We start from the raw sequence: 54,439 nt of genomic DNA, 5'->3' as shown, positions 1-54,439 counted from the left end.
CGCGGCGTCCTCGCGGTCCTCGGCGGCGACGCGGTCGGCCAGTTCGGCGAAGCCCTGCCGGGCGATGGCCGACAGGAGGTCGAGGTGGGTGGGGAAGTGGCGGCGGGGCGCGCCGTGGGAGACACCGGCGCGGCGGGCGATCTCGCGCAGCGAGAGGGCCTGGGCTCCCTCGGCGTCCACGAGCTCGACGCCGGCCCGGACGAGCCGCCCGCGCAGCCCGTCGTCCCCCTGTTCGTGTCGCTCTTGTTCGTGTCCCTCGCGGCTCTCGCGGTCTCTTCGCACAGACACTGTCTACCAAGTCCGAGTAGACAGTGTCTACCCGCTCTCGCGCCCCGGTCCGTTACACTGGACGGCAGCGAAGGGGAGTAGCCCTGCGAACCGGTCGTCGACACACTGGAACCCCCGGGTTCCCGGTGACCGGGTCCGCGCACGACGCGGACGGGCGAGACCTTCGGCCAGGCATCAACCGCGTCCGCGCATCCGTGGGCGCGGTCCGTCATGCCGGGCCGAGTGGTCCTCCCGTCGCCCACCGAGGTGCCGTGCGGGGCCCGGAGGCCCGGACCGAGCAGAGAGCACCGGTATGCACCTCGACCCCTTGGCGATCCTCACCGCCTTCGGGCTGATCTTCCTCGCCGAGCTTCCCGACAAGACGATGTTCGCGTCCCTCGCCATGGGCACGCGCATGCGTCCCCTGTACGTGTGGATCGGCACCTCCACCGCCTTCCTGGCGCACGTCGCCATCGCGGTGGGCGCCGGCAGCCTGCTCGGGCTGCTCCCGGGCTGGACCGTCAAACTCGTCTCGGCGCTCCTGTTCGGCTTCGGCGCCTTCGTGCTGCTGCGCGGCGGGGGCGACGAGGAGGACGACGACACGGGCGGCCGGACGGTCACCGGCTTCTGGCCCGTCTTCTCGACCGCCTTCACGGCCGTCTTCATCAGCGAGTGGGGCGACCTGACCCAGATCACCACCGCCAACCTGGCCGCCACCAACGGCACCTGGTCCACGGCGATCGGTTCGTTCGCCGCCCTGACGAGCGTCTCCGCCCTCGCCCTGGTCGCGGGCCGCTTCATCGCGAAGCGCGTCCCCCTCAAGACCGTCCAGCGCATCGGCGGCGTGTGCATGGCGGGCCTCGCCGTCTGGTCCCTGACCGAGGTCTTCACGGGCTGACGCCGCCTCCGACGCCCTTACCCCGCCGCCCCGGCCAGGACTGCGGGGCGATTCGTCCCCCTCCCGTTCGGGCCCTTGATGAAGCAGTGAATCACTGCTTCACTCCTTCCATGCCCTACCGACGCACCCCCGCCGTCCAGGCCCGGCTCGACGCGCAGCGTGCCTCCGTCGTCGAGGCGGCCCTCGGGCTGCTCGCCGAGCAGGGGTACGCGGGGTGCACCGTGGCGGCCGTCGCCGCCCGGGCCGGGATCGCCACGGGCAGCGTGTACCGCCACTTCGACGGCAAGTCCGAACTCGCCGTCGAGCTCTTCCGGACCGTGGTGGGCCGGGAGGTCGCGGCCGTCTCCGAGGCGGCCGGGCACCCCGGGCACCGTACGGCCGCCGAGCGGGTGGTCGCCGTCGTCGAGACCTTCGCCCTGCGCGCCCTGAAGTCGCCGCGCCTCGCCTACGCGCTGCTCGCCGAGCCCGTCGACCCGGCTGTGGACGCGGAACGGCTCGTCTTCCGGCGCGCGTTCCGGGACGTCTTCGCCGCCCGCGTCGAGGAGGGCGTCCGCTCGGGCGAACTGCCTCCCCAGGACCCCGTCCTGACGGCCTCGGCGCTGGTCGGGGCGGGCGCCGAGGCGCTCGTCGGCCCGCTGGCGGAGAGGTCCGTCGGGCCCGGCACCGTACCCGCACTCGTCACCTTCACCCTGCGAGCACTGGGAGTCCCCGATGCCGACCACGCATGAGGTCACCAACCAGGTCCCCCCGCCGACCGGCCACGACGTCTCCGCCGACCCCGCCCTCCTGGAGGCGCTGCGCCGGGAGGGCGCCGGCTGGGCCGAGGCGGAGGTCCGCGAGCTGGGGACGCGGGCGGGTGGCGCCGAGGCCCAGGAGTGGGGGCGGCTCGCCGAGCGCCACTCCCCCGTCCTGCACACCCACGACCGGTACGGCCACCGCGTCGACGAGGTCGAGTTCCACCCGTACTGGCACTCCCTGATGGACGTGGCCGTGCGGCACGGACTGCACGGCGCGCCCTGGGCCGACGGGCGGCTCGGCGCCCACGTGGCGCGCGCGGCCAAGGTGTTCGTGTGGGGGCAGGCCGACGCCGGTCATCTGTGCCCGGTCTCGATGACGTACGCCGCCGTGCCCGCGCTGCGCGTCCAGCCGGAACTCGCCGAGGTGTACGAGCCGCTGCTCACCTCCCCGTCGTACGAGTTCGGGCTGCGGGTGCCGACGGAGAAGCGCGGGATCATCGCCGGGATGTCGATGACCGAGAAGCAGGGCGGTTCGGACGTCCGGGCGAACACGACCCGGGCGGTTCCGGCGGGCGAGCCAGGTCTGTACGCGCTGACCGGCCACAAGTGGTTCACCTCGGCCCCCATGTCCGACGTCTTCCTCACCCTCGCGCAGGCGCCCGGCGGGCTCTCCTGCTTCCTGGTGCCGCGCGTCCTGCCGGACGGCACCCGCAACGCGATCCGCCTCCAGCGCCTCAAGGACAAGCTGGGCAACCGGTCCAACGCCTCCTCCGAGATCGAGTACGAGGGCGCCCTCGGCCGACTGGTCGGCGAGGAGGGGCGCGGGGTGGCGACCATCATCCGGATGGTCAACATGACGCGGCTCGACTGCGCGGTCAGCTCGGCGTCCGGGATGCGCCTCGGGCTCGTGCAGGCGGTCCACCACGCCACGCACCGCCGGGCGTTCGGGGCGCGGCTCGTCGACCAGCCGCTGATGCGGAACGTCCTGGCCGACCTGGCGGTGGAGGCGGAGGCGGCCACGCTGGCGGCGCTGCGGCTCGCCGGGGCGGTGGACCGGGCGGCGCGCGGCGACGCGGAGGAGGAGCAGCTGCGGCGGCTCGGGCTCGCGGTCACCAAGTACTGGGTGTGCAAGCGGGCGCCCGCGCACGCGGCGGAGGCCCTGGAGTGCCTGGGCGGCAACGGCTACGTGGAGGACTCGGGTCTGCCGAGGCTCTACCGGGAGTCGCCGCTGCCCTCGATCTGGGAGGGGTCGGGGAACGTGGCCGCGCTCGACGTGCTGCGGGCGATGGCCCGTCAGCCGCAGGCGGTGGAGGCGTTCTTCGTGGAGGTCGACCGGGGCGCGGGTGCCGACCGGCGCCTGGACGCGGCGGTCGCCGGGCTCCGCAAGGAACTGGCGGGGCTCGGGGATCCCGACGCGATGGCGTACGGGGCGCGGCGGCTCGTGGAGCGGCTCGCGCTCGTGTTCCAGGGCTCCCTGCTGGTCCGGCACGGGAACCCGGCGGTGGCGGACGCGTTCTGCGCCTCGCGGCTCGACGGCGACCGGGGCCTGGCCTTCGGCACGCTCCCGGCGGGCCTGGACACGGCATCGATCATCGAGCGGAGCGGGCCGGACGCGGCGGTCTGAGGAGACGGCGGCGGGGCGCCTCGTACGGCGGGCTCTCCCCTACGGCGGGGCGCCTCGTACGGCGGAGCTCTCCCGTACGGCGGGGCTACCCAGTACGGCGAGACTCCCCCGCACCTTCAAGGCGGACAGAATCTGTCCTAATTCGCGCCTACTGTCGCCGGAGCGCCCCACCCCGGGGCGTACCGACGGAAGGACCCTGAGATGGACGAGCAGACCGGCGCGGCGCCGAAGGGCTACACCAGCGTGGCGCCCTGGGTCGTCACCGACGACACCGGAGCCTTCCTCGACTTCGTCGCCGAGGTGTTCGGAGGCGAGGAGCTGGCGCGCGTGCCCACCGAGGACGGCTCGATCGGCCACGGCGAGATCCGGATCGGGGACACCGTCGTCCTGGCCTTCGACCGGCGCCCGGACTGGCCCGTCCTGCCCGCCCTGCTGCGCGTGTTCGTCGCCGACGCGGACGCCGTGTTCGCCCGGGCCGTCGCGGCGGGCGGCCGCGTCGTCACGCCCCTGTCCGACAGCGCCTTCGGGCAGCGGGGCGGGCGCGTCCGGGACCCCTTCGGCACCATCTGGTGGGTGACGAGCCACGTCGAGGACGTCTCCGAGGAGGAGATCTGGAAGCGGCTTCAGGAGCCGGTGTACGCGGAGGGCATGCGGGTGGCGCAGGCGACGCTCGACGCCGAGCTGAGCGGCCGGGAGCGGGGGCGCAGCAGCGCCCCGGTCGGACCGGCCGCCTGACCCCCGCACGCGCCCGGCGGGCCGGGGTCCTGCCGTGCCTCCCCGGCCTCCCGGTGGCAGGCTGAGGGGGCGCGTTCCCCGGGGCGTGTTCTTCCCGGAGGGGCGTGCCCCGTGGCACGCCCCTCCGGGTCACGGCGTTCGCCTGAGCGAGAGGGAGGAGTCCCGTTGGACGGCGAGGCGATGCACGGCGAGCTGGACGCGCGGGCGGCCGGGACGGCGGAACGGGTGGTGGCCTGGCGGCACCATCTGCACCGGCACCCGGAGCTGTCCAACCGGGAGGTGAACACGGCCCGCCTGGTGGCGGACCACCTGCGCGCCCTCGGCCTCGACGAGGTCCGTACGGGCATCGCGGGCCACGGGGTCGTGGGGGTCCTGCGCGGCGGGGCGGCGGGCGAACGGGTCGTGGCGCTGCGGGCGGACACGGACGCGCTGCCGGTGCGGGACCTGTGCGGGGCGGACTTCGCCTCCGAGGTGGTGGACGCCGACTACCCGGGCGGCCCGTTCCCGGTGTCGCACGCCTGCGGCCACGACTGCCACACGGCGATGCTGCTCGGCGCGGCAACGGTCCTCTCCGGGGTCCGCGACCGGCTGCCGGGGACCGTCCTGTTCGTCTTCCAGCCCGCCGAGGAGGGCCCGCCGGTGACCGAGGAGGGCGGTGCGCGGGCGATGGTCGAGGCGGGCGCCTTCGCCGATCCGGTGCCGACCATGGTCTTCGGCATGCACGTGACGCCGTACCCGAAGGGGTACGTGGGGTACCGGACCGGCAACCAGTACGGCGCGTCCGTGCTCGTCCGGATCGTCGTCACCGGCCGGCAGACGCACGGCTCCACGCCCTGGCAGGGCGTGGACCCGATGCCGGCGGCCGGCGCGATCCTGACGGGCATCGGGCAGCTGTACCGGCAGGTCTCGGCCTTCGACCCGGTCACGGTGTCCATCGGGCACGTGGAGGACGTCGGCCGCTTCAACATCGTCGGGGAGACGGTGACGCTGTGGGGCACGGTCCGCACCGCCGTCGAGTCGGACATGGCGGAGGTGCGGCGGCGGCTCACGGCGCTCGTGGAGCACTCGGCGGCGGCGTACGGGGCGGCGGCCACGGCGGAGTACCTCCAGCCCGTGCCGCCCGTGCACAACAGCGGGCCGTGGGTGGCGGCCGGGCTTCCGACCTTCCGCCGAGTGGCGGGCGAGGGGCGCGTGGTGGAGACGGGCGGGACGCTCGGGTACGACGACGTCTCCGAGTTCGTACGGCGGTTCGGCGGCCTGTACGTGACGCTCGGCGTCCAGGACGCGGCCCTGGACGCGTCGGGCCGGCCGGTCCCCGTGGAGGGCGGGCGCGGTCTGGTGACCAACCACAACCCCGGCTTCTACGCCGACGACTCCGCCCTCGTCACCGGTGTCCGGCTGCACGCGCACGTGGCGTACGACCATCTGAGGGGCTCCCTCGTCGTCCCGGAGGAGACTCCCGACGCGGGCGATCGACTCCCGGCGCGGCGACCGCCGTCGCGAAGGCCCTGAGCGGGGCGGAGCCGGTGGACCCGTCCCGGTGGTGGTGCGGGCGCGGTCGGCGGTCCCGACTTGCGTCTCCGTCGCCAGGCGGGAGGCTGGGGGGTATCCACCCGCGCACCCCGCAGGGAGAGACATGATCCTGGACCTCACCGCCCTCGCCGACGAGCACCTGGCCGCGGCCCGCACCGCGCCGCACGGGCGGAGCGCCCATCTGGTGATGCACGACGGGGTGCTCCGGCAGACCGTCATCGCCCTGACGGCGGGCACGTCCCTGGACGAGCACAACGCGCCACCCGCCGCGAGCCTCCAGGTGCTGCGGGGCCGGGTGGACCTCACGGCGGCCGACCGGGCGGAGGAGCTGCGGGCGGGCACGCTCCGCATGATCCCCAAGGAGCGGCACGGCCTGACCGCCCTGGAGGACGCGGTGGTCCTCCTGACCGCCGTGAACGACTGACGTTCCCTCGGCACCGGGTAGGTGACGGGCCGCCACATCGGGCGGGCCGGATTGTGGCGTCCTCACCCATGGAGGACGGCTCCGGGGAGGCCGTAGCGTCCCGGCCGATCCCCCGTCAGGAACGAGCCGCCCGGGAGCCTCCATGCGTTCACCCCGTCCCGCCCGCTTGCGCGGGCCACGCCGTCTCGCGGCACTGCTGCTGTGCGCCGCCGCGACCCTCTTCCCGACCGCGAGCCCCGCCGGGGCCGCCGCTCCCCCGCCCGTGCCCGGCACGCTCCAGGGGTACGACATCGGTTCCGTGTTCAGCGCGGGCGTCTCGTCCGGCGGGTACATGGCCACGCAGCTGCACGTGGCGTACTCGGGGACGTTCGAGGGCTCGGCGGTCTTCGCCTCGGGGCCGTACGACTGCGCGCGGGGCCAGCTCGCCACGGCGCTCAACGCCTGTATGGACACCGTCCAGAACCTCCAGCTCACCGCCCTGGAGCAGGCCACCCGCGACCGGTCCGCGCAGGGGCAGATCGATCCGGTGGAGAACCTGGCGGGTGACCCGGTGTACGCCTTCAGCGGGTCGGCGGACACCACGGTGAAGCGGCCGGTGGTGGACGCGCTCTCCGACTACTACGGGCGGTTCGGCGCCCGGGTCCGTCACGACCGGTCCACGGCGGCGGGCCACGCCTGGATCACCCCGCTGGGGCCCAACTCCTGCGGGGTGACGCAGACCCCGTTCCTGAACAAGTGCGGCGTCGACGCGGAGGGGGCGCTGCTCGGGCACCTCTTCGGGTCGGTCGCGGCGCCCGGGTCGGGGACGGGCGGCTCGCTGATCCGCTTCGACCAGAACGCGTACGCGCCCGGCGGTTCGGCCTCGGCGATCTCGATGGGCGCGGAGGGCTTCGCGTACGTGCCGCGGTCCTGCTCGGACGGGGCGCGCTGCCGGCTGCTCGTGGCGCTGCACGGGTGCAAGCAGGGGTACGCGTACCAGGGCTTCGGGACCCGGTTCGTGGAGGGCGCGTACCTCAACGAGTACGCCGACACCAACGACATGATCGTGCTGTACCCGCAGGCGGCGGCCACGGGGACGCTGGAGAACCCGAACGGCTGCTGGAACTGGTGGGGTTACCTCGGTGACACGGCCTACGCCCGGCACGGCGGGAAGCAGATCGAGGCGATCATGGGGATGGTGCGGGCGCTGCGCGGCACCGGGACTCCGCCGCCCTCGTCCGACCGGACGGTTCTGGCCAGCACGGACGCCGAGGACGGCTACGTGAAGGCGGGGGCGGACGGTTCGGGGGCGGCGGTCGGCACCCTGGAGGACGTGTCCGGGCTGGCGCTGGGCCGGGGGACGGACGGGAAGGTGAACCGTACGGTGGTCTCGTTCGACACCTCGCGGATCCCGGCCGGCAAGGAGATCGCCCGGGCCTGGCTGACCGTCGCGCGGTCGAGCGGCTCGGGCGACCCCTGGGCCTCGCCCGCCGGGAACCGGCTCCTGGTGGACGTGCGGACGGGCTGCTTCGGCGGGTGCGCGGTCGAGCCGGCGGACTGGTCGGCGCCGGCCTCGGTGGCGGGCGGCGCGCGGATCGACGCGTTCCCGTCCGGGAGCGCGGTGTCGGCGGACCTGTCGGCGGAGGCGGTCGCGGCCCTGAACCGGGGCGGGACCACCCAGTTCCGTCTGGGCTTCGCGTCGGCGCCGGCCGGTACGGCGTACCTCTTCGTGAACCGGGACACGCCGGTGACTCTGACGGTCGAGTACAGGTAGAGGGTTCGTCGGCGTCCGCCCGCCCGACCGCCCTTTCGTCTCCGTCCGTCCGTCCGTTCGGGAGGGCTGATGTGTCCGGTTCCGCGCCGGACGGGTCAGCGGGGCGGTTCCGGAAGCTCCTCCCCGGTCTCCAGGAGGGACTTGAGACTGGAGATCAGCGCGGGCCAGCCCTCGGCGATCTGCTCCTTGATGGAACCGTCGGGGGCCAGGCCGCCGTGGCTGACCGTCAGCCTGACCGTGTCGCCCGACGGCTCGATCGCGAAGGCCACCCGGGAACGGGGCTCCGCGGCGAGGCGTTCGTACGCGTCGTGACCGAGGCCGACGGCCTCCGCCCACTCCAGGGTGAAGGTGTGCCAGGTGTACGAGAGGAGGCGGCAGGGCTCGGATGCGAGGACCACCTGCTCGGGGTCGGCGGTCCTGCGGCCGCCCTCCTCCCAGACCACGGGTGCGCCGGGCGTCCAGTCCGTCTCGAAGGCCACGCCCCAGTAGCGGCGGGTGAGCTCGGGATCGGTGAGCGCCTTCCAGAGCGCGTCGGGGGTGGTCCGGATGTAGGTGGTGTAGACGAACGTGTCGCTGCCCATCGCGCTGCCCTCGGATCTGCTCCCCCGCGGCTTCCCCTCCCCTCCCCTCCAGCCTAGGCGGGTGCCGGACGTACGTGCCAGTGAGGGACGCCGGGGGCGCCACGGGCGGGTGACCCCCGGCCGGTCCGATGATCCTTCTTCCGTTGAATAGGTGCGGAAGAAACTAATCAACGGGCTGCTAGCGTGGCCGAATGTCCCTCAAGCACGCCGTCCTCGCCACTCTCCTGGAGGGCGAGGCCTCCGGATACGACCTGGCCAAGATCTTCGACGTGTCCGTCGCCAACTTCTGGGCCGCCACTCCCCAGCAGCTCTACCGCGAGCTCGACCGGCTGGCGGAGGCCGGTCTGATCACGGCCCGGGTGGTGGAGCAGGAACGGCGCCCCAACAAGCGGATGTTCAGCCTCACCGAGGCGGGCAGGCGGGATCTGGCCGCGTACACGTCGACGCCCCCGCGGCCGAGCGCCATCCGGGACGAGCTGCTGGTCCAGGTGCAGGCCTGTGACGGCGGGGACACCGCGGCCGTCCGCGCGTTCGTGGCCCGGCGGATGGAGACGGCCCGGACGAAGCTCGCCCGTTACGAACGGTTGCGGGAGCGGATGCTCGCCGGTCGGGACGAGGATGCCTACCTGGCGGAGGCGGAGCGCGTCGGGCCGTATCTCACGCTGATGCGCGGCCGGTTCCTGGAGGAGGAGAACCTGCGCTGGGGCGCCCGCGTCCTCGCCGTGTTCGACCGCCGCGCCGCCGCGGAAGCCCCGGAGGGAACGGGGAGTGCCTCGGCCGGGGCGGCGCGGGGAGCATGACGGGCCCCGAGGGGTGACCGGCGCCCTACTCTGCGGTAACGTCACCGGCCGGCCGCCGGAGGCTCCGGCGGCGCATCGGGACGGATCGGGGACGGACCTCCATGAACGTCGGTGACCTCGTCGAGGACTTCAGCCTTCCGGACGAGACGGGTGCCTCGCGCTCCCTGACCGGACTCCTGGCCGAGGGGCCGGTCGTCCTCTTCTTCTATCCGGCGGCACTCACCCCGGGCTGCACCGCCGAGGCCTGCCACTTCCGCGACCTCGCGGCCGAGTTCCGCGCCGTCGGCGCGCTGCCCGTGGGGATCAGCTCCGACGGGGTGGAGCGGCAGCAGGAGTTCGCCGAGCGGCACTCCCTCGGCTATCCCCTGCTGTCCGACGCGGACGGTGCCGTGCGGGAGCGGTTCGGCGTCAAGCGCGGGTTCTCGCTCGCGCCGACGAAGCGGGTCACGTTCGTGATCGGCCAGGACCGGCGGGTCCGGGAGGTCGTGCGCAGCGAGCTGCGGATGAACGCGCACGCGGACCGCGCGCTGGCCGCCCTGCGCGGCGCATGAGACGCGCGTGGACCGCGCCTCCGTCCGGACCGCCGGGGCGGGCGGACCGCCACGACGTACGAGCGGGCGGCGACCGGGTGAGATTCGCGCCAAGGCCGGCTGTCTGATCTTCTGCATCCTGCCCCCTGCCTCGGAGTGCCGGCCTACGTCATCGTCCGCGGCAAGGGCACGAGTCAGCGTGCCATCAAGCAGGCGAAGGACAGCGAGGCCGCGTTCCAGGACTACATCCGCAAGGCCGCCGGGGCTCAGGGCGCCGAGGCTCGGGCCGCCGGGACTCAGGGCGCCAGGACTCAGAGCGGCGGGACTCAGGGCGGCGGGGCGAGCGCCACGGACGAGCCGGCCCGGCTCGCGGAGCTGAAGGACAGGGGTAGATCATCTACCAGATGAGGAGTCCTCCATGCTGTCCGAGCAGGCCGTCCCGGTCGTCCGCGCCACCCTGCCCGCCGTCGGCGGTGCCCTGGACCGGATCACGGAGCGTTTCTATGGGCGTCTCTTCGCCGCCCACCTCGAACTCCTGCGCGACCTGTTCAACCGGGGCAACCAGGCCAACGGTGAGCAGCGGCAGGCGCTCGCGGGCTCCACAGCCGCCTTCGCCACGGCCCTCCTGGAGCACCCGGACCGGCGTCCGGACGCGATGCTGGCGCGGATCGCGCACAAGCACGCCTCGCTCGGCGTGACCTCCGAGCAGTACAAGGTCGTGCACGAGCACCTCTTCGCCGCGATCGTGGAGGTCCTCGGCGAGGCGGTGACGCCCGAGGTGGCGCGCGCCTGGGACGAGGTGTACTGGCTGATGGCCAACGCGCTCATCGCCGTGGAGGCGCGCCTCCACCAGGAGGCCGGCGTCGCCGAGGGCCAGGTCTGGCGGTCGATGGAGATCGCCGAGCGGCGGGAGGAGACGGCCGACACGGTCTCGTTCGTCCTGCGCCCGGCGGACGGGGGCCCCGCGGTCGCGTTCCGGCCGGGACAGTACGCGAGCGTCCGGGTCGCCCTGCCCGACGGCGCCCGGCAGATCAGCCAGTACAGCCTCTCCTGCGCCCCCGGGCGCCCGCAGTGGCGGATCACGGTGAAGCGGGTCGACGGCGACCCGGCGGGCGAGGTCTCGTCCTGGCTGCACGCCCACGCCCGCGAGGGGGACGCGGTGGAGGTGTCGGCCCCGTTCGGCGACCTGGTCCTGCCCGAGGGCGACGGCCCCCTGCTGCTCGCCTCCGCCGGGATCGGCAGCACCCCGATGCCGGCGATGCTCGACCACCTCGCGGCCACCGGCTCGACCCGCCCCGGCGTGGTCGCGCACGCCGACCGCGCCCCCGCGTCCCCCGCGCACGCCGCCGAGCTGCGACACCTCGTGGACGCCCTGCCGCAGGGAACCCTGCACCTCTGGTACGAAGAGCCGGGCGACTCCGGTGCCCGGCCGGGCCGCGCGAACGTCAGCGTGCTCGACCTGCCGGCGGGCACGACCCCGTACCTCTGCGGGCCGCTGCCCTTCCTGCGCGCCGTGCGCGGCGACCTTCTCGGGCGGGGCGTCGCCGCGGCCGACATCCACTACGAGGTGTTCGGCCCCGATCTGTGACTGGGCGCCGACAGTTGAGCCGTTCCCCTCGGAATCCCTTCGATGTCCAAGCAGCGTGGCGCCTTTGCCACGGATACTGCATAGTGAGGTGCCGTATCGGCCTCGCATTTTGCGGGTCCGGGAGGAACGAACGGAAGCGACGGAGACGATGGGATCGTTCGGGTCAGCACGCGGTGGTCGGGGCACCGGGCGGCCGGTGCGCGGGATCGCCCTCGACATCGGCAGCTCCCGGACCCGCGCCTGGGCGCCGGGAGCGGGTGTCTTCGCGGACGTGCCGAGCGGTCCGGTGCTGCGCGGCCGGGTGACCGACGCCGATTCCCAGCTCCGGCTGCTGCGGCGGCTGACGGCCGCGGCCCCGGGCGGCGAGGGGCACGACACCGTCGTGATGCTGACCCACCCGGTGCTCGCCGGTCGGGAGGAGCGGGAGGCGGTGAAGCGGGTGGTGGACGGTCTGGGCGCGGTACGGGTCTTCCCCGTGGACAGTGCCCGTGCCGCGGCGGCCTATGCCGCCCCGTCCGGCGAGGGCCCCCTGCTCGTGGTGGACCTCGGCGCGCAGCTGACCGAGGTCACGCTCGTCGTGGACGGCCTCGTCGTGGACGCCCGGCTCGCCGAGGTCGGTCTCGACGACCTCCCGGAGCCGGGGGACGCCCAGGACTCGGCGAGCGCCCCGGACCCGGTCGCCGGGACGGCCGCCGATCTGGTGAGCGACCTGTGGCGGCGCGACCGCACGGGTGCCGTGCGCGGAGCGCTGCGCCGGGGCGTCCTGGTGACGGGCGGCGGCGCCCTCCGGCTCGACGTGACCGGTCGGCTGGCCCACCTCCTGAGGGCCCGTCTCCGCCTGGCCAACGACCCGTCGACCAGCGTCGTCCGCGGCGCGGGCCTGATGCTCGCCTCCGCCCTGCGCCACCCGGCCGCCTCTCCCGCCCGCAAATGAGACCGGCCGGGTCCGGCACCGGCGGGCGGGGAGGCGGGGCGGGACCGGGTCAGCAGCCGGTCGCCCAGATGTGGGAGTCGCCGCGGTCGTTGGCGGCGCCGTTGTACCCGACCTCCTGGCCGGGGGCGAGACAGAGGGTCATGCCGCCGCCCTGCCAGGCGTTCTCGTAGACGCGGACGTGGTCCTTGATGCCGGGGCCGGAGATGCCGTGGTTGGCCCAGGAGGAGTCGGTGTCGGAGATCCAGCTCTCCCACCAGCCGTCGTCCCCGCTCCAGTTGGCGCGCTGGCCGCCGAAGCCGGCCTCCTGCCAGACGCAGAAGTTGCCGCTGGGGCATTCGGCGGCCCCGGCGGAGGGGGCGAGGGCGAGGCCGGTGGTGACGGCGAGCAGGGTCGCGGCGGCGGTGGCGAGGATGTGCTTCACGGGAGGGTGTGGCCTTTCTGCGGGTGGGGCGGTCGGGTGGGCGCGGGCAGTTCGGCCGCCCGCAGCAGCGCGCGGTCGCGCAGCTGCCGGTATGCGGTGAGTTCGTCGTGGTGCAGGGCGCGCACGGCGGCCAGCTCGGCGGACTCCAGTCGCGCGCGTACGGTGTCGAGTCCGGTCTCGCGGGCGCAACGGGCGGCGGCCGCCGGATCGGGGCGGTCGGGGCGGGGGCGGCCCGGCGGGGCCACGCACGCGGTCCAGCGGGCGAGGGCCGTGCGGTGGGCGGGGGCGGCGCGCATCCGGTGCTGGGCCTCGGCACGGAGGTTGTCGACGGTGACCTGGGCGCGGAACCAGCGCCGCTGATCGCCGTAGAGCCGGTGGCGGGCGGCGGCGAGGCAGCCGTCCGTGTGGGCGGTGACCGTGGCGCCCGTCGCGAGGGTGACGGAGAGTTCGCGGGGTCCTGCGCCGAAGAGCGCCGCACGGAAGGCGCGGTCCTCGTCGGGGGCGCGGGGCCTGGCCGTGGGGGCGGCGCCCCGGGCGCTCAGGCAGTCGGCGACGAGGCGGTGCTCGGCGGCCTTGAGGAGTGCGTCCCGGGCCGCCCCGGTGGTCGGGACGCCGGGCGCCGCGGGTGCTCCGGCTTCGACGGTGGCGCAGCCGGCGAGCAGGAGCGAGGCGGCCGCCGCGGCGAGGGCGTGGCGGGTGCGCGAGGCAGCGCGAAGCATGGGGTCCCCCTTCGATCGTCCCTGGTCGGAGAGCCGGCGGATGGTCGTCCCACCGGCTCGGGGTGATCGTTTCCCGGGAGTGCGGCCACCATTCCGCCCCTCACTCGAACGAGTCGAACGCGCCGGTGTGCGCGCCTCTCGCGCGCCGTGGGCTCGTGCGCCATGAGGGTGCCGCGAGCGGAGGAAGTACCGCGGACGGCGGGAGGGGGAAGCGGGACGGAACGACAAAGCCCCGGTTGGACGGGGGATTCCAACCGGGGCCGATCGCCGTGACGGGCGAAGGGCGGTCACCTCTCGGGGGGGAACCTCGGGGACCGGGCCCCTTCGCCGTCACATACATATGAACGGTAAACCTTTCCCGAATGTTCCGAGAGTTCCCGAGTGGGTGATGTGAGGCACCTCACCCTATTTCGACAGGCCCGGCAGACCCGGCGCGGTCGGCGCGGTCGGCGTGGTCGGCGTGGTCGGCGTGGTCGGCGGGACAGTCAGTCCTTCTCGGGGCGGTAGACGGTGCCGGGCTCCGCCTTCCCGGGAGCGAGGAGCTCCGGCACGGTCACGAAGGTGAAGCCCCGCCGCTTGAGTTCATCGATGATCGGAGGGACGGCCGGGACCGTGCCGTCGTAGATGTCATGGAGCAGGATGATCCCGTCGCCGTGCGCCTGGTCGAGGACGCGCTGCTCGATGAGGGCCGAGTCGTCGGTCGAGTAGTCCTTGGCCGTGATGCTCCACAGGATCTGGGCGAGTCCGAGTTCCTTGCTGACCTCGGACACGGTGTCGTCGGTACGGCCCTGCGGCGGGCGCATCAGGGTGGGCTTCCGGCCCGTGATCCGCTCGACGGCGTCCTGGGTGCGCTCCAGTTCCTCACGGACCTCGGCGGCGTCGAGGTCGGTCAGGATCCGGTGCGTCCAGGTGTGGTTGGCCACCTCGTGGCCCTCGTCGGCTATGCGCTTGACCACCTTCGGGTAGCGGTCGACGTGCTTGCTGCCGAGCAGGAAGAAGGTGGCCGGGACCTGCTTCTCCTTGAGGATGTCGAGGAGCTTCGGCGTGTCCTTGCCCGGTCCCGCGTCGAAGGTCAGCGCGATGCACTTGGCCTTGGCGCAGTCGACGCGGCGGCCCTCACCGCCCGGCTTGTCGTCTGATCCGGCCTCCTCCCGCGCCTCCTGTGGAGTGAGCGGATCGACGCCGCAGCCGCTCAGCGTCACCATCAGCGACGCGGCGGCCAGCAGGGCGACGGCGGTTCCCCCGCGTCGGCGCAGCCTGGATCGGAACATGGTGGAACCCGCTTTCCCCGGTGACGTTCGACAGGGTCGCGGCCGTCGCCTGGTCAGGGCGGGCCACGCGACCGAACACGCACACTACACAGGGTGTATACCGGGGAGGACGGCGGGGTCGGGTGCCCCTTCGCGAGCACGCGAGAGCCCCGGGAGCGCCCGTCCGCGTCCCCCGGGGCGTCCTTGGCGGCGGCGTCTCCCGCCGTCGGCGCCGGTGGCGCCCGCCGCTCAGCGGGAGGCGAGCAACAGGCGCGCCTCCGTCTCCTGGTCACCGGAGACGGTGTGCCGGGACCGGACGTCGAAGCCGGTGGCCAGGACCTTCTCGACCTCGTCGACGGCGTGGTAGCCGCCGGTGAGCGTGATGCCGACCATGGCGGACAGATGGGCGGGAGACACCTCCCGGTGCTCCCCTCCCGCCGTGTCGAACGTGGCCGTCCAGACGGTGGGGGACGGCCCCGTGGCCGCCCGCGGGACGGACGTCGTCATGTCCTCCAGCCGGTAGACCGCGTCGAGGACGCCGAACACGGCCTGGGCGTCCTCCCGGTCGCAGTCGCTCAACTGGACGGTGACGTCGGTATCGATGTGCAAGTCGTACACGTCGCTCATCTCCTCACGGTCCCCCGGTCGCCGGTGGCGCCCCGGGCTCCTCGTGCCGGGCGCTCCTCACGCCTCCCCTCCAGCATCCCCCCGGCGCCGCCGCACCGCGAGGGCCGCCGGCGGACGCCCGGCGCCCTCTGCGACGGCCTGCCACCGCCGCCCCGTGCCGCACCCGACCGGATCCGGCGTTCAAGGCCACGCCACCGGACGCCTCCGCCGCCGGGCACGCGCTTCGCCGCCTGTCCCGCCCCGGCGGAACCGGTCGAGAAACCGCGCGCGGGCCGGTCGGGAAACCCGGCGGGAGGGCGCCACCGGCGACGCGGCGGGCCGGGGCGGCATTCCCTGGAGAGGCGGCCCCTCCGAGGGCGGCGGCATCTCCCGAAGGGACTGTCCCTCCTGGAGAGGCGGCACCTCCCCATGGGGCCGCCCTTCCGGAAGAGGCTGCGCCTCCGAGGGAAACCATGTCTCCGAGAGAGGTGGCACCTCCGAGAAAGGTGGTACCCCCGAATGAGGTGGCGCCTCCGAGAAAGGTGCCACCTCCGGGAGAAGCGGCGTCCCCGGGAAGGGCCGCGCCGTCGGCACCGGTCGCGCCGACAGGGCCCGCGGGCCGCCGCTCACCGTCACCGGCACACTCCACGGGTCCGCCGGGACGGGCCGTACGAACGGCACCGCTTCGGGCCATGCGGAAGGCTCGACGCCGGTCTTCCGGGCGCCCGGCACCGCCCACACGGACGGCGCGACCGGCGCGGTCCCGGTGGCCTCTCCGGGATGCGGGGCCTCTCCCGGATACGGGGCCGGGCTCGCGGCCCGCGCCTCGTCCAGGGCGAGCGCCAGGCTCAGCCGGTGCCAGAGGATCTCGTCCGGGTCGTCGGCGCGCGCGAGCCGATCGGCGATTTCGCGCGCGGCGGCGGGCACCGGCATGCCGGGCGGTGGCGGCGGACGCAGCCGGTCGAGGTGGGCGCGCTCGTACGGGTCGTCCACGACCTCGGCGACCTGGAGCGGATCGAGCAGGGAGGCGATGGCCGAGGCCCGCGCCCACGGGTCGTCGGCGGCGCGGAGCAGCAGGGCGAGCCGCCGCGCCCGCCAGTTCCTCGGCCGCAGGTCCTCCCGCGCGGCCAGGCGCTCGCGGAGCTCCAGCGGGAGCCGCCCCGTGAGCAGCGCGGGACAGGTGCGGCCGAAGTCGGCGACCTCCTCCGCCAGGTACGTCCACACCACCGCCCGGTAGCGGTTCAGCGAGAACCGCACCGGACTGAGGTGCCCCGTCCGGGCCAGCCTGGTGAACCGGTCCGCGGTGATCCCGAGGAGCGCGGCGGCCTCACCGGTGCCCACCGCGCGCACCCGGTCGCGCAGGCCGGCGGGAAAGTCCGGCGCGGCCCTGAGGCGGTCGAGCTCGCGCCGCTCGACCCGCCGCCGTCCGCCCTCTCCGACCGGCACCGTCCGGACCAGGCCGAGCTGCACCGCGAGCCGGAACTCGTCGCGTTTCAGCTCCAGTTCCTGTGCGGCCCGCGCCGGTGTCACCGTGCGCGCCCCTCCGTCCGCCGTCCCTTCGCCCGTCGCCCTTCCGCCCGCCGTCCCCTCTTCCGCCGCCCTGTCGTCCGCCGCCCTGTCGTGGCCGTCCACCGTCGTCACGTGGTCCTCCCCCGTACATCCGTACTCTCCGTGGCGCGGATCCGTCCGACCCGCCGAAGAGAACGTAACGCAGAGTGACGAACCTCGCACCGCCTGTGGAAAACCACCTGTGGAGAACTCATGGCCGGAACCCCGGAGCGGAACCCTGGAGCCGAACGTCGGGCGGGCGGGAGCGGTGCGTCAGAACGGGCCGTCACCCGGTTGGCCGGGCTGTCGTGCCTCCACTCCGAGGTGTTCGCCGACGCGGTTGACCAGCAGTGTCATCTCGTACGCCACCTGACCGACGTCGGCCTCCGCCGCGCTCAGGACGCACAGGCAGCTGCCCTCGCCCGCGGCGGTCACGAAGAGCAGCGCCTCGTCGAACTCGACCATCGTCTGCCGCGCCCGACCCGCCTTGAAGTGCAGGCCCGAGCCCCGGGCGAGGCTGTGCAGGCCGGAGGAGACGGCGGCCAGGTGTTCGGCGTCCTCGCGCGCCAGGCCGCTGCTCGCGCCCGTCACCAGGCCGTCGTTCGACAGCACCAGTGCGTGCCGTATGTGTCCGACCCGCTGCGTCAGGTCGTCCAGGAGCCAGTCCAGTCCCTTGTTCAACGCCATCAGTGGTCCTCCCCCTGTGCGGTGCGTCCCCGTCGACCCGGATTCCCGTGCTCCCCGTGCCGCCGCGGTCCGCGTGTCGGCGCAAGCCTTACGCACTGTCGTGAACGGGGCAAGCACTGCACCGCGCCCGCGCGTGCCGCAGGATGGGGGACATGACGAAGATGACCGAGGACCAGTGGCGGACCTTCGTGTCCGCGGGTACCCGTACCGGCAAACTGGCGACCGTCCGCGACGACGGCAGCCCCCACGTCGTACCGGTCTGGTTCGTGCTCGACGGCGACGCCTTCGTGTTCAACACCGGTAAGTCCACGGTGAAGGGCCGCAACCTCGCCCGTGACGGGCGGGTGTCCCTGTGCGTCGACGACGAGGAGCCGCCGTTCTCCTTCGTCTCGCTGTTCGGCCGCGCCGAACTCGGTGAGGAGCCGGAGGCGTTGCGCCACTGGGCCACCCGCATCGGCGCCCGCTACATGGGCGAGGACCGGGCGGAGGAGTTCGGCGCGCGCAACGCCGTCCCCGGCGAACTCCTCGTCCGGGTCAGGATCGACAAGGTGATCGCCGAAGCCGGCCTCGCGGACTGAGCGCCCGGCCGGCCCCGAACCTCTGGCCCTGACCGCCCGCGGCTCAGCCGACGGTGTCCAGGAGCCGGGCGGTGTGCATCCGTCCGGCGTACTCGACCAGGCGGATCAGCACCTCCTTCCCCGAGTCCCGGTCGCGCGCGTCACACAGGACGACGGGCGTGCCCCGGTCCAGGTCGAGCGCACGGGAGACGTCGTGCGCGCCGTAGGCACGCGCGCCCGTGAAGCAGTTGACGGCGATCACGAAGGGGATCCGCCGGTGCTCGAAGTAGTCGACCGCCGGAAAGCAGTCTTCGAGGCGCCGGGTGTCGGCGAGGACGACCGCTCCGAGGGCGCCCTGCGACAGCTCGTCCCACAGGAACCAGAACCGGTCCTGCCCGGGGGTGCCGAAGAGGTAGAGGGAGAGTCCGGAGCGGATCGTGATGCGGCCGAAGTCCATGGCGACGGTCGTGGTGGTCTTCCGGTCCACACCGCCGGTGTCGTCGACGAGTTCCCCGGCCCGGCTGAGCCGTTCCTCGGTGCGCAGGGGCCTGATCTCGCTGACCGCGCCGACGAGGGTGGTCTTGCCGACGCCGAATCCGCCGGCGACGAGGACCTTCAGGGCGAGAGCGGTGTCCGCGTCGTCCTCCGCACCGGTTCTCTCAGAGCGCTCGTAGGCCATCGATTACTTCCCTCAGGATTCTTTCGTCGGGGAGCCGCGCGGGCGGCACGGGTCGGCTGACACGGACGAAGCCCGATTCGAGGAGGTCGCCGAGGAGCACCCGGACGACTCCCACGGGCAGGTCGGCGTCGGCGGCGAGTTCGGCCACCGACTGGGTCTCCGCCCGGCACAGGGCGAGCAGGGACCGGTGCTCGGGGCCGAGCAGGGACTCCTCGGCCGGTCCGGGCGGGTCGTCGTCCACGACGACGAGGGCGATGAGGTCGAACCGTACGTTGCCGGGTCCCGGCTTCGTCCGGCCGCCGGTCATCGCGTACGGACGTACGAGCGGCCCGGCGTCGGAGTCGTACCACCGGCCGCCCGGCACGGACGGGTCTCCGCCGGCGCTGTGCTCGTTCACGGGGCTCTCCGGATCAGTCGGCGGCCGGCGGGGTCACCGTGAGGCGCGGCGGGGTGTGCAGGTGCTCGCCGACGCGTTTGACGAGACGGGCCATCTCGTAGGCGACGAGGCCGATGTCGGCGTTCGCGGAGCTGAGGACGGCGAGGCAGGAACCGTCTCCGGCGGCCGCCACGAAGAGGAAGCCGTCGTCCATCTCGACCATCGTCTGACGGACCCCGCCGGTGCCGAACTGGCGGCCCGCGCCCTTGGCGAGGCTGTGGAAGCCGGAGGCGATCGCGGCGAGGTGTTCGGCGTCCTCGCGGCCGAGGCCGCTGGAGGCCCCGACGGCGAGTCCGTCGCTGGAGAGCACCACGGTGTGGCGGACCTCGCGGACCCTCGCCACGAGGTCGTCGAGGAGCCAGTCGAGTTCGCCGGAGCGCTGGTGGGAGACCCTCTCGTGGTCGATCATGCGTCGTCTCCTTGGAGGTGAGGGGGGTGCAGGGGGGCGGGTCCGGGGCGTCCGCGGTCATGGCCGGTACCGATGCCAGCGCCAGTGCCGATATCGGTTCCGGTGCCGGTTCCGGTGCCGGGTGGGCGTCTGCCGCCCGGGGCCGGGCCGCCGCCACGCCGCCAGCCGTCCTGGTAGGCCGTCATCCGTTCCCGGACCCGCTCCGGGGTGCGGGCGCCCACGCCGGGCGGGGCCGGTACGGGGACCGGCTCCTGGGGTGGCGCCTCGCGCAGCTGCGGGACGAGGCTCGCCTGCCGCACGCGGCGGGGCAGTTCGCCGTCGGGATCGCCGGGGGCGGTGGGATCGGCGGGACCGGCGGCGGGTGTCGCGGGCGGCTGTGCGGAGGAACCGCGGGGGCGCAGGGTGGTGACCCCCGCGGGCGCCGCCCCGGGTTTCGGCCCGACTCTCGGACCGGGTCCCGCCCCGGCGTCCGGACCGGGTTTCGATGCCGGCTCCGGACCGGGTTTCGACGCCGGCTCCGGACCGGGTTTCGGCGCCGGCTCCGGACCGGGTTTCGGCGCCGGCTCCGGACCGGGTTTCGGCGCCGGCTCCGGACCGGGTTTCGGTCCGGTTCCCGGATGCGCCGTGAGCGCGGGGACGACGGTCGGACGCGGCAGGGACGGCGGACGGGCGGGCGACGGGATCCGGGACAGCGGTGTCCGGGACTCGTCGGGCCGCCGCGGCGGGTCCCCGTGCCGCCCGCTCCCCCGCGGCCGCGGGGCGGTCCGGTGTGCGTCTCCGGAGCGGGCCGGGTCGGGCCGCTCCCCGGAGGGCCGGGGCGCCCCGGGGGTGCCCTCCGGTGTGCCGCGGCCCGGTGGAAGCGCGCCCTGGAGGACGTCGGTGGGAAGCAGCACGACGGCCGTCGTCCCGCCGTAGGGAGAGGTCCGCAGATGGACCTTGATGTCGTGGCGGGCGGAGAGCCGGCTGACCACGAAGAGGCCGAGCCGGTCGCTGTCGAAGAGGTCGAGGTCCTCGGCCCGGGCGATGCGGACGTTGGCCTCGGCGAGGCTCTCCCTGCCCATGCCGAGCCCCCGGTCCTCGATCTCCAGGGCGTAGCCGTTGCCGACGGGTTCGCCGCTGACGCGCACCTTGGTGTGGGGCGGGGAGAACTGGGTGGCGTTCTCGATGAGTTCGGCCAGGAGGTGGGTGAGGTCGGCGACGGCACCGCCGACGACGGCCGTCTCGGGGAGCCGGGGCACCTCCACGCGCGCGTAGTCCTCGATTTCGGAGACGGCGGCGCGGACCACGTTGGTGAGGGGGACGGGCCTGCGCCAGGCGCGGCCGGGGGCGGCGCCGGAGAGGATGATCAGGCTCTCCGCGTGGCGTCGCATGCGGGTGGTGAGGTGGTCGAGCCGGAAGAGGTCGTCGAGTTCGCCGGGGTCGTCGGCGCGCCGCTCCATGGCGTCCAGGAGGTTGAGCTGGCGGTGGACGAGGACCTGGCTGCGCCGGGCGAGGTTGACGAAGACGCCGGAGACGCCGTCGGCGAGTTCGGCGCGTTCGACGGCGGCGGAGAGGGCCGCGCGGTGGACGGTGGCGAGGGCTTCGCCGACCTGGCCGATCTCGTCCTGGGGGCGGGGTCCGACCGGCGCCTCGGTCCGGATGTCGATCTCCTCGCCGGCGCGCAGCCGGCTCATGGCGGCGGGGAGTTCGCGGCGCGCGATGCCGAGGGCGGTGTTGCGGAGGCCGACGAGCTCGACGACGAGGCCGCGCCCGATCCGTACGGAGACGAGGAGGGAGGCCACGACGGCCGCGAGGCCGAAGGCCACCGCGGCGCCCCCGGTGGTGAGGGCGCCCCCGGCGAAGGGGTCGGTGCGGTCGGCAGCCCCGGCGCGGGCGCCGGTCTCGATCGCGGCGAGCCCGTCGCGTACGGCGGCGAGGGGGACGTCCCAGTCGGCGGAGGTGACCGCCCGGGCGGCGGGGCGACCGGGGCTCGCGGCCCTGATCAGGTCCTCCGCGCGGGTGAGTCGGGTGTGGTCGGCGCCGGTGGCGAGCCGGATCCACGCGGCGCGTTCGGCGGCGGGCAGGTCGGCGGTGGCCGAGGCGACGAGGGTGCGGCGGGTCTCGACGGCTCCGGAGAAGGCGCGCAGCCGGTCGGCGGTGAGCTTGCCGGTGAGGTGGGCGGAGCCGAGGAGGGCGTCCTCGCGGGACAGCATCTCGCCCGCCCGGCCGAATTCCAGGAGTACGCGCGCGTCGGCTCCCCGTTCGGCGTCCTGGACGCCGCTGAGGGCGCCGCCGACGGCGAAGGCGGCGGAGATCGCCCCGGTGTACTCGGTGTACACCTGGTCCCAGTCGGCCCGCCCCTCGGCCGCGGCGGCACGGAGCAGGGCGAGGCCCTCGACCTTGCCGACGAACGCGCTCACGCGGTCCGCGACCTCGTCGGGCAGGTCCCCGGTGTCGCCGACGGTGTGGGTCGCGTCCAGGCGGAGCCGGTCGACGGCCGCGTCCGTGCGGCGCTTCCGGTCCTCGAACTCGGCGGCCCGGGCGGCGCCGGGGGCCGCGACCTGGCGTACGGCGGCGCGCCGTTCGGCCTGGAGTGCCGTGAGGGCGGCCGACACGGGCTCCCGGACCTCGGCGTCGAGGCGCTGGAGCCGGTGGAGACGGGCGACGTCCTGGGCGGTGGTGACGGTGGCGAAGCCCCACAGGGCGAGGAGCGAGACGATCGGGACCATCAGGAGCGAGACGATCTTGGCGCGGACCGTACGGGGACGCGGACCGGGGCGCGCGGCGGTCCGGACGCGGTCTCCGCCCGAGGCGGAAGGGCCTGTGGGAGCTGAAGGTCCTGCGGGGGCGGCGGGGCCCGCGGGGGCGGAGCTGCCCTCGGGGTCTGCGGCCCCCGCCGGGGCGGAGGGACCCTCGGCGCCCGGAAGCCCGGACGGCGGCCCGTCGGCCGTGCGGCCGGCCGCCGGGGAGGTCCCGGGGACGCGCTCCTCCGGCTCGTCGGCGGGCGGCCCCGCGTGGGCGCGCCGCCCGCGCACGGCGGTCGGCGGTGCCGGCGCCCCGGCGTCCTCGGTCCTGCGGGGAGTTCTCATGGCCTCCTCGTTCCGGCTGCGGCTGTCTCTGGTGCGATGGGGCGGGCGGGGCACGGAGCGGGTGGGGTGGCTCGACCGGCGGGAGCGCACCCGGCTCAGTACGTACGCGTGCGCGTACGGGCGGCTCCGGCGTCCACCGGGTGTCCGTCCGGTTCGGCGGGGCGCTCGGCGAAGGCGTACGCGGCCCGTTCCCCGGCCGTCGGGGAGAGGGCGACGAAGGCGGCGGTGATGAAGAGGTACGAGCCGAGGCCGACGGCGAGCGGGAAGACGAACTGCATGACCGTGGCGCCGGGGAGGGCGGCGCCGGAGGGGGCGACCTCGACGCTCACCGCGAGCATGCCGGTGTAGTGCATGCTGCTGACGGCCGCGCCCATGACGAGCGAGGCGACGGCCACGGCCGCGGGCGCGTGGATGTGGAGGGCCGCCCACAGCGCCGCCGTGGCGGCGACGACGGCGATCAGGACGGAGAGGCCGACGAGCAGGGGGTCGTACCGGACCTGTCCGTGGAGGCGGAGGGCGGCCATGCCCAGGTAGTGCATGCTCGCCACGCCGATGCCGGTGGTCAGTCCGCCGATCAGCAGGGACCGGACACGGTCGCGGCCGTGGCCGACGGCGAACACGCCGACGCCGACGACGCCCATCGCGACGACGAGGCTGAGGACGGTGAGCGGAACGTCGTAGCGGATGTCGGTGCCCCTCACGCCGAATCCGAGCATCGCCACGAAGTGCATCGTCCAGATGCCGCTGCCGATCGCGGAGGCGGCGGTGAGCAGCCAGTTCCGTCGGGACCGGCCGGTCGCGTCGAGCGCCCGTACGGTGCAGCGCAGCCCGAGGGCGGCGCCGATGCAGGCCATCGCGTACGACAGCACGGGGGTAAGTCAGCCGAAGGCGGCGTGGTCCAGGTGTCCCATGGCCCAGGGACGCTAGTGCGCATCGGGGGGCGCACCGGGGGCGCATTTCGAAAGCTGATGGAATGTGACAGAGAGCTGACTCCGAACGATCGCACCGGGTTCGAACGCTCACCCAGAAAGCCCGCGTCGAACGTTCACCCCTCCGGGTGGTGTGCGCGCCCGCCCGTCGTCCCTCCGGGTGAGGGATCATGGGCGCATGAGCGACGACCCCGCACGCGTCCGAGAGTTCTTCGGTGCCCGCGCCGCCGATTGGGACAGCCGGTTCCCCGACGACGGCCCCGCGTACGCCGCCGCCGTGGCCGAGCTGGGCCTGCGGCCGGGCGACTCGGTGCTCGACGCGGGCTGCGGGACCGGCCGCGCACTGCCGCCGCTCCGCGCCGCCGTCGGCCCCTCCGGCACCGTCGTCGGGGTGGACCTCACCCCCGAGATGCTCGAACGGGCCGTCCGCGCCGGACGTGACGGCGGGGACGGCGGGACGCTGCTGCTCGCCGACGTCGGCCGGCTGCCCGTCCGCGACGGCGCGCTCGACGCCGTCTTCGGCGCGGGGCTCGTCTCGCACCTCGCGGACCCCGCCGCCGGTCTGCGGGAGCTCGCCCGTGTCGTACGGCCCGGCGGCCGGCTGGCGCTGTTCCACCCGATCGGGCGGGCCGCCCTGGCGGCCCGGCACGGCCGCTCCCTCTCACCGGACGACCTGCGCGCCGAAGCCCGGCTGCGCCCCCTGCTCGCCGGGGCCGGCTGGCGGCTCGTCGAGTACGTCGACGAGGACGCGCGCTACCTGGCCCTGGCCGTCCGCGAGGGCTGAACCACCGGCGCCCACCGGCCGAGCCCGGGGGCACGCGAGACTCCGTGAGCCGGACGCCGGACACCGACGCGCCCTTCTGCGCCGGCACTTCACTGTCTACGGTGGACCTGCCGGGCAGCCGTGCCCGGGAAAGGCGGCGGGCCGTGATCCAGGTACCGGAAAGACTCCGCAGACTCCTCCCCTTCGCCCGGAGGCCGCCCGGGGCCGCCGCGCCGACGACGGCGCGCCCCGCCCGGCAGGGCCACAACCTCTTCGAGGCGGCGGCGGTGTACGTGGCCGCGTGCGCCGAGGACGACCAGGTCCGGGCGGAGGAGGCCGCGAACCGCGTCTCCCCCGGCGCGCTCTCCTTCGGCGTGAACGAACTGGCCTGCCGGGCCCTCGTGACGCTCGCCCGGCAGCGGAACGAGTCACCGCTCGTCGTGGCCCGCTCGCTGCTCGGCCTGCGGAACGAATCGGCGTGACGCCCGGCCGACGGGCACGGCCTTCCGCGGCGGGACCCTCGACGCACGGGTTACTCACTGGTTAAGGTGCGCCGACGACCGGATGGGGAGGATGCTGTGGCTGGGACGGACCCGATCGCCGACGGCGCCGGCGACGCCGACGCGCTGTTCGTGCTGACCGCCGCGCTGCTGACGCCCGCGCGCTTCCCGAGCGTGCTCGGGGACGACTATCCGGCGGCCTGCGCGGCGCTGGGACTCGGGCCGCACCCGGCGGGGTACGGGCTCGTCTTCGGCCAGGACGGCCTGGGGGCCCGCTGGACGGTGGTCGTCGACGACGTCTCGCTGGTCGCCGTGGCCATCTCCTCCTGGGACTGCGGCATGGCCTACGACCTGTCTCCGGACGAGCGGTCCGTGGTCGCCGGGCTGCCGGGCTGGCCGCTTCCCGTGGCCACCGCGGCCCCGGGGGTGCCGGCCCCGCACAACCCGGAACCCGAGGAGGGCGACCCCGCCCCGCTGGCCCCGCCGTCGGGCGACGAGTGGGGCCCGGCCCAGCGCCGGCTGGGCGCCGACCAGGTGGCGCTCCAGTGGGCCGCCTGGCGGTCCCGGATCGGCGACGACGGCACGTACGCGGAGGACGCCCCGGAGGCCCGTGACGGTGACGGCACGTCGTCGGCCGTGCCCGCCGGAGCCGGAGAGGGCAGCGGGAGCGGCGGGGCCGGTGATCCGTACGACGGCGTCAGGAGGGTCCTGGACGAGCTGCACGCCTATCTGGAGGAGCCGCCGCCGGTGGGGCGGGTGCGGTCGGCCGCCGGCGCCGAGGAGGACGCGCGGCTGCTGCGCGCGGACGGCCCCGGCTGGTCGCTCGTGGCGAAGGTCGACGACATGGCGTTCGTCCTGCTCGACGCGGTACCGCGCGAGGTGCTGCCGGTGGCGCGGGGGGAGAGGCTGCCCGCGCTCCTCAAGGGCCTCGACGCGATGGCCGTGCGCCCGGCCTGAGCAGGCCCCTTCCCCGCGGCTCCGGAGATCCCGCGGCTCCGGAGATTCCGCGGCTCCGGAGATCCTGCGGCTCCGGGCCTCAGGTCAGGGCGTGCCCGTACGCGGCGGCCAGGCCGTCGAGCTCCGGGTCCCCGTAGGCCGCGCGCAGCGCCCCGAAGGCCGCGACCTTGTCCCGGCCGAACCGGCCCACGGACACCGCGTAGGTCTCCGGGGACAGGAACCTCGGCGGTGTGCTCTTGCTGTGGAACTTGTCAGCGTACATGACCAGGCGTTCCTCCGGCGTGACCGCGACGTAGTCGGCCGGCGGCAGCGGCAGCCCCTGCGCGAGCACGTCCTCCTCGGTCAGTCCGACGCCCGTGTGGCACGAGCAGAACCGGCACACGGCCTCCGGGAGCCCTTCGGCCGCCAGGAGCTCGTGGCCCAGGATTCCGTGCCGTATGTAGTTCCCGCCGTCGAGGCGTCCCTCGGCGTCGTACAGGCGGTACACCCCGATGTCGTGCAGCAGGCACCCCGCGCGCACGAGCTCCGGATCGGGGTCCCCGTCCGCGTGCGGGAGCAGGCTTTCGGCGATCCGCCACACGATCTCGCAGTGGGTGAGGACGAGTTCAAGTGCCTCCTTATGAGGAGCGTGTTTCCTGTGCAGCGCGCGGATCTCGTCGACCGAGGGAATGTCCATCCCCGCAGCCTAATGAGCCGGGGACGCGACGGGTCCGGGGCCCCGATCCGGCCCCGATCCGCGGACCGGTCCGCGGCCCGGTCCGGGGTGCTCCCCATAGAACGACGGCCCGAGGTGTGGTCTCCGACCATGGCCCGGCGGAAGGGGCACGCCGCACGATGTGGCGCTGATCCCCTTCTTTCCCGTCCCACCGGAGGCCCACCATGCGCCTGTTCCCGGGCGTCTCCCTGTTCGCCGCGTTCCTGGCCGGGGTCACCGTCCTCGCGCCCGCGTCCCCCGCCGGGGCCGAGCCGGGGGCCGCCGCCGCGCACTGCGCGCGTCAGGACCGGCTCCACGTGCCCGGCGCCGCACACCAGCGGTCCGCCTGTCTGGACGACCTGACGACCGCGGGGCTCGCGGGCACGCCGTACACCGACATGGCGGACCAGGCCGGTCTCGCCGCGAAGGGGACCCGCAACCCCTCGGGGGTGCCGGGTGTCCAGATCGACGGCTACTTCCCCGACGACTCGCGGCTCAACGCCACGCACGGCTGGGCCCACGACGCGCAGTTCGTCATCCGGCTGCCGGACCGCTGGAACGGCGGGCTCGTCGTCACCGGTGCGCCCGGCACCCGCCGCCAGTACTCCACGGACGCGCTGATCTCGGACCAGGTGCTCGCCCGGGGCTTCGCCTACGCCTCGACCGACAAGGGCAACACCGGTCCGGACTTCTTTACCGACGGGCGGAGGCCCGGCGACGCGGTCGCCGAATGGAACCGCCGGGTGACCGAGCTGACGCTCGCCGCCGGGAAGGCCGTGCGGCAGCGGTACGGGCGGGCCCCGGAGCACACGTACATGACCGGTGTCTCCAACGCCGGCTACCTGACGCGCTGGCAGCTGGAGAACCGGCCCGAGCTGTACGACGGCGGGGTCGACTGGGAGGGCGTGCTGTGGACCGCCGACGGTCCCAACCTCCTGACGGGCCTGCCCGTCACCGTGGCGCGCTCCCTGGGGCGGGCCACCGACGAGGACCTGGTCGGGGCCGGTTTCGCACCGGACTCGCGCTTCCTCTGGCCGTACCACGAGCGGGCGTACTGGGGGTTGACGCAGAAGATCTTCCGGGCCGAGTTCGACCCCTCGTACGACCCGGCCTGCCCCGGTTCCACCGCCGGCCGGACCACGGAGGAGATCTTCGCGCCCTGTGCGTCGGACGCGTCGTACGACTACGCCTCCCGGCCGGCGTCCGTCCACCGCGCCGTCGCGAAGGTCGCGCTCACGGGGCGGATCGGCAAGCCCCTCATCACCCTCCACGGCGACCTGGACGCCCTGTTGCCCATCGCCACCGACTCCGACGTGTACGCGCGGATGGTCGACGACCGGGGGCGGGGCCGGCTGCACCGGTACTACACGGTGCGGGGCGGGACGCACACGGACGGCCTGTACGACACGTACCCGGACCGGCTGCGGCCGATCCTGCCCTGTTACCGCTCGGCGTTCGACGCGCTGACGCGCTGGGTCGAGGAGGGCGCGACGCCGCCCGCGGACCGCACGATCGCGCGGCCGGCGGGCGGTGACGTGGTCAACTCCTGCGCGCTGACGGGATGAGTCCCCCCGGTGTCGCGCCTTCTCCGGCCGGCGGCACGCTCCCGGAGCGCAGGGGCGCTCCCACCTCGTGCAGGTGCCCGAGGGCCTGGCGGTACGAGTCCACGAAGCCGGTCTCCGTGTACGGCACGCCGAGGGCGGCGCAGTGGGCCCGTACGGCGGGCTGGGCGAGCCGGAGGTTGGGGCGGGGCATGCTGGGGAAGAGGTGGTGCTCGACCTGGTAGTTGAGGCCACCGAGGAACCAGTCGGTGAGGGCGCCGCCGCGGATGTTGCGCGAGGTGAGCACCTGGCGGCGCAGATGGCCCCAGCCGTCGCCGTCCTCGTGCTGGTCCGGCCGTTCCATGCCCTTGTGGTTGGGGGCGAAGGCCATGCCCAGGTGGACGCCGAGGAGCATCTGGTGGAGCAGGGCGAAGACCAGGGCCTGGGCGGGGGTGAGAAGGGCGAGGAGCAGGGTCGCGTACCCGGCGAAGTGGGCGAGGAGCAGGCCGCCCTCGACGAGCCGTTCGCGCCGGGTGCGGCAGGGGCCGTCCTTCGCGAGGAGGGCCCGGATCCCGTACGCCTTGAGCGCGATGCCCTCCAGGGTCGTCAGCGGGAAGAACAGCGCGGCCTGGTGGCGGGTGAGGAAGCCGCGCAGGCCCGTGCGGCCCGCCGTCTGGTGCTCGGCGAAGACGAGGACGTCGGCGGCGACGTCCGGGTCCTTGTCGAGGTGGTTGGGGTTCGCGTGGTGGCGGTTGTGCTTGTCGTTCCACCACTCCCGGCTCATCCCGAGGAGGAGGTTGGCGTGGACGAGCTGGACGGCGCGGCTCGTTCGGCGGTCGGCGGTGATCTGTGCGTGGCCGGCGTCGTGGCCGACGAAGGCGGCACGGGCGGAGAACAGGGCGAGGGGGACGGCGAGCGGGAGGGCCCACCAGGAGGGCCCGACGAGGGCGAGCCCGGCCACCACGGCGGCGATGCCGAGGAGGTTGAGGACGATGGCGCGGGCGTACCAGCCGGGTCGGTGTGCGAGGAGGCCCTGTTCCTTGACCGTCCGCAGGAGCGGGGCGAACTCGCTGCCGCCCCTGACGCGGGCGGGCGCCGCGGGGGGTGCGGCGGCCGGGGGCAGGACGGTGGTCTGGGACATGGCGGGCTCCGGTTTCCAGGGGGCGGCGGGTCGTTCGGTGGGCGCCCACCGAACGTACGGACGCGTGACCACCGGGAGCCATGGCGTCACCACCCGTCCCGGGCCGGGGGCGGTCCGGGGGAACCGGGTGGGGAGAGCCCCACCCTCGTGAGGGGGAGTCCGCCCCGTGGCGCCCCTGTTGCGCGGTCGCGGCGCGCCTGTGGCGTGGTCGCGGCGCCTCTGTGGCGCAGTCGCGGTGCGCTTGTGGCGTGGTCACGGCGCCTCCTGTGGCGTGGATCACTCGAAATGAATGCCCACCGAGTGCTCCCGTGAGGTATCCTCGGCCGCTCGAAGCTCCAGTAGTCAAATTTGAGGAATGCGTTGTCGCTGCCGCACGGACCCGATGATTCCGCCCGTGAACCCACCCGGAAGCTCTTCCACCACTCCGCGGTCTTCCTCCCCGCCGATCCGCCCCGCGCCGGACGGATCGCCTTCTGGTCGCCGGACGGCGAGCCGTTGCCGGGCCCCTCCGGAACCCCGGCGGCCGTCACCGAACTCACGGTTGTGCACGACGACACCCTCCGGCCCGTGACCGTCCCCGCCCGCACCCTCTCCGTACGGGACGCCCTGCCGCTGCTCGTCCGCGCCCGGTTCTCGGAGGGCGCGTCCCCCGCCGCCGCCTTCTGGGGCGCCGCCGGGCTGCTCGCCCTCGACCTCGTGGCACGCGGTCTGCTCCTGCCCGGTCTCACGCCCGGCGACCACGACGCGTGGCGGGCCGGACCGCTCGGCCCCGGGGAGCTGGAGAAGCTCCGTACGCTCGCCGCGTCGATGCCGCCCACGGCCCACGCCGTCCCCCTCCCCCTCGCCTCCCCCGGCGCTCCACCCCTGCTGCCCGAACCCGAGGCGCTGCTCCGGGCCTTCGCCGACGCCGTCGCGGACGCCCTGCCGCGCACCCCGGCGGCCCCGCTGGCGGCCGGCGGACCCGCCTTCGCCGCCGAGGAGCCGGGGACGTTCCCCGAGCAGCGGGCGTGGGCGGCCGACGTGGCCGCCGTGCACGACGCGGGCGTCCGCCTCTCGCTCCGCCTCGAACTGCCCGGCTTCACCGCCGAGTCGGAGGAGGCGCCCGGCTTCCGCGCGGTGCTCCAGCTGCACGGCATCGCGGATCCGGCCCTGGTCGCGGACGCGGCCGAGGTGTGGTCGGGATCCGGGCCGGTCGGGGCGGCGTTCGGGCCCCGCGCCCGTATGGACGCCCTTCTCGCCCTCCGGCGCGCCGCCCGCGCCTGGCCCCCGCTCTCCCCGCTCCTGTCGGCGGCCGTTCCCGACACGGTCGAGCTGGCCGACGAGGAGGTCACGGAGCTCCTGGGTCCGGCGGCCGACGCCCTCGCGGCCCTTGGCGTCCAGGTCCACTGGCCGCGCAAACTCGCCGACCGGCTGACGGCCCGGGCGGTGATCGGCCCGTACGCGCCCGACTCCGCTCCTGACACGGATACCGGCGCTGCCCGTACCGACGTCCGCGCCGAGGCCGACACCGATGCCGGTCCCGGGACCGGCGCGGGTGCCTCCTCCCTGCCCTCCCTCCTCGCCGCCGATTCCCTCCTCGCTTTCAACTGGCGTTTCGCCGTGGGGGAACACGAGCTGTCCCGTGCCGAGCTCGACCGGCTCGCCGAGGCCGGGCGGCCCCTCGTGCGGCTGCGCGACCGATGGGTCCTCGTCGATCCGGCCGAGGTGCGCAGCGCCAGGACCCAGCAGGACCGCAAGGTCACGCCGGTGGACGCGCTCTCGGCCGTCCTCACCGGGACGACCGAGGTCGACGGGCGGACCGTCGAGGTGGCGGCGACCGGCCCGCTGGAGCGGTTGCGGGAACGGCTCGCACACCCCGAGGGCGGCCGGCCCGAGGTGGTCCAGCCCGCCGCGCTCGCCGCGACCCTGCGCGACTACCAGCTGCGCGGGCTCGACTGGCTGCACCGGATGACCTCGCTCGGTCTCGGCGGCTGCCTCGCCGACGACATGGGCCTCGGCAAGACGATCACGGTCATCGCCCTGCACCTGCACCGGCAGACCGACCCGGCGACGGCGGGCCCCACCCTCGTCGTCTGCCCGACCTCGCTCATGGGCAACTGGCAGCGGGAGATCGAGAAGTTCGCGCCCGGCACGCCGGTGCGCCGCTTCCACGGGACCGCCCGCGACCTGGACGGGCTCCCCGACGGCGGCTTCGTCCTCACCACGTACGGCACGATGCGGCTCGACGCCGAGCGGCTCGCCGAGCGGAACTGGGGGCTCGTCGTCGCGGACGAGGCCCAGCACGTCAAGAACCCGTACTCGGCGACGGCCCGCCGGTTGCGGACCATCGGGGCACGCGCACGCGTGGCGCTGTCCGGCACCCCGGTGGAGAACAACCTCTCCGAGCTGTGGGCGATCCTCGACTGGACCACGCCGGGACTGCTCGGCACCCTGGGCGCCTTCCGCACCCGGTTCGCCGCCGCCGTCGAGGGAGGCGGGGACCCGGCCGCCGCCGCGCGCCTCGCCGCGCTCGTCCGGCCGTTCCTGCTGCGCCGCCGCAAGTCGGACCCCGGGATCGCGCCCGAGCTGCCACCGAAGACGGAGACCGACCGGACCGTGTCGCTGACGCCCGAACAGGCCGGTCTGTACGAGGCGGTGGTGCGGGAGACGCTGGCGGCGATCTCCGCGGCCGACGGCATGGCGCGCCGCGGCCTCGTGGTGAAGCTCCTGACGGGGCTCAAGCAGATCTGCAACCACCCCGCCCAGTACCTCAAGGAGGAGGCCCCGAGGATCGAAGGACGGTCGGGCAAGCTGGAACTGCTCGACGAACTCCTCGACACGATCCTCGCCGAGGGCGCCGCCACCCTGGTCTTCACCCAGTACGTGGGGATGGCCCGGCTCCTGGAGACGCACCTCGCGGCGCGGGGCGTGCGGACGCAGTTCCTGCACGGGGGCACGCCGGTCGCGGAGCGGGAGGCCATGGTCGCCCGCTTCCAGGACGGCGAGGTCCCGGTCTTCCTGCTCTCCCTGAAGGCCGCCGGCACGGGGCTCAACCTCACCCGCGCCGAGCACGTCGTGCACTACGACCGCTGGTGGAACCCGGCGGTGGAGGCCCAGGCCACCGACCGCGCGTACCGGATCGGGCAGGACCGGCCGGTGCAGGTCCACCGGCTGATCGCCGAGGGCACGATCGAGGACCGGATCGCCGCGATGCTCGACCGCAAGCGGGAGCTGGCGGACTCCGTCCTCGGCGCAGGCGGGGACATGCCGCCGGAGCTGACCGAACTGACCGACGCCGAACTGGCCGAGCTGGTGCGACTGCGAGGGGACGGACGATGAGCGAGTACGGACACGGGAACGACGAGCGGACGTTCGCGGCGCTGCCGCCGGCCCGGGGCGGGGCGTTCACCCGGACCTGGTGGGGCCTGACGTGGCTCAAGGCCCTGGAGGACACGGCGCTCGACAACCAGCAGCTCAAGGCGGGACGCCGGCACGCGCGCGCGGGGGCGGTGGGCGCCGTGTCGGTGCGGCCCGGCCGGATCACCGCGGTGGTCAAGGACCGGGACGGCACGGCGCACCGGAGCGACGTGCTGGTGCGGGAGTTCTCCGAGGAGGAGTGGGAGCGGCTGCTCGACCTCGCGGTGGACAGCGCGGGCCACATCGCGGCGCTCCTCGACCGCGAGATGCCGCCGCACCTGGTGGAGGACGCGGCGGCGGCCGGGATCGATCTGCTGCCGGGCGTCGGCGACCTCGATCCGGAGTGCGGCTGCGAGGCCTGGGACCACTGCCCGCACACGGCGGCGCTCTGCTACCAGGTGGCGCGCCTCCTGGACGAGGACCCCTTCGTGCTGCTCCTGATGCGCGGACGCGGCGAGCGCACCCTGCTGGACCAGCTCCAGGCGCGCAGTGCCTCGCGCGCCGCCGCTCCCGTGGCGCGCGACGGGGACGGCGGTTCCCCCGAGGACACCGGTGGGATGCCGGGCGTGTCGGCCGAGGAGGCGTACGCGTCGGCGTTCCTGCTGCCGCCGCTGCCCGCGCCTCCGGTCGCCCCGGAGGCGCCGGGCCGGGTGCCGTGCCTGGACACGGACACCGAGCCGGAGCCGGGAGTGGAGCCGGCGGCCCTCGAATTCCTCGCGGCGGACGCGGCCGGCCGTGCGCACCGGCTGCTCGTCGAGGCGCTGGGGGCGGGCGGGGACGCACCGGAGTTGGCGGAGGCGGGCCTGACGGGTGCCCAGGACGCGGTGCGGCTCGCCGCGGACGCCCCCGCTCCGTGGGTCGCGGCGCGGCTCGCCGCCGGTTCGGGCCGGTCGCGGGCGGACATGGACCTCGCCACGCGCGCGTGGCGGTTCGGGGGCGCCGCCGCCCTCGCCGTACTGGAGGAGGAGTGGACACCGGACGCCGAGGCGCTGGTCCGTGCCGGGGCGCGGCTCGCGGAGGCCTGGGAGGACGACGAGCGGCCGGTGCTGCGGCGGGCGGGCGGCGCACGGTGGACGGCCGTGGGCGCGGAGGCGCAGCTGCGGCTCGGCGAGGACGGCCGCTGGTGGCCGTACCTCAAGTCCGCCGGCCGTTGGGCTCCGGCGGGTCCGTCGGACCGGGACCCGGCGGCGGCCCTGGCCACCGCCTTCGCGGCGGGCGCCGGCTGAGTCGGGAGGCCGCACGGGGCCGGGGCCGCCGGGTCCCGGCCCGACGGGACGCCACCCGGACGCACAGGGTGCCGACCACCCGGCCCGGCGGAGTACCGGCCGCCCGGACCGACGAGGTCCCGCCCGCACCGGTTGGGTGTCATCTGAGCCGGTGGCTGATCCTGCCGCCGGCCGTGGAGGGGGCGACCAGGCTGCAGGCGACGGTGTCCGAGCCGAGGAGGTGGCTCGTCCGGTACGGGTACTGGACGAAGGTCGTCCAGCGCGTGCCGAGCGGCTGCCGGGCGGCCTTGCGGCGCAGCGGCTCGCGGCAGAGTGCCGCGGCCGCCTCCTTCACCGCCCGGTCCGTGGCGTAGCGGCCGGTCAGCCGGGGCCGGGCGACGAGTTCGGCGGAGTGCGGCGTGTCGCAGGGGCGGCGGACGGCGGTGCCCGGCGCGTCGCGGTCGATGTCGAAGCAGTCGCCCACGCGCAGCGCCTCGAAGGAGACGGGCCGCTCGGGGCGTCGTTCGCCCTTCGGGCGCCCGGAGGGGGCCGGGGCGGTCTGCGCGGGTGCGGTGTTCCCGTCCCGGGACGGCGCCGGTGGCGTGCTCGTGCGCGGGGTCCGTCCCTCGGACCCCGTACGCGTCGGCGTGCCGTCCCGGGCGGGCGCGGTCGTCGGCGCGCCGTCCCCCGTCGTACCGGGCTCCGGCGTGTCGGTGGCCCCGGCGCCGGACGTGCCGGACGTGCCGGGCGCCGGGCCGCCGGTCGCGGAAGGGGTGGTGTCCGGGCCGGCGGCCCCGGTGACGGTGGAGGACGGTGCGCCGGTCGTGGTCCCGTCGTTCCCGCCGTCGTCCCGGACGGAGAGGAAGACGGTCGCCACCAGGGCGGCCGTGAGCAGCGGGACGAGCGGCGTGCCGAACCGGCCGACGCGCCGCGCCGCCGGTCGGCGCCCGCGCCGCGGGCTTTCCCCGTCGGCCGGGCGCCGCCCGTACAGCACGGTGCGGACCGCCGAACGCGCGCCCTGCCGCCTCTCCGCCACGGTCGTCCTACAGGCCCAGCTGGCGCTCGGCGCCCTCGACCGTCTGGGCGAGGAGCACGGCGATGGTCATGGGGCCGACACCGCCGGGGACCGGGGTGATGAGGGAGGCGCGCTCGGCGGCCGACGCGAAGTCGACGTCGCCGACGTTGCCCGGGTTGTATCCGGCGTCGACGACGACGGCACCGGGCTTGATGTCCTCGCCCTTGATGAAGTTCGGCCTGCCGACGGCGGCGACGAGGACGTCGGCCTCGCGGACGACCGAGGAGAGGTCCCGGGTGCGGGAGTGGCAGTAGGTGACGGTGGCGTCGCGGCCGAGGAGGAGCAGACCGGCCGGCTTGCCGAGGATGGCGCTGCGCCCCACCACGACGGCCCGCTTGCCGCTCAGCTCGACGTCGTACGCGTCGAGGAGGCGCATGATGCCGCCGGGCGTGCAGGAGACGAAGCCGGGGAGGCCGAAGCCCATGGCGGCGAAGGAGGCCGTGGTGACGCCGTCGACGTCCTTCTCCGGGGCGATCGCCTCGAAGGCGGCGCGCTCGTCGATGTGGGGGCCGACCGGGTGCTGGAGGAGGATGCCGTGGACCTCGGGGTCCAGGGAGAGGGCGGTGATCGCGGCGACGAGCTCCTCGGTCGTCGTGGTGGCGGGCAGCTCGACGTGCCGGGAGCGGATCCCGGCCTGCGCGCAGCGGTTCCGCTTCATCTTCACGTACGTCACGGAGGCCGGGTCCTCGCCGACCAGGACGGTCGCGAGACAGGGGGTGACGCCGGTGCGGCGGGTGACCTCGGCGGCGCGGGCGGCGGTCTCCTCGACCGTGCGGCGGGCGAGGGCCGTACCGTCCATGAGGGCGGCGGTGCTGGTGGACATGGAAACTCCCGGGCGTCGTCTCTGACCGAATGGTTCGCCCAGGCGCACGGCATTCGGCACGATCGCGCCAGGGGGCGCGCTCCGCCGGGCCGCTCCCCGGTGGTGGTCCACCTCAAGCGCCAGTCACGGCCCGGGCCCCACTCTACGTGAGGGACCGGAGGCGGGTCTCGGACAGGTCCGGGCCGGGCTCCGGGGGGCCGGCGGCGGCCGCGCGGAACGGATCGCCGCTGACCACGCCGGGCGGCCGCCGCCGCGACCGCCGACCGGTTTCCGGCCGGGGCGATCCGGATTCGATCCCCTTGTTATTCCTGGCAGTTAGTGATCAATTCAAGTAATCTTCGATCGCGCCGGGGGGCGTTGGGGGCACCCGGGCCCGATGCTCTGGGGGTGCCCGTGTTCCATGCCGCAGTGCTCGACCTTCCCTTCCCGCCGCACAGCCATCCGGACCGGGAGCCCGCCGCCCTGCTCCACCAGGAGTGGCTGCGGCGCCACGAGGGACTGGGCGGGGCCGTCGACCGGGCGGTGTACGACCGGTGGGACGTGCCCCGGCTCGCCGCGTTGACCAGTCCCGACTGCGCCACCGGCGACCTCGCCCTCGCCGTGGACCTGCTCGGCTTCTACTTCCTCTTCGACGACGGGTTCGACAGTGGTCTCGGCCGGTCCCCGGCGCGGGTGGCGGAGGTCTGCACCCGGTTGACGGCCCTCCTGCACGGGGACGGCCCCCCGCCCGGCGCCCGCACCCCCGTGGAGCGGGCCTTCGCCGACCTCTGGGAGCGCAGTGCGCGCGGCATGTCCGCCCGGTGGCGGGCCAGGAGCGCCTACAACTGGGAGTGGTACTTCGCCTGCCACCCCGCCGAGGCCGCCGGGCGGCTCTCCGGGCGGCGCCCGGACCGGGAGGGCTATCTGGCGCTCCGCCGGGGCACGGCCGCCATGGAGACGCTCTTCGACATGGTCGAGCGGCTCAACCGGTTCGAGGTGCCGCAGGAGGTGCTGCACCATCCGACCCTCCGTCTGATGCGCCAGCTGGCGGCCGACATACCGTCGTTCACCAACGACGTGCACTCGTACGCGCAGGAGCTGGCGCGGGGCGATGTCGCCAACATGGTGATGATCGTCCGCGAGGAGCGCGGCGGCACCCCCGAGGAGGCGGCCGCCCAGGTGATGCGCGAGGCCCAGGGGATGGTCGACCGCTTCGTGGGGCTCTCCGCCGAGGTCCCGGGGATCTGCGACCTCCTCGGCCTCTCCCCCGCCGGGCACGAGGCCGCCCGCCGGTACGTCGACGGTCTCGCCTCCTGGATCGCCGGCTACCACCGCTGGGAGGTCGACACCGGCCGCTACGGCGACTGAGCCGCGGTCGTGGAGACGCCCCGCACGGAAACGCCCCGCACGCGTGCGCGTGCGGGGCGCCCGGGCCGAGGCCGGCGGATCAGACGTCGCGCCACTTCGCCTGGCCGAAGGAGAAGGTCCCGAAGAGGACGAGTCCGACGGCCACGGCGACCAGCAGCCACGGCCCGGCGGGGGTCTGTGCGAACGAACGGATCGCGTCGTCCATGCCCTTGGCCTCGTTCGGGTCGAACTGGACGGCCGCCTTCAGGCCGAAGAAGCCGATGGCTGCGAAGACGAGTCCGCGTCCGACGCCCCCGGCGACGCCGGTCACGTCCATGAAGCGCCGCTGCTTCTCGGACATCGCGGCCCACGTCAGGCGCTTGCGGTACTTCCGCATCACGGCCCGGCCGCCCATCCACAGGCCCGCGCCCAGGAAGCCCACGGCCGCCGCGCCGACCAGCCACTGCCCTGCCGGAAGGTCGAGGAGGCGGCCGGTGATGTCGTGGCTCTGACGGTCGGTCGAGCCGGCGCCGCTGTCCCGGTTCCCCGCCGCGAAGGACAGGACGAAGAAGGCCGAGACGGCGTAGAAGACGAACCGGGCGGCGGACACGGCCCGCTTGGCAGGTTTGTCACCCTTCGGGCCCGCGCCGCCGAACAGGGCCTCCGAGAGGCGCCACAGCGCCATCCCGACGAGCCCGATGCCGAGGGCCCAGAGGATCACCGCTCCGAACGGCGTTTCGGCGACCTGCGCGAGGGCGCCCCCCTTGTCGGCCTGCTCGCCCGTGCCCGTCAGGCCGATGCGGACGGCCAGGACCCCGATGAGCAGGTACAGGACTCCGCGCGCGACGAATCCCGCCCGGGCTCCCGCTCGCACCACGTCCCCACGGGCCGCTCTTCTCGCGACGGCCGTGGTCGACCCCCCTGCGCTCATGCCCCTTCACCCCTCTCTGATCGGAATGACCGGGTGCCCCGTCTTCTCCGTTCGAACCCCCGTGGCGTGTTCGAACGCCGGCCGGCGGGTGCCGCGCGGGCCGGTGGGACCACCGTTTGCGGCCCTCCGGCGCCCGGCGGAGACTGGGCGGGGGCAGGGGGCGAGCCGGAGAGGGCCTGGGACGATGGGCGCATACGCTGACCTTCCTGGGGTCAGGACCTGGTACGAGACCGAGGGCGAGGGCGACCCGCTGGTCCTGTTGCACGGCGGCTTCTGCACCAACGAGACGTGGGGCGCCCAGCGCCCCGACCTCGCCGCCGCTTACCGCCTCTTCCTGCCCGAGCGGCGCGCGCACGGGCACACCCCCGACGTGACCGGGCCGCTGTCGTACCGGGACATGGCGGACGACACGGTGGCGTTCCTGGAGCGGGTGGTCGGGGGGCCCGCGCATCTGGTCGGATGGAGCGACGGCGGTGTCGTCGCGCTGCTCGTCGCCGCCGCCCGGCCCGACCTGGTCCGCGGGATCGTGGCGATCGGGGCGAACTTCCGCCCCGGTCCCGAGTGCTTCACCGATCCGGCGGTGCTCGACGAGATGACGCCCGACAGCCCGGACATGGAGTTCTTCCGCGAGATGTACGCGGCCGTCACGCCGGACGGCGCCGACCACTGGCCGGTGGTGGCGGCCAAGGTGGTCGACATGTGGCGGACCCAGCCGACGCTCTCTCCCGAGGAGCTGGGAGGCGTACGGGCGCCCACCCTGGTCGTGGTCGGCGACGACGACCTGATGACGCTCGAACACACCGCCGCCCTCTACCGCGCGATCCCCGGGGCACAGCTGGCCGTGGTGCCCGGCGCCTCCCACCTGGTGCCGCTGGAGCAGCCGGAGCGGATCAACCGGATGATCCTCGACCACCTGGCACGGGACGCCGCCGTCGAGACGATGATGCCGGTCCTGCGGGCGAAGCCCGGAGGACCGGGCGGCGCCGCCGGCTGATCCCGGGCGGAGCCGTACGGAGCGGGCTACGCTCGTGGCCATGGCTGGCGACGGTGAGTACGAGCGCGACCGGAACTACATCACGACGAGGGTCACGGCCGACGGCCGGGACGGGTATCCCGTGGAGCCCGGACGGTACCGGCTGGTCATCGCCCGCGCGTGCCCGTGGGCGAACCGGGCCGCGATCGTCCGGCGCCTCATGGGCCTGGAGGACGTCCTGTCGATGGGCATCGCGGGGCCCGTGCACGACGAGCGCAGTTGGTCCTTCCACCTGGACCCGGACGGCAGGGACCCGGTCCTCGGGATCGAACGGCTCCAGGAGGCGTTCTTCCGGCGGGACCCCGCCTACGCGCGCGGGATCACCGTGCCCGCGATCGTCGACGTCCCCACCGGCGCGGTGGTGACCAACGACTTCGCGCAGATCACGCTCGACCTGGGCAGCCAGTGGACGGCTCATCAGCGGGACGGCGCGCCGGAGCTCTATCCGGAGAAGTGGCGCGACGAGATCGACGACGTGGCCGAGAAGGTGTACCGGGACGTCAACAACGGCGTCTACAAGTGCGGTTTCGCGAGCGGCCAGGAGGCGTACGACAAGGCGTACCGGAGGCTGTGGGACCGGCTGGAATGGCTGGAGGAGCGGCTTGGGAACCGGCGCTATCTGGTCGGGGACACGATCACGGAGGCCGACGTCCGCCTCTTCACGACCCTCGTGCGGTTCGACGCCGTCTACCACGGCCACTTCAAGTGCAACCGCCGGAAGCTGACCGAGCTCCCGGCGCTGTGGGGGTACGCGCGGGACCTGTTCCAGACGCCCGGTTTCGGCGACACCGTCGACTTCGAGCAGATCAAGACGCACTACTACGTCGTCCACCGCGACATCAATCCGACGGGGATCGTCCCCCTGGGCCCGGATCCCCGCAACTGGCTCTCGGCGCACGGCCGGGAGGAGCTCGGCGGGCGCCCGTTCGGCGACGGCACGGCGCCCGGGCCGCCTCCCGCGTCCGAGCGGGTGCCGCCGCTCGGCACCGGCTGAGCTCCCCGGCCGGACGGCCCGTCCCGTACGCGCGTCGGCCCCGCCCTGTCTTCCTCGGGCGGGGCCGACGCGCGGAACGCTCAGGTCACCGGTTCCGGTCCGGGGCCCGGCGGGGGCAGCGGGCCGGGTTGCGGGAAGGGCTCCGGGGGCGGGGTCGGGGCCGGCGGGTCCGGTTCCGGCTGGGGCGGCGCGGGCGGGACGGGGTCCGGACCGCCGGGTCCGGGGGCCGGTCCCGGCAGCGGTCCCGGCCCGGGCGCGGGGCCGGGCCCCGGCGGAGGCGTGGGACTCGGAGGGACGGGATCGTTCGGGGGCGTGCTCATGAACCCTCCTGACGGTTCGCCGTGGTCTCGCTGTCGAAGCCGCGCCTACCCGCGTCCGGAGCGATCACTCGCCCTCCGGGATCCGGTCGTGTCCTTCCGCCGCCGGCCGTGCGCCTCCGCCGCGTCCGCTCGGATGCCATTCGGTGAGCAGGATGGTGGCGTCGTCGCGCAGTTTGTGGCCCTGGTGCTGCCGCAGGCCCTGGACCAGGCGGCGAAGGGCCTCGGGGGCGGGGGCGCCGGCCGCCGTGGCGCGGATGACGGTGTCGGCCAGCCGCTCCTCGCCGTAGAAGTCCCCGCCGAGCGAACGCGCCTCGGTGACGCCGTCGCTGTAGAGGAGGATCCGGTCGCCGGGCTGGAGGCGCGCGGTGTGCTCGGTGGGTGGTGAGTCCCTGAGGAACCCCCAGCCGAGCGGCAGGTCGGGCTCCCGGTCGAGCACCTGCGGGAGGACCCTGCCGTGGCGGATCAGCAGGGGCGGCGGATGCCCGCAGTTGATCCAGGTCAGCCGTCCGTCGGAGGTGTCCAGATGGGCGACGACGGCGGTCATGAGGCGGTCGGTGAACCAGGTGTCGAGGATCCGGTCGATCGAGGTGACGATGTCGGTCAGCGAACCGCCGGAGCGGCGGGCCGCCCGGCAGGCGGCGAGTCCGGCCGCACTGGCTCCGCCGGAGGCGAGGTCGTGGCCCATGGAGTCGATGACGGTCAGGTGCAGACCGCGGTCGTCCAGGGTGTGGTCGAAGGTGTCGCCGCCGATGTCGTACGCGGGTTCGAGGACCGCCGAGGAGGTGACCTCCGTCGTGCCGATGGTCCGCGGCGGCAGGAAGGCCCACAGCAGTTCGGCCTGCACCGTCATGGCACGCGCGCGTTCCGTCTCGACCAGCAGGTCGCTGTGGGAGGACTTCGACACCGTGAGGAGGGCGGCGATCCCGGCGAGCGTCCCACCCCGTCCGAGCAGGGCGTCGTCCAGGGCGGGCGCCGTCACCATCAGGACGCCGATGCGTTCGACCCCGTCGATCATCGGCAGCCAGGCGGTGGCTCCGTCCCTCGACCGCTGTGCCTGCTGCGTGCGGTAGGCCAGGCCCGCGAGGGAGGTGTCGACGTCGAGCGTCGGCTGGTGGCCGGCGTCCGGCTGGGGCAGGGCGATCAGCCGGATCTGCTGGAGGTCGGTGACGTACATGGCCGTGCTCCGGAACCCCATGCGGCGGCCCGCGTCCTGGACGAGGCCCGCGAGCTCCCGACCGGACCGCAGGTGGGAACGGGCCAGCAGATCGCCCAGGACATCCTCGTACGTCGACACACGACCTCCGCGGCTCTTCTCCGGCGTCTTGCGGCGGCGTGGAGCGGCTCGTCCTCCCCCCGAACGCCTCCGGGGTGGCTCCCAGGCTACGCAGGCCCTCCGGTGATCGCACTCCTCAACGCGCGCGTGCCCGCCGCCGTCCGCCGGGCCGGAACGGCGGGCGGCGCGCACGCTGGGAGAAGGAAAACTCGGGCGGATGGGATGCGGACCTGCGGGAAAGAGGACGCCATGGCTGAGGACGAGATACCCGAGAGCGACCGGCGGACCAGAAGACGCGAGGCCCCCGAGGAACGGGCGGACCGGCGCTGGACCGAACTCATACAGGAGATCAGGGTCGCCCAGACCGGCGTGCAGATCCTGCTGGGCTTCCTGCTCACCGTGGTGTTCACACCGCATTTCCAGAGTCTGGGGCAGACCGACAAGACGATCTACATCGTCACCGTCGTGCTCGGTTCGCTGGCGACCGGCGCCCTCATCGGGCCCGTGGCCTTCCACCGCATCGTGTCGGGGCGCCGCATCAAGCCCCAGGCGGTCGTCTGGGCGTCCCGGCTCACGTTCCTCGGTCTCATCCTGCTCCTCGCGACGCTGGTCTCGGCGCTCTTCCTGATCCTGCGCGTGGCCACGCACGACGGTTACGTGCCGTGGCTGGTGTCCGGGGTGCTCGCCTGGTACCTGGTCTGCTGGTTCGGCCTGCCGCTGTGGGCGCGGATCCGCTACACGAACGGGGACGGCCTGTCGTCCGACGAATGAGGCGGGCCCGGTCCGGACGGGGAGCCAGGTCGGTTTCCCCCGTCCGGACCGGAGGAGGGCCGCGATCGGGTGGTTGCGCGGCCCGGTGCGTCACGGAGCGGGGAAGCCGGGTCAGGAATGGACGCATGAGTACCTCTCTGCGACATCGACTGCGCGGCCCGGCCGTCGCCTGCCTCGCCGCGTCCTGCGCCCTTCTGCTCGCCGCCTGCGGCTCCGAGCAGAAGGAGACCACCACGACCTCCGCCCGTATCGCACCGGCCCAGACCACCGCCACCACCGGTCCGACGGCGACGGGCTCCGCGTCCGCCTCCCCCTCCGGGTCCGCCTCGCCGCGGCTCACCGACGACCAGGCCGAGCGCCAACGGCTCGTCCCGGCCACGAAGATCACCTGGGACAAGGCCGTGCAGACCGCCGTGGCCGCCGTCCCCCAGGGCAAGCTGGTCGAGACCGAGCTCGCCTGGGCACCGCCGAACGCCACCGCCAGCGGGAGCGCCCGGCCGAGCGGCAGCGCCACCGCGTCCGCCTCCCCGTCCGCGAGCGCCGGCGCGACCGCCTCCGCGAGCCCGTCGGAGGGCGCGGGAGCGCGGACACCGGCGTGGCACACGAGCGTCGCCACGGCGGACGGCACCCTCCACGACGTCTGGGTCGACGGCGTCAGCGGCAAGGTCATCAGCGACGAGCCGGACGCGGACCAGGACGCCGAGGACAAGCAGGAGCTGGCCGACCGGCTGAAGCGGACCACGGTCACGCCGGAGCAGGCGGTCCAGACGGCCACCCAGGACAACAAGGGCACCGTCACGGCCGTGGAGCTGGACGACGACTCCTGGTCGGTGGACGTCGTCGACACCAGCAGTTGGGACAAGACGACGTACGAGGTCTCCACGACCGAGCGGCGGGTCCTCCGCCAGGAAGTCGACCGCGACTGACCGCGCCTCCCGACCCGCCTCCCTGCCGTTCCCCCGCCCGTTCCGGCCTGTCCGGAACGGGCGTTCCTCCGTCAGCGGACGGAAGGAAGGCCGGAGGAAAATCCGAAGGAAAGGCCGCAGGGAAGGCCGGGGCACGGCTCTTGACGCCTTCCGCCGGTACGGGGACACGCTCCTGGCCGAGCTGGACGGCGACGGCGACGGCGACGGGCGGATCAGCCCCGAGGGGTTCACCGCCGCCGTGCTCGACCCGCGGCGGTTCGACGCCGCCGTGAACGAGTTCGCCGACGCGCTCGCCCGCGACTTGTTCGCCGCCGCCTTCGTCCGGGTGGCGCCGGACACCGCCGACTGGCCGCCCCACCCCGACGAGGTCCCCGGCTGCGACTCGGACCCGCTGTGGGGCAGGCTCGGCCGTGCTTCGGGCTGAGGACCCGCATCCTGGACGACCACCTGATGGCGTCCGCGCGGGCGGGCGCGCGCCAAGTGGTGCTGCTGGGCGCGGGCCTTGACTCCCGAACCTTTCCGGCTCGACGGGCCCGCCGGAACCGTCGTCCACGAGATCGACTCGACCGGCGTGCCGGCCTTCAGCCAGTCGGTGCTCGACGGCACGGGGCGGAGCCCGTCGCCGAGCACCGCCCGTGCGCCGCCGACCTGCGGCAGGACTGGGCGACGCCCCGGCGGCCAACCGCTGGATCTTCGCCACGGCCGGCCGTTCCTGACCCGTGGGGCAGGGCCGGCGGGGCCGTGCGGCCGGTCGCCGGGGGGACCGTACTGTTGGTGTGATCATCATCGGGGCGAGAACGCACGGGGGCACGCATGACCATTCACCGGCCGGGACTTCCGGAGGACCTTCCGCCGGGCGAGGCGCTGTGGGGCCGGTGGGCACTGCTCGCCGCCATCGGGGCGACCACCGCGGAGGAGGGGCGCGCGAGCGGCTACCGGACCGGGCTCTGGATCGATGCCGAGGGGCTGCACCACGACGATTCCGGCTGCACCTGGTGGACCATGTCCCGGATGGGCGAGGGCCGTTTCGTGCTCTACGGCGAGGACGAGTCGAGCGGTGTGAAGTGGCACGCGACGCCGATCGACATGCTGGCGGGCGGGCCGGACTGGCTCCCGTACGCCGAACTGCGCGACCTGATCGAGGGGTACGAACTGGGCTGCGTCTACTGGTACGAGGACGGGGCCTGGGCCCGTGCGCCGTATCCCGGTGACCTCCGGGACGACGGTCTGGACTGCGGCATGAGCGGCTTCGTCGACGGGGAGCAGGTGCGGGGAGCGCTGTCGGACCACCTCCACGCCCCGGACGGCGGCGGGGCGGACGCGGCGGGTTTCCTGGCCGACGCCGAGGCGCACCGGCTGCGACCCGAGCTTCTCCTCGGACGGCTGCGGCCCGCCCGGCACGACGACGCGCCGCTGGACCTGCCCGCCGTGGCCAGGGCCCTCGACCTGGCGGGCATCACCGTCTCCGCCCGATGACGTGAACCGGAGCCGTGGGGCTCAGTCCTCCCGCGGCAGCAGGGGGCCGAGCGGGCCGAGGTCGAGGTTGAGGTCCTGGAGCGTGTAGCCGTGCTCGGCGCAGAGGTCGGACAGGGCGTCGTGCAGGGCCATCAGGGTGGCGCCCAGTTCCTCTTCCTGGTCGTCGGTGAGGTCGCCCGCGTCGACGCGCCGCAGCGCCTGCCTCTCGATGAGCTGGCGCAGGAGCTCCACGACGGTGAGGACGAGCTTGAGCAGGTCCTCCTCCACCGATTCGTGGTCGGTCCGGAGCCTGCGGGCGGGTCGCGGGGGTTCGTCGGCCGGGGCGGGCGGGGCCTGGAGGAGGCGGAAGGCGTCGTTCAGGGCGGCGCCCGCTCTGCGCAGGGACGGGGGCGGCTCGGGAGGGCGCCTCCGCTCCCCCGGCGCCGGGTCCGCCTCGTCGTTCACATCCGCTCCCGGTCCGGTGGGGCGCTCACCGTCCGCTCCCGGTCCGGTGGGGCGTTCACCGTCCGCTCCCGGTCCGGTGGGGCGTTCACCGTCCCCTCCCGGTCCGGTGGTGCCAAGGGGTCCGCCTCCGAGTCGACGGAGACGATCAGGGCGCGGAGCGAGATGCGGACGAGGTCGATGTCCGCGATCGACAGGACGAGGTCGCCGGAGAGGACCACTCCCCCGCTGAGCAGCCTGTCGAGCAGGTCGACCAGGGCGACCTGCCGGCCGGGCAGCGACTCGGTGGGCCGGGAGGCGGTCATGGCGCCGCCCCCTCCCCGGCGGCCCCGGGGCCGGACGGTGGTGACGGCGTGGCGAAGGAGTAGGGGGCCCACGGCCCGGTCACCTCGACGCGTACGCCGTCGAGGCCCTCCACCGCGGCGGCGAGCGCCGTGCGGAACTCCTCGGCGCGGTCGTGCGGGACAAGGTAGGCGTCGTTGAGGACGTTCTCCTCCGGACCCGCCAGGGCCCCGGTCTGGGCGGGGTGGCGCACCCGGTGCGTGCTGAACCGGGGGGCCAGGGCCTCGACGCGGGCGGCGGCCTCCTGGGCGTACCGGTAGCGGGTCTCTTGGGCGCTGTGCTGGGCCCGGCGGCGGCGCAGATAGGCCTTGCCGGGGGTGAGGGAGGCGTCGTCGGCGGCGCCCTCGCGGGACTCCGCGCCATCGGTGCGGCCGGTGCGGTCGGTGGAGCCCGCGGGGCTGACGTACAACTTGACGCCGAACTCGCTCCGGCCGCGGAGGAGGGCGATCCGTTCGGTGAAGGCCCGGCTCTGGTCGGTGAGGGCGCGGCGGGCGCGGTCGTCGTTCTGGTAGACGGTCGCCAGGCGTAGCGGGAGGACGGTGTCGTGGCGGGCGACGGTCTGGACGACCTCGTGGTGGGCGCGGGCGACGCCCTCCAGCCATTCCAGGTCCTCGAACCGGGCCTTCAGCGTCCGCTCGTCGAACTCGTCCGGCGCGACCCGGCTGACGACGAACGCGACGGGCGCCGTCCCGGCCGCCAGGAGGGAGACGGGAGCGCCCGACACCCCTCGGAGTCCCCCGAGGGACGCGCGTACCTCCCGCGTGTCCGGGACCGCGGCGTACACGTAGGTGAGGTCCTCGCGGGCGTTCATGTGCCGCGCTTCCGTGGCGGCCTCTTCCGCGTCGCCCGGGCGGGGGGCGCTTCGTCTTCCGGCTCCGCGCCGTCGGCGGCCTCCACGTCCTCGAAGACCTCGGCTTCCGGTGGCTCCCCCGTCGCGAGCCTTTCGCGCCGCAGCGCCTCCAGCTCCGCGCGGAGCCTGCGGTTCTCCTCGGCCAGGGGCCCGCCGGTGTGCTTCGAGGAGAGGGAGGGATCGTGCTCCCACCAGTCGATGCCCATCTCCTTCGCCTTGTCCACGGAGGCGACCAGGATCCGCAGTTTGATCGTCAGCAGTTCGATGTCGAGCAGGTTGATGCGGATGTCCCCGGCGATGACGATGCCCTTGTCGAGCACCCGCTCCAGGATGTCCGCGAGGTTGGCGGAGGAACTCGGCCCGTACGGCACCGGCGCCGCCCGGGAGGGGACGGACCCGAACCGGTCGGGCAGGGGGTCAGACACGGCGGCCTCGCTTCCGGGTCATCGCGGACCCCGCCGGTAGGCGTCGATCTCGTCCAGCCGGTCGAGCAGTTCGTCCTCCCGCCGGTCGAAGGCCTCCTGGTCGATCTCTCCCCGTACGAGCCGGCCCTCCAGCTCCCGGAGCTCCCGCCAGACGGGGGCCGGGTCGTAGTACTCCTCCTCCGCCGTCTCCACGACCTTCCGGGCGACCCAGACGGCGCCGCGCACCGGGGCGACGGGAAGCGTGAGCAGCTGCGTGAGCAGTCCCATCCCCGTTCCTCCTCCTTCCTCGCCCGTCTTCCGCTACCGCACGAAGCTGTACGGCGGCAGGGGGCCGCTCAGCCGGAACTCCACCCCGTCCCCGAGCTGCCGGACGAGGCCCGCGTGCGCCGTGAGGAACTCCTCCCTCCGGTCGTCGGGGACCAGCAGCGAGAGGTTGAGGAAGTCGTCGCCGGACGCGGGCCGGACGTCGTGCTCCCTGGCGTACGGGACGAGGGCGTCGGTCAGTCCGGCCGCGAGCGCGTCCTGCCGTTCCTGCACCTGCGCGGCGACCGCGCGGCCGAGGGTCAGCGGGAGCTGGGGGTCCGGGTCCCCGGCGCGGATCCGGTCGTTCAGCTCCCGGGTCTCGGGGGTCTCCCGCAGGATCTGCCGCAGGAGCTCCTCCTCGTTCCGGGAGGCCCGCACGTGGTACTCGGCGCAGCCGTCGAGCCGTTCCAGGTTGGCGAGGTAGCCCTCGGCGTCCTTGCGGAGCGCCTGTTCGACCACCTCCTCGTCGACGGCGGTGTAGCCGAACTGGAGGGGCAGGACCGGGCCGCCCTCCATGAGGCGCTCCTGCACCTCCTGGTGGATCAGCAGGTCGCGCCGTTTGGGCCGGATCTCCTCGGAGACGTCGCTGACCACGGCGTACAGCGGTCCGCACGCGAGGGCGCGCACCGGGGACGGATCGGCGCCGACGCCGGTCACGTCCCCGACGGCGAGGGGGTGGTCCTTCCCCGTGATCGCGTAGACGTAGAGGGCCATCGGTCACTCCTTCTCCCGGCGCGCCGCGCGTCGGGCGGGGGGTCGCCGGCGTCGGGGAGCGGGCTCCTCCTCCGCTTCCTCCTCCTCGTCCGGTTCCTCGTCGCCGCGGGACTTCCCGGTCAGGGACTCGGTGACGGCGTCGACCGCCCCGCTGAGCGCTCCCTTGGACTTGCCGTGGGCCCCGCCCTCCATCATGCCGCCGACGACCTCGGGAAGCTGCGCCGGAGCCTTGCGGCCGGATTCCAGGTCGAGCCTGTTGCAGGCCTCGGCGAAGCGCAGATAGGTGTCCACGCTGGCCACCACGATCCGGGCGTCGATCTTGAGGATCTCGATTCCCACCAGCGAGACGCGGACGAAGACGTCGATCACCAGGCCCCGGTCCAGGATGAGCTCCAGGACGTCGTAGAGGGTTCCCGAGGAGCCTCCGCCCCTGCCGACGGCACTGCCGCCGCCCTGCGGCACCATCGTCATGGTGCCTCCCTTCACGGCCGAACCGTGCTCAGAACGGCCGATCGATCATCCCGCGGCTGTAGCGGCGGGTGCGTTCGAAGGAGATCAGCGCGCCTTCCTCGTCGAGTGCGACCTTGTAACTGGCCAGCACGCTGGTCGTGTCGGGGATGCGTTCCAGCTCCACCACTTCCACCTGCGCCTCCCACCCCGAGTCGGTGGGTCTGAGCGAGGAGACCGATTCGGGCGGTCGGCCGAGCAGCTTCGCCAGTTGCTCGGCGGCCGAACTCATCGCCGAACCGGCGTCGACGGCCTTGGCCCGGCGCGGTGCGGGTCGGCGCCGGGAGGGGGCGCGTTCCCGCTGTTCGGCGTCGGCGCGCGGGGCGGCCCGCCGGGGGCGTTCCGAATCTGCTGAAACCATGTGGCACTTCCGGAGGACGTGCAGCCAGTTGAGGCTAGAATTTCATGATATAGGGATAAAAGCCATGCCCGGGAGAGCAGGCTCGTTCCCCACCGCCCGAAAGGGACGCCCTCCACGGAAGTGTGCGCGGAGGTGCGACCCGGTACGGAGAGTTCCGTACGAGGTGACGGCGAGGCCGCGTGCGCCCGGTGAAGGGACAGAGGCCATGGATGACGCGTCCAAGATCGCTCTGGCGGCCGCGGTGGCCGGGGGCTACGTGTTGGGACGGACGAAGAAGGGGCGCCTCGCGTTCACGGCGGCGACCTATCTGGCGGGGCGGCGCTTCGGCCTCGAACCCCGGCAGCTCGTGGCGGAGGGTCTGAGCAGGCTCAAGGACATACCCCAGGTCGCGGAGATGGGCGACCAGCTGAAGGGCGAGACCCTGAACGTCGGCCGCCAGGCGCTCAAGGCCGCGGCGGACCGCAAGCTCGCCGACCTCGCCGACTCGCTGCACGAGCGGACGCTGGCGATCGGCAGCGGCGGGGGCGAGGAGGACGAGGAAGGGCGTTACGAGGACGAGGAAGAGGACCGGCAGGACCAGGAGGGCTACGAGGACGAGGAACCCGAGGAGTACGAGGAGGACGAGGACGCGTGGGAGGAGGACGAGGAACCGGAGGAGGACGAAGAGGCCGAGGAGGACGAGCCGGAGGAGCAGGAGGAGCCGGAACCGAGTCGGCCCTCGCGTCTGTCGTCCCGCACGCGCAAGCCCTCCCAAGGACGCGGTACGGCTCCGGCGAAGAAGACCGCTCCTGCCCGGAAGAGCGCACCCGCCAAGAAGGCCGCGGCGAAGAAGACGGCCGCGGAACCGGCCGCGAAGAAGGCACCGGCCAAGAAGACGGCGGCGAAGAAGAGCGCCCCTGCGAAGAAGGGGACGGCGGCGAAGAAGAGCGCTCCCGCCAGGAAGACCGCGGCCAAGAAGACCACGGCACGCAAGCCGGCGGCGAAGAAGACCGCCGCGAAGAAGACGGCCGCGCGCAAGCCGTCGGCGCGGAGGTAGGTCATGGCACCCGAGAACCGCACCTCCGCCAAGGAGTCGGGATCCGGACTGGACCGGCTGCTCGGCGAAGTCGGCGACTACCTCTCCGCCCAGACCGGCCAACTGGCCGAGAAGGCCACGGACAAGCTGGGGGACGTCACCGACCGGCTCCAGGACGTGGCCGACAACGGCGGCAGCATCGCGGACATCGGCGGGCGCATGCTTCAAGGCGACTCGCCCGTCAAGGCGATGGTGGGCCACACGTTCGGCAGCCTGAAGGACAAGGTCACCGATACTGCGTCGAACCTGTTCGGCGGCAAGGGGAAGGGCAAACGGAAGAGCGGGACCCAGAAGATCACCAGCATCGTCGAGACGATCGACGTGGGCGCTCCGCTCCGGAGGGTGTACGACCACTGGACGCAGTACGAGGACTTCAGTGGCTTCACGAAGGGCGTGCGCAACGTCTCCCAGGGCGACGAGACCTCCAGCGACTGGAAGGTCAAGGTGGGGCCCTCCACCCGCAGTTGGAAGGCGACGGTCCAGGAGCAGGTGCCGGACGAGCGCATCGTCTGGACCTCGGACGGGGCTAAGGGATCGACCCGGGGCTGTGTCAGCTTCCACGAGCTGGGCCCGTCGCTCACCCGGGTCCTGATCACCGTCGAGTACTACCCCTCCGGCTTCTTCGAGAAGACGGGCAACCTCTGGCGCGCCCAGGGCCGTCGGCTGCGGCTCGACGTGAAGCACTTCCGCCGGCACGTGACCCTCACCGACGACGAGCCCGAGGGCTGGCGCGGCGAGATCCGCGACGGCGAGGTGGTCCGCACGCACGAGGAGGCCCTGGAGGAGGAACAGCAGCAACAGGAAGAGGGAGAAGGGGACGAGGAGGGGGAGCCCGAGGACTGGTACGAGGAGGACGGCCCCGAGGAACCCGGGGAGGGGGACGAGGAGGAGTACGAGGACGAGGAGTCGGAGCCCGGCGAGGAGTACGCCGAGGACTACGAGGACGAAGGGGCGGAAGGAGACGAGGAAGAAGGGGAGGACGAGGAGGACCGCGGGCCCGCCGGCCGGGGGCGGCGCGGGCGCTGACCCCGTAGCCGAAAGAACCCGCCGCGCCCTCCTGGGAGGGGGCGCGGCGGGCCGTCGTCGGGCGGGTGGGGGCTACTCCACGATCTTCAGAAGCTTGTTGGCGGTGCCGGGCGAGGCGTTGCCGATCTTGTCGGCGGTCGCACCGCCGGTCAGCGCCTCGGCGACCTGGGCCGGGGTGGCGTCGGGGTGGCCGGCGAGGTAGACGGCGGCGGCGCCGACGACGTGCGGGGTGGCCATGGACGTACCGGAGATGGTCTTGGTGCCGGTGTCGCTGTCGTTCCAGGCGGAGGTGATGTCCGAGCCGGGGGCGTAGATGTCCACGACGGAGCCGAAGTTGGAGAAGCTGGACTGCTGGTCGTCCTTGGTGGAGGAGGCGACGGTGATCGCCTCGGGCACGCGGGACGGGGAGCCCTGGCCGGCGTCGGAGGACTCGTTGCCGGCGGCGACGCCGAAGGTGACGCCGGAGGCTATGGCCTTCTTGACCGCCTCGTCGAGGGCAGGGTCGGCGCTGCCGCCGAGGCTCATGTTGGCGACGGACGGACCCTGGTGGTTCTCGGTGACCCAGTCGATGCCGGCGATGACCTGCTCGGTGGTGCCGGAGCCGTTGTCGTCGAGGACGCGGACGGCCACGATCTTCGCCTTCTTGGCCACGCCGTGGGCGGTTCCGGCGATGGTGCCGGCGACGTGGGTGCCGTGGCCGTTGCCGTCCTGGGCGGTGTTGTCGTTGTCGACGGCGTCGAAGCCGTCGGTGGCGCGTCCGCCGAAGTCGCCGTGGCTGACGCGGACGCCGGTGTCGATGACGTACGCGGTGACGCCCTCGCCCGCGGCATCGGGGTAGGTGTACTTCCGGTCCCCGGCGGTGTCCGCCTGGTCGACCCGGTCCAGGCCCCAGGAGGGCGGGTTGTCCTGGGTCTCGTTGATGGTGAAGGTGCGGTTCTGGACGACCTTGGCGACGGCCGGGTCGGCGGCGAGCCGCTTGGCCTCCGTCTCGGTGAGGTCGTTGACGGAGAATCCGTTGACGCGGGAGTCGTAGCTGCGGCGCAGCGTGCCGCCGTACTCCTTCGCCAGCTCGGTCTTGCCGGCCTTGTCGGTCGTCTCGTTGAGCAGCACGACGTAGCTGCCCGCCACGGCGTTCGCCGCGCCGAGGCCGTGGACGGTGCCCTCGGCGGGGGTGGGGGCCGCGCCGGCGAACGGGCCGGTGGCGACGGTCACTCCGGCCGCCGCGGTGATCGCGGTCGCGACGGCGACGATCCTGAACTTGCGGACGCGCTTGTGAGTTGCCATGAAAGAAGGCTCTCCTCGTCAGGATTTGTGGGGGGTTGGGCCACCGGAAGGAAACTCTCCGGCGGCTCGCTCGAAACCCTGACCGATTGACGAGTGCAAATCAACGGGCCTTCACAGAGCTATGACTTTCTCAACAAGGTTTCTTAAAAAGTGAAGGGGCAAATCGCCGCAACTCGCCCGGTCAGATCGCCACTTCCCTGCCCGTGTGCGGCAACGGACCTTCCGAAGAAGGACGTTGGCGGTACGGAGGCGTGGGTTCGCCCCGTACGCGGATGTGCCCGCCGTCCGGGACGGCGGGCACATCCGTGGCGCGTACGGGGCGGGTCAGAGCGCGGCGGGGAAGCGGTCCCAGACGCGGTGCTTGGCCAGGAGCGGGGTCAGGCCGGACAGGACCGCCTCGCCGCTGTCGGCGAGGATCACGCCCGGGGCGCCGGTGGGCACCGAGGCCGCCGCCAGGACGGTCTCCGCGCCCGCCCAGCCGCCGATGGCCTTGGCGTGCCGGAACGCCTCGGAGACCAGCATCGCGAGGCGCGGGTCCACGGCGGCGCCCCCCTGGCCCGGTTCGCCGGCCTTGGCGTCGCGGGCCCCCAGGGCGTCGGCGCCCGGGGCGGGGGTGCCGGCGAGGACGAGGGCGTCGAACTCGACGGAGCGAGCGGTGGCAAAGGTGCGCTGGACGGTGATCGCGTCGGCGCCGTCGCCGAGCTTTCCGCCCGCGGGCGCGACGACCAGCGGCACCATGCCCGCGTCGAGCACCGCCCGGCGCAGGGCGCGGACGCCGTCCGCGTCGGCGGTGCCGTCGGTGACGATGCCGATGATCCGCCCGTCGGCGGGCCATTCCCCGCCCACCTGGGAGAGCGCGGGGCTGGGCCGCACGTCCGCGAGCGGCTGGGTGGCCTCGGGGGCGGGCAGGCCGAGGCCCGCGGCGACCTGGGCGCACAGCTCGGGGTCGATGTTGGCCAGGGCGAGGAGCTGACGCTCCTTGATGGCCTGCTCGTAGCACTTGCCGAGTTCGAAGGTGTACGCGGCGACGATGTGTTCGCGCTCGACCGGGGTCATGCTCAGCCAGAACAGGCGCGCCTGGCTGAAGTGGTCGGAGAAGGAGGCAGGCGCCTCGCGGACCTTGCGCGCGGCCGGGAGCTCGACGGGCACCTCGACGAAGGCGCCGGTGTCCGCACCCGCGAAGAACGGACAGCCGCCGTCCAGCGAGTTCGGCTTGTAGGGCGCGACGCCGGTGTGCACGGCCTGCTGGTGGAAGCCGTCGCGGAGCATGTCGTTGACCGGGGCGTGCGGCCGGTTGATCGGGATCTGGTTGAAGTTGGGTCCGGCCAGACGCGTGATCTGGGTGTCCAGGTAGGAGAAGAGACGTCCGGCGAGCAGCGGGTCGTCGGTGACGTCGATGCCGGGGACCAGGTGGCCGACGTGGAAGGCGACCTGCTCGGTCTCGGCGAAGAAGTTGGACGGGTTGCGGTTGAGGGTGAGCAGGCCGATCGGCCTGACCGGGGCGAGCTCCTCGGGGACGATCTTCGTCGCGTCGAGCAGGTCGATGCCCTCGAAGGTCTGCTCCGGGGTGTCGGGGAAGGTCTGGATGCCCAGCTCCCACTGCGGGTACGCGCCCGCCTCGATGGCGTCGGCGAGGTCCCGGCGGTGGAAGTCGGGGTCCACGCCGCCCGCGATCTGCGCCTCCTCCCAGACCTGGGAGTGCACGCCCAGCTTGGGCTTCCAGTGGAACTTCACCAGGGTCGTGGCGCCCTCGGCGTTGACGAGCCGGAAGGTGTGGACGCCGAAGCCCTCCATCGTCCGGTAGGAACGGGGGATGCCCCGGTCGGACATGTTCCACATGGCGTGGTGCTGGGCCTCGGTGTGGAGCGACACGAAGTCCCAGAAGGTGTCGTGGGCGCTCTGGGCCTGCGGGATCTCCCGGTCGGGGTGGGGCTTGCCCGCGTGGATGACGTCGGGGAACTTGATCGCGTCCTGGATGAAGAAGACCGGGATGTTGTTCCCGACGAGGTCGAAGACGCCCTCCTCGGTGTAGAACTTCGTCGCGAAGCCCCGGGTGTCGCGGACCGTGTCGGCCGAGCCGCGCGAGCCGAGCACGGTCGAGAAGCGGACGAAGACCGGGGTCTCGGCGTCGGCGGCGAGGAAGGCCGCCTTCGTCACGCCCGCCGCCGTGCCGTACGACTGGAAGACGCCGTGCGCGCCGGCACCGCGGGCGTGGACCACGCGCTCCGGGATGCGCTCGTGGTCGAAGTGCAT

General features: G+C 74.0%; 57 protein-coding genes and 1 riboswitch (2 of these 58 running past the window's edge). Of the genes, 28 read left to right on the top strand and 29 right to left on the bottom strand.

Going from position 1 to position 54,439, the window contains the following annotated elements; translation table 11 throughout:
* Window positions 1-282 carry the start of a TetR/AcrR family transcriptional regulator gene (locus OO47_RS04120; protein WP_030212457.1) on the bottom strand. 345 nt of this gene lie to the left of the window's left edge, so only the first 282 of its 627 coding nucleotides appear in the window; the start codon lies at window positions 280-282; its stop codon lies beyond the left edge, outside the window.
* Between the two features lie 298 nt (window positions 283-580).
* Here OO47_RS04120 and OO47_RS04115 point away from each other — a divergent pair, with 298 nt between their 5' ends.
* The 7 genes from OO47_RS04115 (at window position 581) to OO47_RS04085 (ending at window position 7,971) form a co-directional block, all read left to right on the top strand.
* Entirely contained in the window at window positions 581-1,165 is a 585-nt protein-coding gene (locus tag OO47_RS04115; protein WP_030212456.1) for a TMEM165/GDT1 family protein, read from the top strand.
* A gap of 110 nt (window positions 1,166-1,275) precedes the next feature.
* Window positions 1,276-1,893, top strand: coding sequence for a TetR/AcrR family transcriptional regulator (locus tag OO47_RS04110; RefSeq protein WP_030212455.1), 618 nt, complete (start codon window positions 1,276-1,278; stop codon window positions 1,891-1,893).
* Entirely contained in the window at window positions 1,877-3,526 is a 1,650-nt protein-coding gene (locus OO47_RS04105) for an acyl-CoA dehydrogenase family protein (RefSeq protein WP_030212454.1), read from the top strand. The genes OO47_RS04110 and OO47_RS04105 overlap by 17 nt, the downstream gene beginning before the upstream one ends.
* A 201-nt stretch (window positions 3,527-3,727) precedes the next feature.
* On the top strand, window positions 3,728-4,261 hold the full coding sequence (locus tag OO47_RS04100) for a VOC family protein (protein WP_030212448.1): 534 nt from the start codon (window positions 3,728-3,730) through the stop codon (window positions 4,259-4,261).
* Between the two features lie 165 nt (window positions 4,262-4,426).
* Window positions 4,427-5,773: a M20 metallopeptidase family protein gene (locus tag OO47_RS04095; RefSeq protein WP_106969332.1), complete on the top strand. Its 1,347-nt coding sequence runs from the start codon at window positions 4,427-4,429 to the stop codon at window positions 5,771-5,773.
* A gap of 127 nt (window positions 5,774-5,900) precedes the next feature.
* Complete coding sequence (locus OO47_RS04090; RefSeq protein ID WP_199812268.1) at window positions 5,901-6,218, top strand: cupin domain-containing protein; 318 nt, start codon at window positions 5,901-5,903, stop codon at window positions 6,216-6,218.
* A gap of 142 nt (window positions 6,219-6,360) precedes the next feature.
* Window positions 6,361-7,971, top strand: coding sequence for an extracellular catalytic domain type 2 short-chain-length polyhydroxyalkanoate depolymerase (locus OO47_RS04085; protein ID WP_030212439.1), 1,611 nt, complete (start codon window positions 6,361-6,363; stop codon window positions 7,969-7,971).
* A gap of 95 nt (window positions 7,972-8,066) precedes the next feature.
* Here OO47_RS04085 and OO47_RS04080 read toward each other — a convergent pair whose 3' ends face one another.
* Window positions 8,067-8,552 carry an SRPBCC family protein gene (locus tag OO47_RS04080; RefSeq protein ID WP_030212437.1) on the bottom strand — a complete coding sequence of 162 codons (486 nt, stop codon included), beginning with the start codon at window positions 8,550-8,552 and terminating at the stop codon, window positions 8,067-8,069.
* 191 nt (window positions 8,553-8,743) lie between these two features.
* Here OO47_RS04080 and OO47_RS04075 point away from each other — a divergent pair, with 191 nt between their 5' ends.
* From OO47_RS04075 to OO47_RS04055, 4 genes are all read left to right on the top strand, one after another.
* Window positions 8,744-9,352: a PadR family transcriptional regulator gene (locus tag OO47_RS04075; RefSeq protein ID WP_030212435.1), complete on the top strand. Its 609-nt coding sequence runs from the start codon at window positions 8,744-8,746 to the stop codon at window positions 9,350-9,352.
* Window positions 9,353-9,453: 101 nt separating this feature from the next.
* A complete protein-coding gene (locus OO47_RS04070; protein WP_030212433.1) occupies window positions 9,454-9,903 on the top strand; it encodes a peroxiredoxin in 450 nt (149 codons plus the stop codon).
* Between the two features lie 397 nt (window positions 9,904-10,300).
* Window positions 10,301-11,470 carry a globin domain-containing protein gene (locus OO47_RS04060; RefSeq protein ID WP_030212431.1) on the top strand — a complete coding sequence of 390 codons (1,170 nt, stop codon included), beginning with the start codon at window positions 10,301-10,303 and terminating at the stop codon, window positions 11,468-11,470.
* 148 nt (window positions 11,471-11,618) lie between these two features.
* Entirely contained in the window at window positions 11,619-12,404 is a 786-nt protein-coding gene (locus OO47_RS04055; RefSeq protein WP_051715889.1) for a rod shape-determining protein, read from the top strand.
* 49 nt (window positions 12,405-12,453) lie between these two features.
* Here the strand turns inward: OO47_RS04055 and OO47_RS04050 are convergent, their stop codons facing one another.
* The 6 genes from OO47_RS04050 to OO47_RS04025 all read right to left on the bottom strand — a co-directional run bounded on the left by OO47_RS04050 (window position 12,454) and on the right by OO47_RS04025 (window position 17,635).
* A complete protein-coding gene (locus tag OO47_RS04050; protein ID WP_030212425.1) occupies window positions 12,454-12,825 on the bottom strand; it encodes a peptidase inhibitor family I36 protein in 372 nt (123 codons plus the stop codon).
* Window positions 12,822-13,544 carry a hypothetical protein gene (locus tag OO47_RS04045; protein ID WP_051715886.1) on the bottom strand — a complete coding sequence of 241 codons (723 nt, stop codon included), beginning with the start codon at window positions 13,542-13,544 and terminating at the stop codon, window positions 12,822-12,824. Before OO47_RS04045 ends, OO47_RS04050 begins: the two co-directional genes overlap by 4 nt.
* Window positions 13,545-14,029: 485 nt before the next feature.
* Window positions 14,030-14,815, bottom strand: a complete 786-nt coding sequence (locus tag OO47_RS04040; RefSeq protein WP_030212420.1) for a polysaccharide deacetylase family protein — start codon at window positions 14,813-14,815, stop codon at window positions 14,030-14,032.
* Window positions 14,816-15,043: 228 nt separating this feature from the next.
* Window positions 15,044-15,421 (bottom strand): hypothetical protein, encoded by a 378-nt coding sequence (locus OO47_RS04035; RefSeq protein ID WP_030212417.1) that lies wholly within the window; start codon window positions 15,419-15,421, stop codon window positions 15,044-15,046.
* Window positions 15,422-15,601: 180 nt separating this feature from the next.
* Complete coding sequence (locus OO47_RS34665; RefSeq protein ID WP_078489467.1) at window positions 15,602-17,041, bottom strand: DUF6397 family protein; 1,440 nt, start codon at window positions 17,039-17,041, stop codon at window positions 15,602-15,604.
* Window positions 17,042-17,221: 180 nt separating this feature from the next.
* Window positions 17,222-17,635 carry a roadblock/LC7 domain-containing protein gene (locus OO47_RS04025; RefSeq protein ID WP_030212411.1) on the bottom strand — a complete coding sequence of 138 codons (414 nt, stop codon included), beginning with the start codon at window positions 17,633-17,635 and terminating at the stop codon, window positions 17,222-17,224.
* A gap of 161 nt (window positions 17,636-17,796) precedes the next feature.
* Between OO47_RS04025 and OO47_RS04020 the strand changes: the two genes are divergently transcribed.
* Window positions 17,797-18,213 carry a PPOX class F420-dependent oxidoreductase gene (locus OO47_RS04020; protein WP_407696279.1) on the top strand — a complete coding sequence of 139 codons (417 nt, stop codon included), beginning with the start codon at window positions 17,797-17,799 and terminating at the stop codon, window positions 18,211-18,213.
* 43 nt (window positions 18,214-18,256) lie between these two features.
* Here OO47_RS04020 and OO47_RS04015 read toward each other — a convergent pair whose 3' ends face one another.
* The 5 genes from OO47_RS04015 to OO47_RS33235 all read right to left on the bottom strand — a co-directional run bounded on the left by OO47_RS04015 (window position 18,257) and on the right by OO47_RS33235 (window position 23,638).
* Window positions 18,257-18,871 (bottom strand): GTP-binding protein, encoded by a 615-nt coding sequence (locus tag OO47_RS04015; protein ID WP_030212402.1) that lies wholly within the window; start codon window positions 18,869-18,871, stop codon window positions 18,257-18,259.
* Window positions 18,852-19,268, bottom strand: coding sequence for a DUF742 domain-containing protein (locus OO47_RS04010; RefSeq protein ID WP_030212399.1), 417 nt, complete (start codon window positions 19,266-19,268; stop codon window positions 18,852-18,854). The genes OO47_RS04015 and OO47_RS04010 overlap by 20 nt, the downstream gene beginning before the upstream one ends.
* Before the next feature lie 13 nt (window positions 19,269-19,281).
* Complete coding sequence (locus OO47_RS04005) at window positions 19,282-19,716, bottom strand: roadblock/LC7 domain-containing protein (RefSeq protein WP_030212397.1); 435 nt, start codon at window positions 19,714-19,716, stop codon at window positions 19,282-19,284.
* Entirely contained in the window at window positions 19,713-22,784 is a 3,072-nt protein-coding gene (locus tag OO47_RS04000; RefSeq protein WP_030212389.1) for a nitrate- and nitrite sensing domain-containing protein, read from the bottom strand. The genes OO47_RS04005 and OO47_RS04000 overlap by 4 nt, the downstream gene beginning before the upstream one ends.
* A 95-nt stretch (window positions 22,785-22,879) precedes the next feature.
* Window positions 22,880-23,638 (bottom strand): MHYT domain-containing protein, encoded by a 759-nt coding sequence (locus OO47_RS33235; protein WP_051715915.1) that lies wholly within the window; start codon window positions 23,636-23,638, stop codon window positions 22,880-22,882.
* Between the two features lie 253 nt (window positions 23,639-23,891).
* Here OO47_RS33235 and OO47_RS03990 point away from each other — a divergent pair, with 253 nt between their 5' ends.
* The 3 genes from OO47_RS03990 to OO47_RS03980 all read left to right on the top strand — a co-directional run bounded on the left by OO47_RS03990 (window position 23,892) and on the right by OO47_RS03980 (window position 25,933).
* A complete protein-coding gene (locus OO47_RS03990) occupies window positions 23,892-24,497 on the top strand; it encodes a class I SAM-dependent methyltransferase (protein WP_030212388.1) in 606 nt (201 codons plus the stop codon).
* Window positions 24,498-24,640: 143 nt separating this feature from the next.
* Window positions 24,641-24,958: a hypothetical protein gene (locus OO47_RS03985; protein ID WP_030212387.1), complete on the top strand. Its 318-nt coding sequence runs from the start codon at window positions 24,641-24,643 to the stop codon at window positions 24,956-24,958.
* Window positions 24,959-25,054: 96 nt separating this feature from the next.
* Window positions 25,055-25,933: a hypothetical protein gene (locus OO47_RS03980; protein ID WP_030212386.1), complete on the top strand. Its 879-nt coding sequence runs from the start codon at window positions 25,055-25,057 to the stop codon at window positions 25,931-25,933.
* A gap of 79 nt (window positions 25,934-26,012) precedes the next feature.
* Here the strand turns inward: OO47_RS03980 and OO47_RS03975 are convergent, their stop codons facing one another.
* The gene (locus tag OO47_RS03975; protein ID WP_030212385.1) at window positions 26,013-26,609 is read right to left on the bottom strand and encodes an HD domain-containing protein; all 597 of its coding nucleotides are present in this window, start codon (window positions 26,607-26,609) and stop codon (window positions 26,013-26,015) included.
* A gap of 203 nt (window positions 26,610-26,812) precedes the next feature.
* On the opposite strand from OO47_RS03975, the gene OO47_RS03970 reads away from it, so the two are divergent.
* Window positions 26,813-28,192, top strand: a complete 1,380-nt coding sequence (locus OO47_RS03970; RefSeq protein ID WP_030212382.1) for a tannase/feruloyl esterase family alpha/beta hydrolase — start codon at window positions 26,813-26,815, stop codon at window positions 28,190-28,192.
* Here the strand turns inward: OO47_RS03970 and OO47_RS03965 are convergent.
* Window positions 28,167-29,309: a fatty acid desaturase family protein gene (locus OO47_RS03965; protein WP_234323071.1), complete on the bottom strand. Its 1,143-nt coding sequence runs from the start codon at window positions 29,307-29,309 to the stop codon at window positions 28,167-28,169. The genes OO47_RS03970 and OO47_RS03965 overlap by 26 nt on opposite strands.
* Before the next feature lie 366 nt (window positions 29,310-29,675).
* On the opposite strand from OO47_RS03965, the gene OO47_RS03960 reads away from it, so the two are divergent.
* Both OO47_RS03960 and OO47_RS03955 read left to right on the top strand, forming a co-directional pair.
* Window positions 29,676-32,627: a DEAD/DEAH box helicase gene (locus tag OO47_RS03960; RefSeq protein WP_033208035.1), complete on the top strand. Its 2,952-nt coding sequence runs from the start codon at window positions 29,676-29,678 to the stop codon at window positions 32,625-32,627.
* A complete protein-coding gene (locus tag OO47_RS03955; RefSeq protein ID WP_033207985.1) occupies window positions 32,624-33,931 on the top strand; it encodes an SWIM zinc finger family protein in 1,308 nt (435 codons plus the stop codon). Before OO47_RS03960 ends, OO47_RS03955 begins: the two co-directional genes overlap by 4 nt.
* A gap of 139 nt (window positions 33,932-34,070) precedes the next feature.
* On the opposite strand, the gene OO47_RS33845 is transcribed toward OO47_RS03955, so the two are convergent.
* Window positions 34,071-34,946 (bottom strand): hypothetical protein, encoded by an 876-nt coding sequence (locus OO47_RS33845; RefSeq protein ID WP_051715884.1) that lies wholly within the window; start codon window positions 34,944-34,946, stop codon window positions 34,071-34,073.
* Between the two features lie 7 nt (window positions 34,947-34,953).
* Window positions 34,954-35,808, bottom strand: coding sequence for a bifunctional 5,10-methylenetetrahydrofolate dehydrogenase/5,10-methenyltetrahydrofolate cyclohydrolase (locus OO47_RS03945; RefSeq protein ID WP_030212364.1), 855 nt, complete (start codon window positions 35,806-35,808; stop codon window positions 34,954-34,956).
* 29 nt (window positions 35,809-35,837) lie between these two features.
* A riboswitch (ZMP/ZTP riboswitch) is annotated at window positions 35,838-35,945 on the bottom strand.
* 271 nt (window positions 35,946-36,216) lie between these two features.
* On the opposite strand from OO47_RS03945, the gene OO47_RS38375 reads away from it, so the two are divergent.
* Window positions 36,217-37,155 (top strand): terpene synthase family protein, encoded by a 939-nt coding sequence (locus OO47_RS38375; protein WP_051715882.1) that lies wholly within the window; start codon window positions 36,217-36,219, stop codon window positions 37,153-37,155.
* 79 nt (window positions 37,156-37,234) lie between these two features.
* Here OO47_RS38375 and OO47_RS03935 read toward each other — a convergent pair whose 3' ends face one another.
* Window positions 37,235-38,065 carry a DUF1206 domain-containing protein gene (locus OO47_RS03935; protein WP_030212358.1) on the bottom strand — a complete coding sequence of 277 codons (831 nt, stop codon included), beginning with the start codon at window positions 38,063-38,065 and terminating at the stop codon, window positions 37,235-37,237.
* Window positions 38,066-38,249: 184 nt separating this feature from the next.
* Between OO47_RS03935 and OO47_RS03930 the strand changes: the two genes are divergently transcribed.
* A complete protein-coding gene (locus OO47_RS03930) occupies window positions 38,250-39,059 on the top strand; it encodes an alpha/beta fold hydrolase (RefSeq protein ID WP_030212355.1) in 810 nt (269 codons plus the stop codon).
* Between the two features lie 40 nt (window positions 39,060-39,099).
* Window positions 39,100-40,092 carry a glutathione S-transferase family protein gene (locus OO47_RS03925; RefSeq protein ID WP_030212352.1) on the top strand — a complete coding sequence of 331 codons (993 nt, stop codon included), beginning with the start codon at window positions 39,100-39,102 and terminating at the stop codon, window positions 40,090-40,092.
* A 384-nt stretch (window positions 40,093-40,476) separates the two neighbouring features.
* On the opposite strand, the gene OO47_RS03920 is transcribed toward OO47_RS03925, so the two are convergent.
* Window positions 40,477-41,706, bottom strand: coding sequence for a PP2C family protein-serine/threonine phosphatase (locus OO47_RS03920; protein ID WP_033207982.1), 1,230 nt, complete (start codon window positions 41,704-41,706; stop codon window positions 40,477-40,479).
* Between the two features lie 228 nt (window positions 41,707-41,934).
* On the opposite strand from OO47_RS03920, the gene OO47_RS03915 reads away from it, so the two are divergent.
* The 5 genes from OO47_RS03915 (at window position 41,935) to OO47_RS03900 (ending at window position 44,858) form a co-directional block, all read left to right on the top strand.
* Window positions 41,935-42,456, top strand: a complete 522-nt coding sequence (locus tag OO47_RS03915) for a DUF6328 family protein (RefSeq protein WP_033207980.1) — start codon at window positions 41,935-41,937, stop codon at window positions 42,454-42,456.
* 125 nt (window positions 42,457-42,581) lie between these two features.
* Window positions 42,582-43,382 carry a PepSY domain-containing protein gene (locus OO47_RS03910; protein ID WP_030212343.1) on the top strand — a complete coding sequence of 267 codons (801 nt, stop codon included), beginning with the start codon at window positions 42,582-42,584 and terminating at the stop codon, window positions 43,380-43,382.
* A gap of 238 nt (window positions 43,383-43,620) precedes the next feature.
* Window positions 43,621-43,806, top strand: coding sequence for a hypothetical protein (locus OO47_RS38710; protein ID WP_051715878.1), 186 nt, complete (start codon window positions 43,621-43,623; stop codon window positions 43,804-43,806).
* A gap of 26 nt (window positions 43,807-43,832) precedes the next feature.
* The gene (locus tag OO47_RS38705; protein ID WP_407696275.1) at window positions 43,833-44,162 is read left to right on the top strand and encodes a class I SAM-dependent methyltransferase; all 330 of its coding nucleotides are present in this window, start codon (window positions 43,833-43,835) and stop codon (window positions 44,160-44,162) included.
* Between the two features lie 33 nt (window positions 44,163-44,195).
* Entirely contained in the window at window positions 44,196-44,858 is a 663-nt protein-coding gene (locus OO47_RS03900; protein WP_030212341.1) for a hypothetical protein, read from the top strand.
* 21 nt (window positions 44,859-44,879) lie between these two features.
* On the opposite strand, the gene OO47_RS03895 is transcribed toward OO47_RS03900, so the two are convergent.
* Genes OO47_RS03895 through OO47_RS03860 form a run of 8 tightly spaced genes read right to left on the bottom strand, consistent with a single transcriptional unit; the run spans window position 44,880 to window position 48,801 of the window.
* Entirely contained in the window at window positions 44,880-45,302 is a 423-nt protein-coding gene (locus tag OO47_RS03895; protein WP_030212332.1) for a gas vesicle protein K, read from the bottom strand.
* Window positions 45,299-45,604 (bottom strand): gas vesicle protein, encoded by a 306-nt coding sequence (locus tag OO47_RS37600; protein ID WP_078489464.1) that lies wholly within the window; start codon window positions 45,602-45,604, stop codon window positions 45,299-45,301. The genes OO47_RS03895 and OO47_RS37600 overlap by 4 nt, the downstream gene beginning before the upstream one ends.
* Window positions 45,601-46,452: a GvpL/GvpF family gas vesicle protein gene (locus OO47_RS03885; protein WP_030212327.1), complete on the bottom strand. Its 852-nt coding sequence runs from the start codon at window positions 46,450-46,452 to the stop codon at window positions 45,601-45,603. Before OO47_RS03885 ends, OO47_RS37600 begins: the two co-directional genes overlap by 4 nt.
* Window positions 46,449-46,916 (bottom strand): gas vesicle protein, encoded by a 468-nt coding sequence (locus tag OO47_RS03880; RefSeq protein WP_030212324.1) that lies wholly within the window; start codon window positions 46,914-46,916, stop codon window positions 46,449-46,451. The genes OO47_RS03885 and OO47_RS03880 overlap by 4 nt, the downstream gene beginning before the upstream one ends.
* 18 nt (window positions 46,917-46,934) lie before the next feature.
* On the bottom strand, window positions 46,935-47,183 hold the full coding sequence (locus tag OO47_RS03875; RefSeq protein ID WP_030212319.1) for a gas vesicle protein GvpG: 249 nt from the start codon (window positions 47,181-47,183) through the stop codon (window positions 46,935-46,937).
* Window positions 47,184-47,216: 33 nt separating this feature from the next.
* Entirely contained in the window at window positions 47,217-47,933 is a 717-nt protein-coding gene (locus OO47_RS03870) for a GvpL/GvpF family gas vesicle protein (RefSeq protein ID WP_030212316.1), read from the bottom strand.
* Window positions 47,934-47,936: 3 nt separating this feature from the next.
* The gene (locus tag OO47_RS03865) at window positions 47,937-48,404 is read right to left on the bottom strand and encodes a gas vesicle structural protein GvpA (RefSeq protein ID WP_030212313.1); all 468 of its coding nucleotides are present in this window, start codon (window positions 48,402-48,404) and stop codon (window positions 47,937-47,939) included.
* A 28-nt stretch (window positions 48,405-48,432) separates the two neighbouring features.
* Window positions 48,433-48,801 (bottom strand): gas vesicle protein GvpO, encoded by a 369-nt coding sequence (locus OO47_RS03860; RefSeq protein WP_030212310.1) that lies wholly within the window; start codon window positions 48,799-48,801, stop codon window positions 48,433-48,435.
* A gap of 205 nt (window positions 48,802-49,006) precedes the next feature.
* On the opposite strand from OO47_RS03860, the gene OO47_RS03855 reads away from it, so the two are divergent.
* Both OO47_RS03855 and OO47_RS03850 read left to right on the top strand, forming a co-directional pair.
* Window positions 49,007-49,837 carry a hypothetical protein gene (locus OO47_RS03855; protein ID WP_030212307.1) on the top strand — a complete coding sequence of 277 codons (831 nt, stop codon included), beginning with the start codon at window positions 49,007-49,009 and terminating at the stop codon, window positions 49,835-49,837.
* A gap of 3 nt (window positions 49,838-49,840) precedes the next feature.
* Window positions 49,841-50,902 (top strand): SRPBCC family protein, encoded by a 1,062-nt coding sequence (locus tag OO47_RS03850; RefSeq protein ID WP_030212305.1) that lies wholly within the window; start codon window positions 49,841-49,843, stop codon window positions 50,900-50,902.
* Window positions 50,903-50,974: 72 nt separating this feature from the next.
* Here OO47_RS03850 and OO47_RS03845 read toward each other — a convergent pair whose 3' ends face one another.
* Complete coding sequence (locus tag OO47_RS03845) at window positions 50,975-52,186, bottom strand: S8 family peptidase (RefSeq protein ID WP_030212302.1); 1,212 nt, start codon at window positions 52,184-52,186, stop codon at window positions 50,975-50,977.
* 324 nt (window positions 52,187-52,510) lie between these two features.
* On the bottom strand, window positions 52,511-54,439 hold the 3' portion of the coding sequence (locus OO47_RS03840) for a catalase (RefSeq protein ID WP_030212299.1). 345 nt of this gene lie beyond the right edge of the window; 1,929 of the gene's 2,274 nt are visible here — the last part of the coding sequence; its start codon lies off the right edge, out of view; its stop codon occupies window positions 52,511-52,513.

Source organism: Streptomyces bikiniensis (genome assembly GCF_000716625.1).
Taxonomy (GTDB): domain Bacteria; phylum Actinomycetota; class Actinomycetes; order Streptomycetales; family Streptomycetaceae; genus Streptomyces; species Streptomyces bikiniensis.
Note: the sequence above shows the minus strand (reverse complement) of the source record. Positions and strands in the feature narration are given on the sequence as shown.

Excerpts from the sequence above, each read along its gene's own strand:
- OO47_RS04020 (WP_407696279.1), top strand. The coding sequence starts at position 17,797 with ATGACCGAGGACCAGTGGCGGACCTTCGTGTCCGCGGGTACCCGTACC.
- OO47_RS03910 (WP_030212343.1), top strand. The coding sequence starts at position 42,582 with ATGAGTACCTCTCTGCGACATCGACTGCGCGGCCCGGCCGTCGCCTGC.
- OO47_RS03925 (WP_030212352.1), top strand. The coding sequence starts at position 39,100 with ATGGCTGGCGACGGTGAGTACGAGCGCGACCGGAACTACATCACGACG.
- OO47_RS04080 (WP_030212437.1), bottom strand. The coding sequence starts at position 8,552 with ATGGGCAGCGACACGTTCGTCTACACCACCTACATCCGGACCACCCCC.
- OO47_RS04085 (WP_030212439.1), top strand. The coding sequence starts at position 6,361 with ATGCGTTCACCCCGTCCCGCCCGCTTGCGCGGGCCACGCCGTCTCGCG.
- OO47_RS04075 (WP_030212435.1), top strand. The coding sequence starts at position 8,744 with ATGTCCCTCAAGCACGCCGTCCTCGCCACTCTCCTGGAGGGCGAGGCC.
- OO47_RS03900 (WP_030212341.1), top strand. The coding sequence starts at position 44,196 with ATGACCATTCACCGGCCGGGACTTCCGGAGGACCTTCCGCCGGGCGAG.
- OO47_RS03935 (WP_030212358.1), bottom strand. The coding sequence starts at position 38,065 with ATGAGCGCAGGGGGGTCGACCACGGCCGTCGCGAGAAGAGCGGCCCGT.
- OO47_RS03930 (WP_030212355.1), top strand. The coding sequence starts at position 38,250 with ATGGGCGCATACGCTGACCTTCCTGGGGTCAGGACCTGGTACGAGACC.
- OO47_RS03875 (WP_030212319.1), bottom strand. The coding sequence starts at position 47,183 with ATGGGACTGCTCACGCAGCTGCTCACGCTTCCCGTCGCCCCGGTGCGC.
- OO47_RS04000 (WP_030212389.1), bottom strand. The coding sequence starts at position 22,784 with ATGAGAACTCCCCGCAGGACCGAGGACGCCGGGGCGCCGGCACCGCCG.
- OO47_RS04005 (WP_030212397.1), bottom strand. The coding sequence starts at position 19,716 with ATGATCGACCACGAGAGGGTCTCCCACCAGCGCTCCGGCGAACTCGAC.
- OO47_RS37600 (WP_078489464.1), bottom strand. The coding sequence starts at position 45,604 with ATGACCGCCTCCCGGCCCACCGAGTCGCTGCCCGGCCGGCAGGTCGCC.
- OO47_RS03990 (WP_030212388.1), top strand. The coding sequence starts at position 23,892 with ATGAGCGACGACCCCGCACGCGTCCGAGAGTTCTTCGGTGCCCGCGCC.
- OO47_RS04015 (WP_030212402.1), bottom strand. The coding sequence starts at position 18,871 with ATGGCCTACGAGCGCTCTGAGAGAACCGGTGCGGAGGACGACGCGGAC.
- OO47_RS38705 (WP_407696275.1), top strand. The coding sequence starts at position 43,833 with ATGGCGTCCGCGCGGGCGGGCGCGCGCCAAGTGGTGCTGCTGGGCGCG.
- OO47_RS03915 (WP_033207980.1), top strand. The coding sequence starts at position 41,935 with ATGGCTGAGGACGAGATACCCGAGAGCGACCGGCGGACCAGAAGACGC.
- OO47_RS04045 (WP_051715886.1), bottom strand. The coding sequence starts at position 13,544 with ATGCTTCGCGCTGCCTCGCGCACCCGCCACGCCCTCGCCGCGGCGGCC.
- OO47_RS03965 (WP_234323071.1), bottom strand. The coding sequence starts at position 29,309 with ATGTCCCAGACCACCGTCCTGCCCCCGGCCGCCGCACCCCCCGCGGCG.
- OO47_RS04110 (WP_030212455.1), top strand. The coding sequence starts at position 1,276 with ATGCCCTACCGACGCACCCCCGCCGTCCAGGCCCGGCTCGACGCGCAG.
- OO47_RS04105 (WP_030212454.1), top strand. The coding sequence starts at position 1,877 with ATGCCGACCACGCATGAGGTCACCAACCAGGTCCCCCCGCCGACCGGC.
- OO47_RS03860 (WP_030212310.1), bottom strand. The coding sequence starts at position 48,801 with ATGGTTTCAGCAGATTCGGAACGCCCCCGGCGGGCCGCCCCGCGCGCC.
- OO47_RS04025 (WP_030212411.1), bottom strand. The coding sequence starts at position 17,635 with ATGGCGTTGAACAAGGGACTGGACTGGCTCCTGGACGACCTGACGCAG.
- OO47_RS03870 (WP_030212316.1), bottom strand. The coding sequence starts at position 47,933 with ATGGCCCTCTACGTCTACGCGATCACGGGGAAGGACCACCCCCTCGCC.
- OO47_RS03945 (WP_030212364.1), bottom strand. The coding sequence starts at position 35,808 with ATGTCCACCAGCACCGCCGCCCTCATGGACGGTACGGCCCTCGCCCGC.
- OO47_RS04070 (WP_030212433.1), top strand. The coding sequence starts at position 9,454 with ATGAACGTCGGTGACCTCGTCGAGGACTTCAGCCTTCCGGACGAGACG.
- OO47_RS03955 (WP_033207985.1), top strand. The coding sequence starts at position 32,624 with ATGAGCGAGTACGGACACGGGAACGACGAGCGGACGTTCGCGGCGCTG.
- OO47_RS03850 (WP_030212305.1), top strand. The coding sequence starts at position 49,841 with ATGGCACCCGAGAACCGCACCTCCGCCAAGGAGTCGGGATCCGGACTG.
- OO47_RS33235 (WP_051715915.1), bottom strand. The coding sequence starts at position 23,638 with ATGGCCTGCATCGGCGCCGCCCTCGGGCTGCGCTGCACCGTACGGGCG.
- OO47_RS03845 (WP_030212302.1), bottom strand. The coding sequence starts at position 52,186 with ATGGCAACTCACAAGCGCGTCCGCAAGTTCAGGATCGTCGCCGTCGCG.
- OO47_RS04040 (WP_030212420.1), bottom strand. The coding sequence starts at position 14,815 with ATGTTCCGATCCAGGCTGCGCCGACGCGGGGGAACCGCCGTCGCCCTG.
- OO47_RS03885 (WP_030212327.1), bottom strand. The coding sequence starts at position 46,452 with ATGAACGCCCGCGAGGACCTCACCTACGTGTACGCCGCGGTCCCGGAC.
- OO47_RS04060 (WP_030212431.1), top strand. The coding sequence starts at position 10,301 with ATGCTGTCCGAGCAGGCCGTCCCGGTCGTCCGCGCCACCCTGCCCGCC.
- OO47_RS04115 (WP_030212456.1), top strand. The coding sequence starts at position 581 with ATGCACCTCGACCCCTTGGCGATCCTCACCGCCTTCGGGCTGATCTTC.
- OO47_RS03865 (WP_030212313.1), bottom strand. The coding sequence starts at position 48,404 with ATGACGATGGTGCCGCAGGGCGGCGGCAGTGCCGTCGGCAGGGGCGGA.
- OO47_RS04100 (WP_030212448.1), top strand. The coding sequence starts at position 3,728 with ATGGACGAGCAGACCGGCGCGGCGCCGAAGGGCTACACCAGCGTGGCG.
- OO47_RS03975 (WP_030212385.1), bottom strand. The coding sequence starts at position 26,609 with ATGGACATTCCCTCGGTCGACGAGATCCGCGCGCTGCACAGGAAACAC.
- OO47_RS04055 (WP_051715889.1), top strand. The coding sequence starts at position 11,619 with ATGGGATCGTTCGGGTCAGCACGCGGTGGTCGGGGCACCGGGCGGCCG.
- OO47_RS04035 (WP_030212417.1), bottom strand. The coding sequence starts at position 15,421 with ATGAGCGACGTGTACGACTTGCACATCGATACCGACGTCACCGTCCAG.
- OO47_RS03855 (WP_030212307.1), top strand. The coding sequence starts at position 49,007 with ATGGATGACGCGTCCAAGATCGCTCTGGCGGCCGCGGTGGCCGGGGGC.
- OO47_RS03970 (WP_030212382.1), top strand. The coding sequence starts at position 26,813 with ATGCGCCTGTTCCCGGGCGTCTCCCTGTTCGCCGCGTTCCTGGCCGGG.